Annotated in this window: 45 protein-coding genes, 1 tRNA gene and 1 pseudogene (1 of these 47 running past the window's edge); 32 read left to right on the forward strand and 15 right to left on the reverse strand. The window is 54.2% G+C overall.

What is annotated here, in order from left to right; all coding sequences use genetic code 11:
• Positions 1-25 precede the first annotated feature (25 nt).
• The 5 genes from PY311_RS07730 to PY311_RS07750 all read right to left on the reverse strand — a co-directional run bounded on the left by PY311_RS07730 (position 26) and on the right by PY311_RS07750 (position 5,429).
• Positions 26-514 (reverse strand): nucleoside recognition domain-containing protein, encoded by a 489-nt coding sequence (locus PY311_RS07730; protein ID WP_286148103.1) that lies wholly within the window; start codon positions 512-514, stop codon positions 26-28.
• 6 nt (positions 515-520) lie between these two features.
• A complete protein-coding gene (locus PY311_RS07735) occupies positions 521-1,156 on the reverse strand; it encodes a nucleoside recognition domain-containing protein (RefSeq protein WP_286148104.1) in 636 nt (211 codons plus the stop codon).
• Positions 1,157-1,286: 130 nt separating this feature from the next.
• A complete protein-coding gene (locus PY311_RS07740; RefSeq protein WP_286148105.1) occupies positions 1,287-2,162 on the reverse strand; it encodes a glycyl-radical enzyme activating protein in 876 nt (291 codons plus the stop codon).
• Between the two features lie 20 nt (positions 2,163-2,182).
• Entirely contained in the window at positions 2,183-4,555 is a 2,373-nt protein-coding gene (locus PY311_RS07745) for a glycyl radical protein (RefSeq protein WP_286148106.1), read from the reverse strand.
• Positions 4,556-4,859: 304 nt separating this feature from the next.
• On the reverse strand, positions 4,860-5,429 hold the full coding sequence (locus tag PY311_RS07750) for a helix-turn-helix domain-containing protein (protein ID WP_286148107.1): 570 nt from the start codon (positions 5,427-5,429) through the stop codon (positions 4,860-4,862).
• Between the two features lie 270 nt (positions 5,430-5,699).
• On the opposite strand from PY311_RS07750, the gene PY311_RS07755 reads away from it, so the two are divergent.
• The 3 genes from PY311_RS07755 to bilS all read left to right on the forward strand — a co-directional run bounded on the left by PY311_RS07755 (position 5,700) and on the right by bilS (position 14,393).
• A complete protein-coding gene (locus PY311_RS07755; protein ID WP_286148108.1) occupies positions 5,700-7,343 on the forward strand; it encodes a glycosyl hydrolase family 18 protein in 1,644 nt (547 codons plus the stop codon).
• A gap of 801 nt (positions 7,344-8,144) precedes the next feature.
• Complete coding sequence (locus PY311_RS07760) at positions 8,145-12,872, forward strand: S-layer homology domain-containing protein (RefSeq protein WP_286148109.1); 4,728 nt, start codon at positions 8,145-8,147, stop codon at positions 12,870-12,872.
• Between the two features lie 1,020 nt (positions 12,873-13,892).
• Complete coding sequence (gene bilS, locus PY311_RS07765) at positions 13,893-14,393, forward strand: flavodoxin family protein BilS (protein ID WP_286148110.1); 501 nt, start codon at positions 13,893-13,895, stop codon at positions 14,391-14,393.
• A 189-nt stretch (positions 14,394-14,582) separates the two neighbouring features.
• Here bilS and PY311_RS07770 read toward each other — a convergent pair.
• The 3 genes and pseudogenes from PY311_RS07770 to PY311_RS07780 form a co-directional block, all read right to left on the reverse strand.
• Positions 14,583-14,714 (reverse strand): annotated as a pseudogene (locus PY311_RS07770) (IS200/IS605 family transposase); the annotation flags it as partial.
• 300 nt (positions 14,715-15,014) lie between these two features.
• Positions 15,015-16,181 (reverse strand): sensor histidine kinase, encoded by a 1,167-nt coding sequence (locus PY311_RS07775; RefSeq protein WP_286148111.1) that lies wholly within the window; start codon positions 16,179-16,181, stop codon positions 15,015-15,017.
• A complete protein-coding gene (locus tag PY311_RS07780) occupies positions 16,178-16,855 on the reverse strand; it encodes a response regulator transcription factor (protein ID WP_286148112.1) in 678 nt (225 codons plus the stop codon). Before PY311_RS07780 ends, PY311_RS07775 begins: the two co-directional genes overlap by 4 nt.
• Positions 16,856-16,997: 142 nt before the next feature.
• On the opposite strand from PY311_RS07780, the gene PY311_RS07785 reads away from it, so the two are divergent.
• Genes PY311_RS07785 through PY311_RS07795 form a run of 3 tightly spaced genes read left to right on the forward strand, consistent with a single transcriptional unit; the run spans position 16,998 to position 18,935 of the window.
• Positions 16,998-17,144, forward strand: a complete 147-nt coding sequence (locus PY311_RS07785; protein ID WP_286148113.1) for a CD1871A family CXXC motif-containing protein — start codon at positions 16,998-17,000, stop codon at positions 17,142-17,144.
• Positions 17,137-18,048: a 4Fe-4S binding protein gene (locus PY311_RS07790; RefSeq protein ID WP_286148114.1), complete on the forward strand. Its 912-nt coding sequence runs from the start codon at positions 17,137-17,139 to the stop codon at positions 18,046-18,048. Before PY311_RS07785 ends, PY311_RS07790 begins: the two co-directional genes overlap by 8 nt.
• The gene (locus PY311_RS07795; protein WP_286148115.1) at positions 18,045-18,935 is read left to right on the forward strand and encodes a TlpA disulfide reductase family protein; all 891 of its coding nucleotides are present in this window, start codon (positions 18,045-18,047) and stop codon (positions 18,933-18,935) included. Before PY311_RS07790 ends, PY311_RS07795 begins: the two co-directional genes overlap by 4 nt.
• Here the strand turns inward: PY311_RS07795 and PY311_RS12665 are convergent.
• Complete coding sequence (locus PY311_RS12665; RefSeq protein ID WP_350309717.1) at positions 18,908-19,213, reverse strand: S-layer homology domain-containing protein; 306 nt, start codon at positions 19,211-19,213, stop codon at positions 18,908-18,910. The genes PY311_RS07795 and PY311_RS12665 overlap by 28 nt on opposite strands.
• Positions 19,214-19,779: 566 nt before the next feature.
• Between PY311_RS12665 and PY311_RS07805 the strand changes: the two genes are divergently transcribed.
• The 4 genes from PY311_RS07805 to PY311_RS07820 all read left to right on the forward strand — a co-directional run bounded on the left by PY311_RS07805 (position 19,780) and on the right by PY311_RS07820 (position 27,472).
• Positions 19,780-22,356: a cation-translocating P-type ATPase gene (locus PY311_RS07805; RefSeq protein WP_286148117.1), complete on the forward strand. Its 2,577-nt coding sequence runs from the start codon at positions 19,780-19,782 to the stop codon at positions 22,354-22,356.
• A 92-nt stretch (positions 22,357-22,448) separates the two neighbouring features.
• Positions 22,449-23,546, forward strand: coding sequence for an AI-2E family transporter (locus PY311_RS07810; protein WP_286148118.1), 1,098 nt, complete (start codon positions 22,449-22,451; stop codon positions 23,544-23,546).
• A gap of 1,077 nt (positions 23,547-24,623) precedes the next feature.
• Positions 24,624-25,550, forward strand: coding sequence for a prepilin-type N-terminal cleavage/methylation domain-containing protein (locus tag PY311_RS07815; protein ID WP_286148119.1), 927 nt, complete (start codon positions 24,624-24,626; stop codon positions 25,548-25,550).
• A 770-nt stretch (positions 25,551-26,320) separates the two neighbouring features.
• A complete protein-coding gene (locus PY311_RS07820; RefSeq protein WP_286148120.1) occupies positions 26,321-27,472 on the forward strand; it encodes a tyrosine-type recombinase/integrase in 1,152 nt (383 codons plus the stop codon).
• Between the two features lie 422 nt (positions 27,473-27,894).
• On the opposite strand, the gene PY311_RS07825 is transcribed toward PY311_RS07820, so the two are convergent.
• The 3 genes from PY311_RS07825 to PY311_RS07835 are packed head-to-tail and all read right to left on the reverse strand — an operon-like array spanning position 27,895 to position 30,021.
• A complete protein-coding gene (locus PY311_RS07825; protein ID WP_286148121.1) occupies positions 27,895-28,812 on the reverse strand; it encodes a radical SAM mobile pair protein B in 918 nt (305 codons plus the stop codon).
• Positions 28,800-29,489, reverse strand: coding sequence for a radical SAM mobile pair protein A (locus PY311_RS07830; protein WP_286148122.1), 690 nt, complete (start codon positions 29,487-29,489; stop codon positions 28,800-28,802). Before PY311_RS07830 ends, PY311_RS07825 begins: the two co-directional genes overlap by 13 nt.
• 28 nt (positions 29,490-29,517) lie before the next feature.
• Positions 29,518-30,021 carry a flavin reductase family protein gene (locus PY311_RS07835; protein ID WP_286148123.1) on the reverse strand — a complete coding sequence of 168 codons (504 nt, stop codon included), beginning with the start codon at positions 30,019-30,021 and terminating at the stop codon, positions 29,518-29,520.
• Positions 30,022-30,175: 154 nt separating this feature from the next.
• Between PY311_RS07835 and PY311_RS07840 the strand changes: the two genes are divergently transcribed.
• On the forward strand, positions 30,176-30,529 hold the full coding sequence (locus PY311_RS07840) for a winged helix-turn-helix transcriptional regulator (protein ID WP_187015899.1): 354 nt from the start codon (positions 30,176-30,178) through the stop codon (positions 30,527-30,529).
• A 1,235-nt stretch (positions 30,530-31,764) separates the two neighbouring features.
• Here the strand turns inward: PY311_RS07840 and PY311_RS07845 are convergent.
• Positions 31,765-32,958, reverse strand: coding sequence for an IS110 family RNA-guided transposase (locus tag PY311_RS07845; RefSeq protein WP_286148124.1), 1,194 nt, complete (start codon positions 32,956-32,958; stop codon positions 31,765-31,767).
• A 775-nt stretch (positions 32,959-33,733) separates the two neighbouring features.
• Between PY311_RS07845 and PY311_RS07850 the strand changes: the two genes are divergently transcribed.
• From PY311_RS07850 to PY311_RS07880, 7 genes are all read left to right on the forward strand, one after another.
• Positions 33,734-34,885 (forward strand): tyrosine-type recombinase/integrase, encoded by a 1,152-nt coding sequence (locus PY311_RS07850; protein WP_286148126.1) that lies wholly within the window; start codon positions 33,734-33,736, stop codon positions 34,883-34,885.
• 488 nt (positions 34,886-35,373) lie between these two features.
• Entirely contained in the window at positions 35,374-35,532 is a 159-nt protein-coding gene (locus PY311_RS07855; protein ID WP_118524181.1) for a binding-protein-dependent transport permease, read from the forward strand.
• 54 nt (positions 35,533-35,586) lie between these two features.
• Complete coding sequence (locus PY311_RS07860; protein WP_055060928.1) at positions 35,587-35,823, forward strand: hypothetical protein; 237 nt, start codon at positions 35,587-35,589, stop codon at positions 35,821-35,823.
• Between the two features lie 1,226 nt (positions 35,824-37,049).
• Positions 37,050-38,204, forward strand: coding sequence for a tyrosine-type recombinase/integrase (locus PY311_RS07865; RefSeq protein WP_286148128.1), 1,155 nt, complete (start codon positions 37,050-37,052; stop codon positions 38,202-38,204).
• A gap of 579 nt (positions 38,205-38,783) precedes the next feature.
• Positions 38,784-39,809 carry a VanZ family protein gene (locus PY311_RS07870; RefSeq protein WP_286148129.1) on the forward strand — a complete coding sequence of 342 codons (1,026 nt, stop codon included), beginning with the start codon at positions 38,784-38,786 and terminating at the stop codon, positions 39,807-39,809.
• A gap of 101 nt (positions 39,810-39,910) precedes the next feature.
• Positions 39,911-40,513 carry a Type 1 glutamine amidotransferase-like domain-containing protein gene (locus PY311_RS07875; protein WP_286148130.1) on the forward strand — a complete coding sequence of 201 codons (603 nt, stop codon included), beginning with the start codon at positions 39,911-39,913 and terminating at the stop codon, positions 40,511-40,513.
• 1,218 nt (positions 40,514-41,731) lie between these two features.
• On the forward strand, positions 41,732-42,883 hold the full coding sequence (locus PY311_RS07880) for a tyrosine-type recombinase/integrase (RefSeq protein WP_286148131.1): 1,152 nt from the start codon (positions 41,732-41,734) through the stop codon (positions 42,881-42,883).
• Between the two features lie 117 nt (positions 42,884-43,000).
• On the opposite strand, the gene PY311_RS07885 is transcribed toward PY311_RS07880, so the two are convergent.
• A tRNA-Arg gene (locus tag PY311_RS07885) sits at positions 43,001-43,077 on the reverse strand.
• Positions 43,078-43,241: 164 nt separating this feature from the next.
• On the opposite strand from PY311_RS07885, the gene PY311_RS07890 reads away from it, so the two are divergent.
• From PY311_RS07890 to PY311_RS07935, 10 genes are all read left to right on the forward strand, one after another.
• Positions 43,242-43,832, forward strand: coding sequence for a hypothetical protein (locus PY311_RS07890; RefSeq protein WP_286148132.1), 591 nt, complete (start codon positions 43,242-43,244; stop codon positions 43,830-43,832).
• Positions 43,833-44,257: 425 nt separating this feature from the next.
• On the forward strand, positions 44,258-44,572 hold the full coding sequence (locus tag PY311_RS07895) for a hypothetical protein (RefSeq protein WP_286148133.1): 315 nt from the start codon (positions 44,258-44,260) through the stop codon (positions 44,570-44,572).
• Position 44,573: 1 nt separating this feature from the next.
• Entirely contained in the window at positions 44,574-46,502 is a 1,929-nt protein-coding gene (locus PY311_RS07900) for a V-type ATP synthase subunit I (RefSeq protein WP_286148135.1), read from the forward strand.
• Between the two features lie 33 nt (positions 46,503-46,535).
• Positions 46,536-47,054 carry a V-type ATP synthase subunit K gene (locus tag PY311_RS07905; protein WP_434059938.1) on the forward strand — a complete coding sequence of 173 codons (519 nt, stop codon included), beginning with the start codon at positions 46,536-46,538 and terminating at the stop codon, positions 47,052-47,054.
• Between the two features lie 25 nt (positions 47,055-47,079).
• Positions 47,080-47,664 (forward strand): V-type ATP synthase subunit E, encoded by a 585-nt coding sequence (locus PY311_RS07910; protein ID WP_286148136.1) that lies wholly within the window; start codon positions 47,080-47,082, stop codon positions 47,662-47,664.
• Between the two features lie 13 nt (positions 47,665-47,677).
• Positions 47,678-48,679: a V-type ATPase subunit gene (locus PY311_RS07915; protein WP_286148137.1), complete on the forward strand. Its 1,002-nt coding sequence runs from the start codon at positions 47,678-47,680 to the stop codon at positions 48,677-48,679.
• Positions 48,680-48,691: 12 nt separating this feature from the next.
• On the forward strand, positions 48,692-49,009 hold the full coding sequence (locus PY311_RS07920) for a V-type ATP synthase subunit F (RefSeq protein ID WP_286148138.1): 318 nt from the start codon (positions 48,692-48,694) through the stop codon (positions 49,007-49,009).
• A gap of 193 nt (positions 49,010-49,202) precedes the next feature.
• Positions 49,203-50,975, forward strand: coding sequence for a V-type ATP synthase subunit A (locus tag PY311_RS07925; protein ID WP_286148139.1), 1,773 nt, complete (start codon positions 49,203-49,205; stop codon positions 50,973-50,975).
• Positions 50,972-52,360, forward strand: coding sequence for a V-type ATP synthase subunit B (locus PY311_RS07930; protein WP_286148140.1), 1,389 nt, complete (start codon positions 50,972-50,974; stop codon positions 52,358-52,360). The genes PY311_RS07925 and PY311_RS07930 overlap by 4 nt, the downstream gene beginning before the upstream one ends.
• A 13-nt stretch (positions 52,361-52,373) precedes the next feature.
• Positions 52,374-53,087, forward strand: a complete 714-nt coding sequence (locus PY311_RS07935; RefSeq protein WP_286148141.1) for a V-type ATP synthase subunit D — start codon at positions 52,374-52,376, stop codon at positions 53,085-53,087.
• A gap of 97 nt (positions 53,088-53,184) precedes the next feature.
• On the opposite strand, the gene PY311_RS07940 is transcribed toward PY311_RS07935, so the two are convergent.
• A complete protein-coding gene (locus tag PY311_RS07940) occupies positions 53,185-53,940 on the reverse strand; it encodes an acyl-[acyl-carrier-protein] thioesterase (RefSeq protein WP_286148142.1) in 756 nt (251 codons plus the stop codon).
• Positions 53,941-54,148: 208 nt separating this feature from the next.
• On the opposite strand from PY311_RS07940, the gene PY311_RS07945 reads away from it, so the two are divergent.
• The 4 genes from PY311_RS07945 to PY311_RS07960 all read left to right on the forward strand — a co-directional run.
• Positions 54,149-54,244, forward strand: coding sequence for a small, acid-soluble spore protein, alpha/beta type (locus PY311_RS07945; protein ID WP_286148143.1), 96 nt, complete (start codon positions 54,149-54,151; stop codon positions 54,242-54,244).
• Between the two features lie 117 nt (positions 54,245-54,361).
• A complete protein-coding gene (locus PY311_RS07950) occupies positions 54,362-55,318 on the forward strand; it encodes a replication initiator protein A (RefSeq protein WP_286148144.1) in 957 nt (318 codons plus the stop codon).
• 70 nt (positions 55,319-55,388) lie between these two features.
• The gene (locus PY311_RS07955; protein WP_286148145.1) at positions 55,389-57,392 is read left to right on the forward strand and encodes a ParB/RepB/Spo0J family partition protein; all 2,004 of its coding nucleotides are present in this window, start codon (positions 55,389-55,391) and stop codon (positions 57,390-57,392) included.
• A 6-nt stretch (positions 57,393-57,398) separates the two neighbouring features.
• A protein-coding gene (locus PY311_RS07960) for a DUF3846 domain-containing protein (protein WP_286148146.1) crosses the window boundary here: on the forward strand, positions 57,399-57,671 show its 5' portion. Its footprint extends 138 nt past the window's final position; the window shows 273 of its 411 coding nt (coding positions 1-273); the start codon lies at positions 57,399-57,401; its stop codon lies off the right edge, out of view.

The raw sequence follows: 57,671 nt of genomic DNA on the forward strand, positions 1-57,671 counted from the left end.
TAATACGCAGTGCAAGCAGTCATTTTTACATCAGACCCATGACAACGAGAATGAGTCTCATCACCAGCATACCGACAATGGAATCGACGATGGGAACCGCCAGCATCAGAGGCTGTCTCTTGGGCTCAACACCGCAGACCAGAACGATTCTGGAGAAGTGGCCCACCAGAGTGCCCATCAGCATGCAGGGGATGATCAAAATCGTGCACTGTGCAGCAGTCAGAACGCCCTCGCCAAACAGGGAGGCGGCAGCAGCAGCACCGGCAGCCTTAGAGAAGAACGCGGAGAACAGAACGGCCGCGGCTTCGCCGGGAAGACCAAACAGGCGCATAACAGGGGCGCAGACAATAGCCAGAACGTCCATCAATCCGGTCAGAGTCAGGAACTGCATGATGACATAACCGAGGATCATGGAGGGAAGAACGGTCTCTACACCAATATAAAATCCGCGCTTTGCGCCGCCAAGGAAAACATCAATAATGGGCTTTTTCTTAGTAGTAGTAGCTTCAGACATAATATATTAAGCCTCCTTCTTTTTCTTCTCTTCGAGAGTCAGGATCAGTCTTACGAGGTTAGCACCCAGCACCTTGCAGAAGAACAGAACAACGATCACAGGACCGGCCGCAAACAGGATAATGGGGAGCAGAGCCGCCTGCGTATTCATGGTATTCAAAACGACTGCGGAGCCGGCATACTGATAGGCAGTGAAAATAGCGCGCTCCTTTTCAGTCAGCTTTCCTTCGTTGTACAGGTCTCTGGTCATAACGGAACCGACATCGGAGCTGGTGAAGGTGGACACGAAAGCGACACCGCAATCACCGGGGAGGCCGAGCAGCGGTCTGAGCAGCGGGGTGAAGAGTTTGACGCCTGCGTCAATGGCGCCCAACTGGGTAACAACATCAATGACTGCCACGGCAAAAGAAATTGCGGGGATCAGGCTCAGTGCCTGCATCATGCCCTCTCTTGCGCCGGCACCGCCCTTACCGATGAAGTTCTGACCGGCATCGCCGATCTTGCCCCATGCGCCGACCAGATTGGAGAAGTCAAAGGCTGCCAGAGGGCCCTCAGCATTCTTCAGGACGCCGGAGAACATGACGCACAGGACGAACAGTGCGATCCAGCCTTTGATTCCAACTTTGTTTTCTTTTTGTTCCATAATTTTCTCTCTCCTTTTTTTAAGTATAATGCTTTGCATAAAGCACTGCCGCTTCGTCAACGGCTGTGCTGTGCTGATTAGATTTCCTTTTATAGAAGGATGGAGATATTCAGCTTTGGGATACCGGTCCTTACCGGAAGTCTGCTAACTCAATTCCCTCCCCTGCAACGATTTCCCGCAAATGATTCATCTCCTCCACAGAGGGTCTGTAGAATGCCTCTTTCTGGTATGGTCTGCCAATCGCTTCATACTTGATCATGCCGAAGTTATGATATGGCAAAAGCTCCATCCGCGCTTTCGGGATGTTTGCGTGGACAAATGCGGCGGAGCGGCGGATATTGTCCTCGTCATTATTAACGCCGCCGATAACCGGGATGCGGATTACAACCTCTCCGGGCAGATGCTGCAGCCTTTTCATGTTTTCCAGAATTTTTTCGTTGGGAATGCCGGTGTATTTCTGATGTGTCGCACTGTCGATATGCTTGAGGTCCATGAAAATCAGGTCCATGCGCTCCAGAGATTCTCTGACATCTTCAAACTCGAAGAAGCCGCTGGTCTCGATCGTCATGCTGTAGCCCAAGTCATAGATATGTTCTGTAAGGTAATTCAGAAATTTCGGCTGCCCGGTGGCTTCGCCGCCTGAAAACGTAATGCCGCCGCCGCTCATCGCATAGAACAGCCGGTGCTTCTGAATTGCCTCCAGAACCTCATCGGCATCGACCTCATGGACCAGAACGCTCCGGGCGTTTGTCGGGCAGACCTCCGCGCATTTTCCGCAGGCAATGCATTTGTCCCGCTCTTCATTCAGGTTGATGCCGATTCCCTGCGGACATACGGCGGCGCATTTACCGCATCCAACGCACTTGCGTTGATACCAACCGACCAGAGCCTCGCGGCTGTAGCCCTCCGGATTGGAGCACCACTTACAGCGGAGGGGGCATCCGGCCAGAAATATGGTTGTCCGGATGCCCTCACCGTCATTAACGGAAAAAGGCTGCAGTTGCATTACATAGCCTTTTACGCTCATTAGAAATCTCCGTGTGCGTTTCTGGCCATGATGGAATCCTGCATCTCCTTGGAGAGGTTCGTGAACTGTGCGGAGTAACCGGCAACACGAACCAGCAGGCTTCTGTACTTCTCGGGATTCTTCTGTGCGTCTGCCAGCACCTCATTGGAGATGCAGTTGAACTGCACGTGGAAACCGCCGATGGCAAAGTAGGACTGCAGCATAGCGCCCAGATTTGCGCGGCCTCTCTTGGTTGCCACCAGATCGTGGTTGAGACGCAGGTTCAGCAGGGTGCCGCCGCTGTGGATATCGTGCTCCATCTTTGCCGCGCTGCGGAGAGCTGCCAGGCAGGTGGAGGTATCGGAACCGGTGTAGGGAGAAACGCCCTCGTTGATGGGGTCCTTCGCGTGACGGCCATCGGGGGTTGCGCCCAGCACCTTGCCGGTAGGCAGGTAGTTGGAAATACCCATGAATGCCGTTACAAAGTGGTTGCCGTACAGATCCTTGTAGCTGGTGACTTCCGTATAGAAGAACTCCTCCAGCATTCTTGCGATGGAATCGACATAATCGTTATCATTGCCGTACTTGGGGCAGGCAAGTGCCTCCTGACGGAGCTGCTCATAGCCCTCCCAGTTGGCGTTGATCGCGTCGATGACCTCGGAAAGGGTATACTTCTTATCCTCAAAGACGAGCTTCTTGATAACTGCCAGAGAGTTGGCGGTTACAGACAGGCCGACGCCGGTGAACACAGGCCCGATGTTGTACTTCGCGCCGCCGTCCACAAGGTCCTTGCCGTTCTTCAGGCAATACTCGTTGCAGGCGGACATAAAGGGCCGGTGACCGCTCTCTCTGTGAATCTCCTGTGCGGTGACCAGAGAAATAACGCCCTGCTTGACCAGATATCTGAACTGGTTCTTCCAGGCCTCGATGATCTCATCAATAGAGGTAAAGGTCTTGGGGTCCTTCTCGGGAACAGAGACCTGCTCGCCGGAAAGGCGGCTTTTGCCCTCATTGAGTGCAAACTCAAGAGCGGCCGCAAAGCTGATGCTTGCCGCGGAGGTCCACTGGAAAGTCTTTCTGGAATGGGGCACCACGCAGCCGCAGTTGTTCCAGTCCTTTGCGTCCTTAGGCTCATAGCCCAGATTGGAAAGCATCTGGTAGCCGGTACGGTCGCCGTGAATTGCGGGGAAGCCGCAGCCGGTAGATACCAGCTCGGTAACAGCCTCCATGAATTCGGGCGGGCAGTCGGGATGAATACGGCAGCTCAGCGTGGGCTGATGGGTCATGCACTCCTTGGTGGCCTGAAGCGCCATATAGGAGATGGTGTTCGTTGCGTCCGTGCCATCGACCTTGGTTCCGCCGATGGTCAGGTTCTCGAAGTTGGTGTAACCGGCGAAGAAGCTCGCGGTATTCTTGGAAATGGTCCATGCCCACTCGGAATACTTCAGCCACAGGCACTCAACATACTCCAGTGCGGTATCATAGTCGATCTTGCCGGCCTTCAGGTCCGCCTCGTAATAGGGATACATATACTGATCGAAGCGGCCGGGGTTCCATGCCAGCGGGTTCTCGGAAAGGATGCCGCCCAACTGGACGAACCACACAAACTGAATTGCCTCGCGGAAGCTCTTGGGCGGGTTGGCGGGAACGGTCGCACAGATCTGCGCGATCTCCTCCAGCTCGGCCTTTCTCTTGGGGTCAGCTTCCACGGCGGCCATCTCAGTCGCCTTTTCGGAATAGCGGCGGCCCAGCGTCATCATGCCATCGGCAATCATGATGATGGACTTGTAGAAATCGATCTTCTTTTTCTCCTCGGGAATTGCCTCGTTGAGCTGGCTCAGGTGCTCCTCGGCCTCTTTCTTGATGCCCGCATAGCCCTTGGGCAGAAGAACGTCAATATAATCGGCAGAAATCTCGCCGACGCCGTTTCTCCACTTGGAGTCGGTGTCCAGGAACCCGGTATCAACGCCGATCTTCTTCGTTGCCTCGGAAGTACGTGCAAGGAACGCTTCCTCAATGGACTTGCCCTTCCAGTAGGGGAAAATGTTCTCCCGAATGAACTTGGCCTGCTCGGGCGTTACCTCATAGGGGTCCTGACCGCGCTCCGGGAAGGTGTCAATCTCATCGTTGATCCACAGCCAGCCGAATTCCGGCGTCAGAATTGCGCACTTGCGGTACTCACCGCTTGTACCGACAACGAGCTCGCCCTCCCAAATGTTGACGGACAGCTCACTGCAGGTATCCTTAAATGCCTGTGCGACACGGATAATGTTCGGAAGTCCTTCGGTTCTCTGGAAGGATTTTGTCCAACTCCAAGCTCTTTCGTAAGAAATATGCGGCTTTGTGTTGACATAGTTCTGGCGGATTTTTTCCACTCTTTCGGTAATAGCCATATTACTTCTTCCTTTCCTAAGATTCAATGTAATCTCATCTTCTGAGTTGTGCAAAAAATATGTTTTTTGTGCATTATATTGCACAAAAAACATACTACACACTTATATATTAGTCAAGCCTTTTTGGGCTTTCGTTGCTAATTTTGGCGAAAGCTAACATATACCACGGGAAATATTTGGCTAAATTAACATGGCGATTCAGCAAAAAGCCGGGGCCGCAGCGTTTCTTCTGCTGCGGTCCCGGTTTTCACGATGCAATCAGGGAACCTATATTGAAGCCGTATTTTTATTCAGGGCAGAACACTCAATCGTTTTTATAAACAATGACATTGATGACCGTTGTCATTTTATCCGTTGCGTTACGGTACATATGCGGCTGATCGGCCGAAAAGGAAATGGCATTCCCTGGCAATATTTCATACTTCTGAGTGCCGACGAACAATTCCAACGCACTGCCGAATACAATCAGATATTCCTGTGTGCCGGCAGCGTGAGGCTCCGAGTTGTTGGAAGCACCGGGGTCCAGTTCGATGTAAAGAATCTCAAAGCTCTGATTTCCGTTAATGGGGAAATAGGGATAGATGCGAAAAAGATCGTCTTCGCTCCGCACCATATCCACAGTCTCTTTGCTGACAAGCGTCACGCTTTCCCAATCGTGTTCGATCAGGGATGTAAATGGTATGTGCAGTCCGGATGCAATTTTCCAGAGGGTAGAGATCGAGGTATTGGTCTCAGCGCGCTCGATTTGTCCGATCATGCTCTTGCTGACGCCGGACAGGGCTGCAAGCTGGTCCATGCTGAGTTTTTGTTTTTCTCGGAAATTTTTTAGGTTGTGTGCAATAATTCCACAGACATAATCTGCATTTTCTTTCATTCCAACGGCTCCTTGTGCATTTAAAAATCGCAAGTTCCGATTATAGCATACATTGGAAAGAAATCAATAGGTCTTTTGACTTTTGCGTGTAAAAATACAACAATAGTTGGGGGAATAGGCTGCTTTACGATCAAAACGGATATTCAACTGAAGCGTGCAATGAAAATTGTCGATCACATCTGCTGTTAAAATTCATGAAAATTTCATATTTCTTTTGGGCTGCCATGATAGGATGAAGCCACCCAAAAAAGAAAGAGGTGGATTTTCAGCATGAAAAGGATCACAGCATATGTGCTGGCGCTGGTACTGACTTGTTTCTGCGTTTCTTCGGTGGCCGGAGCCTATTATGCGGATGTTCCCGGCAGCAGCGCGCTGGCAGGCGAAGTGGAAAAGGCCGTGCGCTATGGCCTGATGAATGGGTACAGCCAAGCGCAATTCGGCTATTCAGACACCATGACCCGCGCACAGTTTCTTGTTGTGCTGGCCCGCATGTTGGGATGGCAGACTCCGTCGATGGAGGAAGCTGACGCGGATATTACGCCGGCGATGGCTCTGCCGGAGGAGCTTTCTTCGCAGTACCGTTATGCGATCGCCTGTGCGGCAGCCCATGATGTGATTGAAAAAACCGAACCCTTCCGCCCGAACAGCCCTGCTACCCGCGCTGAAATGGCGGAGCTGCTGGTGCGGGCATTGGGGCTGAAAGCCTGTGCGGCGGATGCTGAAAAGGAAAACGGCCTGCCGTTTACAGATGTATCTGACAAGCGGGGATATATTGCGGTTGCTTATGAGATCGGCATGACAAAGGGCCTGACCGATACTACCTTTGGCCCTGACCGCACGGCTACCCGCGCACAGGCGGCGGCCATGCTGGTCCGCATATATGAAAAGCTTCAGCAGCAGACTGCGTTCGTCCATGGCTTTTATGCTATTTCCTCGTACAGCCAGCTATCTCTGGTCCAGCGTATGGATGACGTCAGCGCGGGGTGGAGCCGTATGACCTGGGACGGTACAGCGGCCACGCTCAATACCACGGCGGAGGGCGGCAATGAATACCATATTCCATCCGGCTATGAGGAGGTGACCGCAAGCCTTTCCCATTTGAACCTGAGCGTCTTTATGGATGGGCAGGAGCTGAAGGAGATGCTAACCTCCGAGAGCGGCCGCACGCAGGCTGTCCAGCAGATTGTCGGGGAGGTGTCCAAGACCTACAGCCAGATTGGCAGAAATCCCTATGAGGGCGTCACAATCGACTTTGAGGGCCTGCGCGCACCGCAGAAGGAAGCGTTTTTGGATTTCCTGCGGCAATTACAGCCGGCACTTCAAAAACTGGATAAAAAGCTGCTTGTATGTGTGCCGCCGGTATTAACAACATCCGCTTATTATGACGGATATGATTACCGGGCAATCGGCGAATTGGCTGACCGCGTGATTCTGATGGCCTATGGCTATGGCCCGCAGAATATGACCGGTTTCACCGGCACAGAATACTATAAAACTGCCGCCACCACACCTATTGCGTCTGTATACACTGCGTTGAAGTATGCCGTTTCAGAGATTGCGCCTTCTAAGTTGCTGCTTGGCTTCAGCGCTGCAAGCACCGCTTGGAAAATTGATGAAAACGGCAAGCTGGTTTCGGAAACACCTGTGTATCCCTCCAACGAGACGGTCATCAAACGGTTGTCTCAAAGCGATACGGAGCACGGCTGGTCACAGACGTATCAGCAGTCTTACGCAATTTATCGGACCGAGGACGGCAGCCGCTATTTCTTATGGTATCAGGATGCATCCAGTGTGCAAGCGGCGCTGAACGCTGCCCGCCTTCTGGGTGTAAACGGCGTTTCAGTCTGGAGAATCGGAAGTATTCCAGATGTAAATGCTGTCTGGAGCTGGAGCGAACTTTTAAATGCGGCATAAAGACAAAGAAAATCGCCTATAGGCGGTTTTCCTTGTCTTGCGGTCATCCATGCCGGACCACTATTTCGCAAGCTTTACGCCTGTACCCATGTCACTGCTAACGCCCAGCTCAAAGCCGCCCAGACCATGGGGAACATCCTCTCCCGTGCGGTATAGACCTTTCCGCTACCCGCTCCCGTTGGGGTCAGCGGTTGGGTCAGAAAAAGGCGGTATCCGAAAATAACAACTTATGAAAAGCAAAAGTCCTCGAAATTAGACGATTTCGAGGACTTTTGGTACGCCGTGAGGGATTCGAACCCCCGGCCTTCTGGCCCGTAGGTTGTCTCACGCACAAATCGGAGCCGTTTCGGCTCCGATTTGTGCTGTTTGCCACCGTCCGCTCGGCGGATTTTCCGTTGTTTCCGTCCAGCCCTGCCCGCTTTTTTCGCGTTCTGGGTCAAAACTGGGTCAGAGGCTGTTGAGAGGAAAGCGGCGCTGCCAAGCATGAAATAAAAAAATGCCCAAAAATGAAAAAACACTTGCATCGCACGTGAACGTACGGTGTATGATCCTGCCATACAGAAAGCGGGCGAAAACGCGGGTGGAATGTCGACCGGGGCCGTTCCGATGATATTTCATGTCAAATAAAGGACGTTTCATGCAGACGTCCCCACAAAGTGCGGAAAAGCTGTTACAATAAATCCGTGAACCTGTAAAAGTTGCCCGGGGGCGCCCCCGGGCCCGTAGGGGAGACCCCTACGGGATACCCCTCTGCCCGCGGGAGAACGATTCGGGCGGAGCATGAAATGAAGGAGGACCCCTATGAAAAAACGAATTTTGAGCTGTTTTATGGCGCTGGCCCTGTGCCTGACGCTGCTGCCCACAGCGGCGCTGGCAGAGGAGACGGAGGGGACGGAGGGGACGGCGCAGACGCCCCCGGCCGTGGAGGAATCGACAGACCCGGCAAACGGGGAAGCGAAGCAGGAGAGCCAGTCTGCGGAAGCGAAGCAGGAGAATCAGCCTGCGGCCCCGGAGCAGGAGGGCCAGTCTGCGGAAGCGAAGCAGGAGGGCCAGCCTGCGGAACAGGAAGAACAGCAGGAGGACCCGGCTGTAAAGCAGGACGAGGCCGTGGTCAACCTGCAGGCGATGATCGACGCTCTACCTGACGCGGCGGAACTGGACGGCATGGACGATGCGGAGGCCATGGCGGTCTACGAGGCGTTTCAGACCGCCTGCGAAGCGTATTATGAAACCCTGACCGAGGAACAGCGGGAACAGCTGAAAAACACGGAGAAGCTGGTGGCGCTGTCCAAGTGGTTCAATGAGCAGGTGGCCCCGCTGGCGGACATGGTGGAAGTCTTTCCGGATGATGTTGATGCGAATGGTAACATTATACCGTATACCAGTTTCAGCCGAACTGGCCCCATACTAACAGCAGAAATGGCGAAGCAACCTCTGAGCAGCCAATTCTACATAGTTCAAAGCGACATGACCATCAACGGGGATTTGACCGTAGATGGTTCGCAAATGGGCGGTCTTGTTCTCTGCGGCGGCGCAACGCTGACGGTCAACGGCGCTTTGATACACACCGGCGGAAACGCATTTTACATTTACGGGCAAACAAAAGACGGTAAGGGCACCGGAAAGCTGGTCATCAATAATTCAAATGGCAAGGACGCGGCGATCCGGTTGGAAGGTACAGGATATGTGCATCTGGGTATCAACAGCGGCGTGGTGGAGCTCCACGGGGGGAGCGCTCAGAAACTGGTCGATGGGGTTGGACTGTACAGCACAAAACCGATACACAAGGGCATCCTTAACGGCAAGGTGGTATCTCCCTCGGAGTGGGGGGCTTCCAAAATAGAGGGAACTTCGCTCGTCCTTGAATACTGCGATCATCTTAATCCTACATATACGCCCTCCGGGTCTGCAAAGCATAAAAAGATCTGTGACCAGTGCGGTTTTAATGTGACAGCGTCGTCACCAAAACTGGCGGATTGCACCTTTGATGGCACTGGCGGCTACGCCCAAGACGATGAAAACGGCCACTATGCGCTCTGCATCTGCGGCAACAGAGCCACCGCCGCGACAGAGCATGACATGAAAACTACTTGGACAGATGATGGTCAGTGGCACACTTCAAAGTGCACAGCCTGCGGCTATACCAGCGGCGAACCGGCACCGCACACCTATAAAGATGGCACATGCACAGTCTGCGGCTATGCCTGCCCCCACAAGGTGGTCAAAGACGGCAAATGCGCAGTCTGCCAGATGACCGGCATCGTGGCCACCGTTGACGGCACCGCTTATACGGAAATTGCCGCAGCCGTCACCGACTGGCTGGCAAACGGCGGCACGCTGACCCTGCACGCCGACGGCGGCGCCAATGCTTTTACAGCGTTCGGCGCGGCCAAAACTTTGACCATCGACCTGAACGGCCACCGGATTAACTGCGACACCGACAGTGGACGTACTGAGGTGAACCTGAACGGCGTTGATTTGACCATCCGGGATTCCAGGGAAAAGGTCAGCAGTCAAGGCGTGTTCGGCCCCATCAACGCCGACAGCGGCACGCTGACTATGGAAAGCGGCTATCTTACGGGCCTGACGGTGCCGGACGATTCTAAGGCAAAGCTTCACCTGCATGGCGGTATAATAGGTATTATCTGCTCAAAGCCCGTCTATACCCTGCTGGACGATGGGTATGCCCTGATGAATGGCAACATCACCGTAGATCCGACCGCGATTTTGAACGGAGGTACTGCAGTTTATACCGCTAAAGACACAAAGACGCAGCTTCTAAGCAAAGAAGAAACCGCCAGCGCCGCCATCGGCAGCAATACGATCCCCTTTACGCTTTCGCTGAAAACAGACGATGAAAACATCGGGCGGATGGGTTTTGAGTGGTACGTCGTGAAGGAAAACGGTACAACGCAGAAGATCGCACCCTCCAATAGCAATGATATTGAGAAAAGACCGGACGAGAGCGGCGCTTACCGGTTTGACAAAGAGACGGTCGATTCCATCAACTGGACTGATTTGGAAGCCAACGAGACCTACGATGTCCTCTGCGTGGTCAACGGAAAGGAACGCGGCGGCGCTTACCGCTGGCAGACGCCCCTGCGGGGCTACAAGCTGACCGTCACCCCGGCCGACCTAAACAGCGGCAATACGGAGATCGAGGTCACAAACGCGGACAGCCTCGTGTATACCGGTAAGGCTCTTACCCCGGAAGTCAAGGTGACCTACAACAGCGCAGAATTGACAAAGGACAAGGATTATACCGTTTCCTACGCAGACAACACCAACGCCGGAACGGCCACTGTGACCGTCACCGGAAAGGACAATTACGGCGGGACGGTATCCAAGGAATGGAAAATCATCCCGGCGGAACTGGACATCTCCAGAGTGACCGTGCCTGACAAGGCCTATGACGGCACCGCCGATGCGACCGGTACTGACGTGACCTTTACCGGACTGAAAAATAATGAAAATTTCACTGCGGAGGATTACGCCGTCACGGCTCAGTTTAACAATGCCAGCGTGGAGCAGAACAAGTCTGTTACTGGTACGGTGAAACTGAAGGAAAACAGCAAGACAAAAAACTATGTGCTGAAAGACGGCGGGGCCTTCACCGCCTCCGGCAACATTACCAAGGCAGACGCACCGACCAGCACAGAGCAGCAGACAGTTACCGTCACGAACAACCGCGCGCATACCTATGAATTCGATCTGTCCGCGCTGCTGCCGAAGCTGGAAAGCCCCAAGGAATACGGCGAGGTGACGTATGCGCTGGGTACGGATGCAATCAACTTTACCAACGATGGTTATTACGATGCAACGAAGGAGAGCGCGGAAGTCAAGGACGGCAAGCTGATTTTGCCCATTCAGGCCGTGGAAACGAAAGAAACAGGCAGCATTGGTTCTGTCGAGGTCAAGGTCTCTACGACCAACTACCATGACTTCACCCTGACCATCAACGTCGAGGCCACCAACAAGACCGTCCCCACCGGTACGCCGACCCTGAGCAAAACCACGCTGGCTTGGGGCGAGCAGCTTAACACCATCACCCTCTCCGGCGCGATGAAAGACGGCGATACCGAGGTCAAGGGCACGTTTGTATGGACGAGTCCTGAGACAACGCCGGACAGCATGAGCGATTTTGAGGCAGAGTGGAAGTTTACGCCGACAGAAACGGCTGTCTATGCGGAAACCTCCGGCATGGTGACGATCAAGGTCATTAAGGCCACGCCCACCGGCGCGCCCAAGTACACCGCCATCACCACTGGCGGCAAAACACTGGAAGACGCAAGCCTGACTGCCGGCACCATTCAGCCCGAGGGTACAATTCAGTGGGAACTGGACGAAACGACGGTTGTGACGGCGAACACGGCCTACAAGTGGGTCTTTACGCCGAAGGACCAAGAAAATTACGATGTGCTGACCGGTTTCATCACGCCATACAGCGTGAGCAGCAATACCGGTGGATCTTCCTCCGGCGGTTCTTCCAGCGGCGGCGGTTCGTCCTCCGACCGGGACGACTACGACAGCAACCCGGTCATCAAGACGGAGACGAAAAACAATCCTGACGGCTCCACCACCAAGACCGAGACCCGCAAAGACGGCTCCGTGACCCAGACCACCACCGCCAAGGACGGCGGCGTTTCCAAGACTGAGACCAAGAAGGACGGAAGTTCCATTACTGAAACCAAGCTCGCCGACGGCTCCACCGGCACGGTGAAAACCGACAAGAACGGCCAGACCGAGGCGAAAACTGCCCTGAGCAACAAGGCCGTGGAGGACGCCAAGAAGAACGGCGAGGCCGTCAAGGCCCCTGTGGAAGTCGAGGCTTCCCGTGATTCCAGCACCGCCCCCACCGTCAAGGTGGAGCTGCCCAAGAACGCGGGCGAGACCGAGGTGGAAATTCCCGTTTCCAACGCGAAGCCCGGCACCGTGGCGGTGCTCGTCCATCCCGACGGCACGGAGGAGATTTTGAAGGCTTCCGTTCCCACCGAGAACGGCATCCGCCTCACCGTGGACGGCAATGCCACGGTGAAGATCGTTGACAACTCCAAGGATTTCATTGACACCCGGAATCACTGGGCGAGGGAGGAGATCGACTTCGTCAGCGCCCGCGAGCTGGTGAACGGCGTGAGCGACACGATCTACGCGCCCAACGCCTCCGCCACCCGTGCCCAGCTTTGGACGATTTTGGCGCGGCAGAACGACGCGGATCTCTCCGGCGGCGCCAACTGGTACGAAAGGGCGCAGCTGTGGTCCAAGGATAAGGGTATTTCCGACGGCACGGAGCCCAACGCCGCCATCAACCGCGCCCAGATGGTCACCATGCTGTGGCGCACCATGGGTCAGCCCACGGCAACGGATAAGGTCAGCTTTGCTGATGTTCCCGCCGGCAGCTACTACGCGCAGGCCGTGGCTTGGGCCGTGGAAAGCGGCATTACCGCCGGCGTGGGCGGCGGACGCTTCGACCCCTCCGCCACCTGCACCCGCGCGCAGATCGCCGCGTTCCTGGCACGCTCCATGAAGTGACACAAAAACAGCTCCGGTCCCTTTCAAGAAAGGGGACCGGAGCTGTTTGCCGTGAACTGCCGCTGTTCCAGAAAAAACGGGACACATTTTGCACCGCTGAAAGATGTGTTGAATCTCTCAATAATTATCCGTTTTCCTTGCGCATTTACCGTATGCTATCCTCGTCCAACGGTGACGATGATATAATTCCCCCATGCAGACGGAGGATCCCTGCTTTATCCCTGCTTTCTTTTTCGCCCTCGAAAAAGTTGTGAAAAGCATAGGAAATGCAGTCATACCAACATTTCCAACACGTTGGTCACACGGCCTTCAACACCTCCGGCACAAACGTTTCATGTTTGCTTTCACGAGCGAAAGTGAGTACACACTCGGCTCTTCAAGAAAAATCGCACACATCGGCTTACATGGCGAAACAGGGGGGCTTCCCTCCCTCGGCCACAGCACAGTCTTGTGCTACCAGCGAAATTACTCTGAATGCCGTATCTGTAATCCCAGATTCCGCCACGCTTTTATAAACATACATTTCCCGGTTCTCTGTGCCCCCACTATCAGCAACAGCTCTATTCAAAAGCTGTTTCAGGTATTGTCAGAGCTGCTGAAATAAGCTATGATTGATATGGTCGGCAAGTTGAGCTGAGCGAGCATGGACAAAAATATAGGTGCAAACACGATTACGGAGGAAGACAGTACGCCCTGCTGCGTCGAAGAGTGCGGAAAAAGGGAGTGCAACCGCTATCCTGCTTGATAATCCGGATTTGCAAATAAGACCGTTAAGGGATGGGTGAATGAATGAAGATCATATATGAACTTTCCTGGCTATGGGAAACGCTGGGCATTGCGCTTATGGCGGCGGTTGCTTGTGTGACTGGTGCTATGCTGATATGCAGAGCAAAAAAAAGAAGAAACTCAGCATGAAGAGCACAGTAGTTATCGGGATTGCAGCCTTTATAATTGCCATCGTTGCAGTTATTGAGATTGCCCGGATTCCGATGCCGCTTTGACGAAACAGGAGGCTTTGATATGGGCAAAGGAAGATATTCAATTGTATTCAATAGCCTGACGGGCAATACGAAGAAACTTGCCGATACAATTTATGCAGTGCTTCCCAAAGAAAACTGTGACTATTTCGGGGCACCTAAAGAAGGAGGGCTATACTCCGAGATGCTCTATATTGGGTTTTGGACGGACAAGGGGAATGCAGATAAGTCCACCCTGACATTACTGTCAACGTTGAAGGGCAAAAAGATCTTTCTATTTGGAACAGCGGGCTTCGGCGGCAGCGATGCATATTTCCAGAAGATACTCGATCATGTCAAGCGGTCTATCGATTCAAGTAATTCCGTGGTCGGAGAATATATGTGTCAGGGCAAAATGCCGCCGTCTGTACGGGAACGCTACATGAAAATGAAAGCACAGCCGGAGCATCCGGAAAGTATCGATGCGCTGATTGAGAACTTTGACCGAGCTCTCTCCCATCCGGATGGGAATGATTTAGAGAGACTTAGAAAGGTAATTGTGTGATAAAATCTCAACATGATCTGACAAAAGGCGGGCTGTCGCTCGGAATGGGCGGTGACCCGCTCATCATTTCAGTGCATCTCCGATCCCGCTGTTTTTAGTCCAAAATAAATCAAAGCCTCCGGCTAAGCCGGAGGCTTGAGTAAGCCCTATAAGGGCTTTATACGGGCAATGCCCCTTAAGGGGTTTTGGTTATGCCTTAGTATTCTTGCTCCCCGTAAACGGGTCTATAAATTCCTTGATGCTTACTTGGTCGGCTATTTGGTCTTCTTGCAGTTGGTTCTGTATGTAAGCTTTAATCGCTTTTTTGTTTCGTCCTACTGTAAACATGGCTCTTTGCAGGAAGGTCACGGCCTGCGCTCTCATGCAGGTGGCATCGGGAGAGAACTTTCCACCGCCCGTTCCTGTGTAGGCACCGTTTTCCACAGTCCAGACCACAGCCTTGGCATATTAAGCACCTGCTGGGACATCAAAGAAGATGCCCATCTCCGATGATACTTCGCTGATTGCCGCTCCAGTCTGACCCTAATCTCTTTATGCTGAGCTTTGGCCGATGCCTTGGAGCGGCGCTCAAGTACCTCGCTTGGTTTGACCGTAATCAGATGACTTGTAAAAAATACTGTTTTACCCCCTGACGGTGTCTGTAATCGATGCGGACAACGGAAGTGTTACGGCCAGCACACTGCCGCTGTCATTGCTTTCCTCCACCCAAACGCGGCCGCCGTGGAGCCGTGCGATCTCCCACACCAGCGGAAGGCCGAGTCCCGCTCCGCCAAGCTCGCGGCTGAGGGACTTGTCCACGCGGAAAAAGGGCTGGAAGATACTCTGCCAGAACTCCTGTGGGATGCCGCGGCCAGTATCCGCTACATGGATGACCGCCTGTCCGTCCCGTTGCTGAACATCCACCTTCACCATACCACCGGGACGGTTATATTTGACGGCATTCTCCACCAGATTGAAAAACATCCGGCAAAGCAGCATATCGCTGCCGACAACGGTAACATCCTCCCCCTCACGCGAGAGGGAAATCCCGCTGCGCTCGGCCCGCAGGGCGAGGTCAGCAAAGACCTCATCGATCATGGGCGAAAGCAGAATGACATCGTCGCGTGGAACGGACTGAAGATCGCTCATGTCCAGCAGCGCATGCGTGAGCCGACTGAGCCGCTGGACTTCGTCCTGCAGGGCGTCGAGGAACGCCGCGCTTTCCGGCAGAATATCCGGATGCTCATCGGAGAAAAGCTCCAGTTGTGTTTGCAGCAGCGTCAACGGCGTGCGCAGTTCATGGGCGGCGTTGCCGACGAACTGCCGCTGGGCGTCAAAGCCGCGGCTTAGGCGCTCCAGCATTTCATTGAGAGCGTGGGTGAGGGAGCGAAGCTCCGGCAGGGTCTCTTCGTCGAGCCGGATCTCGGAAAGGTTGCTTGTCTCCACCTGTTCGGCCTGCCCGGCAAAGCGGCGCAGCGGACGCAATGCACGACCGCTGACGAAATAGGCCAACATACCGCCGAGCAGTGCGATTGCTGCTGTGATGTACCAGTTTGTTGTGCGGAAACGCGCCTGCGCCCCACTGACAACGATTGTCAAGCCCTCACCGGATGGGACGAGCTGTGGGTCAAAGCTGGCAGTCTCTCCGTCCTCGAAGACAATAGGACCATAGTCTTGAAGTGAATCCGCGATGGAGTCCATATAATATACGCCAGACGAGCAGAGCAACAGATTCATGGAGATGCAGGTGACACCTGTAAGCAGGATGGTCATCAGCGTGATGCGCCATTGGAGAGACAGCTTCTTCATTCTTCCGGTCCTCCCAACAGATACCCTTCTCCGATGCGGTTATGAATGGGATCATAGCCCATCGCAGCGCGCAGCTTTTTCCGCAGTGCGGAGATGTGGACGCGGATGGCATTGCTGAAGCCGTCCACGCTATTGTCCCAAACATGGTCGATCAGTTCCTCCTGACTGACCGGGCGGCCCCGATTGAGCAGCAAATACTCTAAAATGCCGCTCTCTTTTTTGGTGAGGGAGACGTCCTGTCCGTTCACCGCGGCGATGCGGCTTCTTGTGTCGAAGCGCAGTGTGCCGAAGGAGAGACACACATCCGGCTGAATGAACTGCCGCTGGGTCAAGCTGCGGATGCGCGCTTCCAGCTCGGCCAGCGCAAAGGGCTTGGAGAGATAGTCATTGGCACCTGCGTCAAGGCCATCCACCTTGTCGGCGGTGCCGCTGCGGGCTGAGAGAATCAGCACCCGCGTTTCGCGGTCAGTCTGCCGCAGTGTGCGCAGCACGCTCATGCCGTCCAGCTTGGGTAGGTTCAGATCCAGCAGCACCAGATCGTAGCATTCCACCTCCAAAAGCTGCAATGCCTGCTCGCCGTCGTAGGCGAGATCTACGCTGTAACCCAACCGGCGCAGTCGGCGTGCGACGGCATCGCACAGCGTGCGTTCATCTTCAATGAGCAAAAGACGCATGGTATGCCCTCCTTTTCCCGTATAATCTATCCGAAGTATAGCACATTGCGATAAAGTTTTTGTTAATTTTCCGTTCTTAACATCAGCTTTAGGGGCGAAGCGGTATGATGAGATGCAGAAAAAGCGAAAGGGTGAAGAAAATATGAGAGTTGACCGCAAGACTGCGGTGCAGATTGCGCTGTTGTTCGCCGGAGCTGCCATGCTGTGCGTCGGCGTACTGCGGGGCGAAACGGCCACGGTGCTGAGCAAGGCCATTAAAGTATGTCTGGAGTGTGTGGGGATTGGATAAAAAACATCAAACAATTTCCCATCTCCTTGCCCGCTGGCGGGGATGGATCCAGGCGGGGGCGGCGCTGCTGACCAATCTTCACCTGCCGAACTTCTTCAAGGGAAGTCTTTATCAGGGGGCGGGAAAGACCGTCTGCGTGCCGGGGCTGAACTGCTATTCCTGTCCCGCGGCGACCGGGGCCTGTCCCATCGGCTCCTTTCAGGCGGTGGTTGGCTCATCGAAGTTCCGTTTCTCCTATTATATCACAGGCTTTCTCATCCTGTTAGGGGTTTTGCTGGGACGCTTCATCTGCGGCTTTCTCTGCCCCTTTGGGTGGTTTCAGGAGCTGCTGCATAAAATTCCCACAAAAAAGCTCTCCACAAAGAAGCTGAAGCCTCTGACCTACCTCAAATACGCCGTTTTGCTGGGGATGGTCGTTTTGCTGCCGGCGTTTCTGGTGAACGACGTGGGTATGGGGGACCCCTTTTTCTGCAAGTACCTCTGTCCGCAGGGCGTGCTGGAGGGGGCGATCCCGCTGTCCCTCGCCAATTCCGGCATCCGGGCGGCGCTGGGCAAGCTGTTTACCTGGAAGTTCAGTATTCTGCTGGCGGTGGTTGCGCTGAGCGTGGTGTTCTACCGGCCGTTTTGCAAATGGCTCTGCCCGCTGGGGGCGTTCTACGCACTCTTTAACCGGGTGTCCCTCCTTCAGATGAAGGTGGACGGGCATAAATGCGTTTCCTGCGGGAAATGCGCCAGAGCCTGCAAGATGGACGTGGACGTGACGAAAACGCCCAACCATACCGAGTGTATCCGCTGCGGGATGTGCGTCAGCGCTTGTCCCACCGGGGCCGTGAGCTTCCGCTATGGCTTTGGAGACGGAAAACAAAATATCAACATTGAAGAAAACACGGAGGAAACAACATGAAGATGAAGAAATTGACCGCGCTGCTGCTGGCAACGCTGATGGTGCTCACTCTCGCCGCCTGCGGCGCGAAGGGTGACAGCAAGACCGACAACAGCAGCGACACGGCCCAGACGGAGGAGGCCGCCGCCACCCACAAGTCCCTGATGGATCGGGAGAACGAGATCCTGTCGGAGAACACGGAGCTTTGGGAAAAGGTCTTTCTGGCGGCGGACAAGGGCATGGCCATGATCGAGGACGGCAAGAATTACGGCGATTTCCTGCTGGACACCATCGAATCCGCCAAGGACCAGTTCAGCGATGAGGAATACGCGCTGCTGAAGAAGTCCGCGCAGGAGATCAGCGAGATCGAGAATAAGCTGACCGAGCTGGAAAAGCAGCATCCCGAAATTCTGAATGAGGAGACCGACGCCAACGGCGATGTGCAGAAATTCCCCTCCTTTGAGGGCAAGGATCTGGACGGCAACGAGGTCAAAAGCGACGAGTTGTTCTCCGCCAACGCCGTCACCGTGGTGAATTTCTGGTTTACCACCTGCAGCCCCTGTGTGGGTGAGCTTGGCGATCTGGACGCACTGAACAAGGAGCTGGCGGAAAAGGGCGGCGCCCTCATCGGCGTCAATACCTTCACTCTGGACGGCGATGAGGCAGCAATCTCGGAGGCGAAGGATGTGCTGGCCAAGAAGGGTGCGGCCTATCAGAATGTGTATTTTGACTCCGACGGCGAGGCAGGAAAGTTCACTGCCAATATCTTTGCCTATCCTACCACCTATGTGATAGACCGGAACGGCAACATCGTGGGCGAGCCTATTGTGGGCGCTATCACGGAACAGAAGCAGGCGGAGACGCTGCAAAAGCTCATCGATCAGGCCCTTGCCGCCGATATGGGCTGAGGATATCCTGGCTTCGCCCTTTGGAAAGAGGGACTCCATGGCACGAAAAGGCATGGCGCTTCTATTGGATACGCCGTGCGGGTCGGACATATACAAACAATAAAACGGAGAGGGCGCGTACCGATTCGGTACGCGCCCTCTCCGGGGGGGATGAGCGTCACGATCTGTGTGCAGGTGCAGTCATTGTTGGGGCCGAACAGACCACTGCCGATGCCGCCGGTGATGCCGTTCTTCTCCGCCCATTTCACGGCTTCGTAAAAGCGCAGGGCCTTATCCACAAATTCACTGCGGCTTTGACAGTTATCCGCTTACAGCCAACCGTCCATGCGGCTGATCTCGCTGGGACGCAGCCAGATCGTGGTACTTTTCTTATTATCATCCATTTTTCTTCTTTCCTTATATTATATGAAATAAATTTTACGGCTGTGCAGACATATCGCCAACACCGTGCTATACTGTACGGGAAATTGAGAGTACTATCCTTTCAAGGAGGTGTGCACGGCAAAACCGATGTAAACATCTCGCCGGAAACCATGCTGGACGGAAGTCTGACCTTGCTGATGCTGGGAGAAAATCAAAAGCTGAAAAATACTTCCACCTGTAAGAATCTGTACAGGTAAAATTCTTAACGTCCTTTAGCAGGCGTCCTTCTTGACAATGTGAAAAGAATGGTGTATCCTTCGTTTAAAAGGGAGTAGCTTGCACAGCTTTGTGTATCCGTTGGCGTCAGTACGAGCCGTTTGGCTCCGCTGCGGATTGAAATGGCGAGACTTTTGTATCAATGTGAAGGCATTGACGCAAAAGGGTTCGCCTTTTTTGCGTCCGCCGAAAGGAGACACAGTACATGAAGCAGGAAAAGAACATTTGGGAACAATCCCGCGTGGAGCTGTTCCAGAAACTGGATTGCCGGGAGACCGGCCTATCACAGGAGGATGCGGCGCTCCGTTTGTTGAAATACGGTGCCAACGAACTGCACGCCGGCAAGCAAAAGAGTGTTTGGCAGATTTTTCTGGGGCAGTTTGCGGATTTTCTGGTGTTGATCCTCATTCTGGCCGCCGTCATCTCCGCCTGTATGGGGGACGTAGAGAGTATGATCGTCATTTTGGCGGTCATCACCATGAACGCAATTCTGGGCACCGTTCAGACGGTGAAGGCCTCCGCATCGCTGGACAGCCTGAAGCAGATGTCCGCTCCCACCGCCAAGGTACTGCGGGACGGTCAGATCGTACAGATCCCCGGCCGGGAGGTGGTTCCCGGTGATGTGGTCATATTGGAGGCGGGAGATTCCGTCTGTGCCGACGGACGCCTGTTGGAATGTGCCAGTCTGAAGTGCGCGGAGAGCGCCCTTACCGGCGAGAGCCTGCCGGTGGAAAAGGATACGGAGCCGCTCAGTGGAGAGACGGCCTTGGGCGACCGGAAGAACATGGTGTTCTCCGGCAGCTTTGTCACCTATGGGCGGGGCCGCTTTCTGGTGACGGCCACCGGCATGGACACGGAGATGGGCAAGATCGCCCAGCTTCTGAAAAATACGGAGGAGCGGAAAACACCGCTGCAGGTCAGTCTGGATCAGTTCGGCAGAAAGCTGTCGATCATCATTCTGGTGATCTGCGCCGTGCTGTTTGGCGTCAGTGTGCTGTGGCGGCACGAAAACGTGATGAACGCCTTCCTCTTCGCCGTCGCTTTGGCAGTGGCGGCCATCCCCGAGGCCCTTAGTTCCATCGTGACCATCGTGCTGTCCTTCGGCACCCGGAAAATGGCCAGGGAAAACGCCATCATCCGCCATTTGCAGGCGGTGGAGGGGCTTGGCAGCGTGTCGGTCATCTGCTCGGATAAGACCGGTACGCTGACCCAGAACCGCATGACGGTGCGCAAGCTCTACACCGGCGGCGAGGTGATCGACGCCAAGGACGCGGACTTCCGGGACCCGTTACAGGAGCCGCTGCTGCGGACGGCCCTGCTGTGCAGCGACGCGGTCATCAGCGGGGATACGGAGATCGGCGACCCCACGGAAACGGCACTGGTGCGGCTGGGGGAGACCAACGGCTTTGACGAGGATCTCGTCCGGAACCGCTGGCCCCGTCTGACAGAGATCCCCTTCGATTCCGACCGGAAAATGATGTCCACGGTCCACAAGCTGGCGGGGGGCCTGATGCTGGTCACCAAGGGCGCGACGGACGTGCTGCTGGACCGCTGCGTGGTGACGCCGGAGGAACGGGCGAGGATCGAACAGGTCAACGAACAGTTTTCCAACGAGGGCCTGCGGGTGCTGGCCTTCGCCTGCCGCAGCGTGGACAGCACGGCCATCAGCCTATCGGATGAAAACGGCCTGACCTTCCTCGGCCTCATCGCCATGATGGACCCGCCCCGGGAGGAATCCAAGGCGGCGGTGGCGGAGTGCATCCGCGCCGGTATCCGTCCTATTATGATCACCGGCGACCATAAGATCACGGCGGCGGCCATCGCCCGTGAGATCGGCATTTTGCGGGACGGTACGGAGGCCGTGGAGGGCGCGGTCATCGACAGCATGAGCGACGAGGAATTGCAGGACTTTGTACCGAAGGTCAGTGTCTACGCCCGTGTGTCCCCGGAGCATAAGATCCGCATCGTCCGGGCGTGGCAGCAGCGGGGCAATCTGGTAGCCATGACCGGCGATGGTGTCAATGACGCCCCCGCTCTCAAGCAGGCGGACATCGGCGTTGCCATGGGCATCACGGGAACGGAGGTGGCCAAGGATGCCGCCGGTATGGTGCTGGCGGACGATAACTTCGCCACCATCGTGAAAGCCGTGAAGAATGGCCGGAACGTGTATGCAAACATCAAGCGGGCCATTCAGTTTCTGCTCTCCGGCAATACGGCGGGCATTTTAACGGTGCTCTACGCCTCTCTGATGGGACTGCCCGTGCCCTTCGCGGCAGTGCACCTGCTGTTCATCAACCTGCTGACGGACTCTCTACCCGCCATCGCCCTTGGCTTGGAGCCTCACACCGACGAGGTCATGTCGGAAAAGCCCCGGCCCCGGAACGAAGGCATCCTGACCAAAACCTTCCTGTTCAGCGTGGGCATCGAAGGACTGGTCATCGCCGCCGCCACCGTCACGGCCTTCTATCTGGGGCTGAACGCCGGCGGCGCCGCTGCTGGGCAGACCATGGCCTTCGCTACCCTGTGCCTGAGCCGGCTGTTCCACGGCTTTAGCTGCAAATCCCAGCATCCGGTGCTGCTGACCCGCCACTTCTGGAATAACCGTGCCCTGTTGGGTGCCTTTGCCATCGGCGCGCTGCTGTTGGGGCTGGTGCTGCTGGTTCCCGCGCTGGAACCGCTGTTCGCAATTGCGCCGCTGTCTGTTGGCATGGTCGGTGCCATTGTGGGACTGGCCTTTGGCTCTATGCTGGTGATTCAGCTTCTGAAATGGATCCGGCGGTAAACGAGCAATATTATTTATATCGTGAACGAAAAGAGACAATGGAAAGGGCGTCTCGAACCCGGTGAAAATCTTAAAGGCGGAGGGATAGATCTATGAATAAGCAGCTGAAGCAGGAGATCCTTGTAGTTGCCTTCGGTGTGACGCTTTTTGCGGCGCTGATGAATCTGAATGCTGTGGCAGGCTTTTTTCGCACCTTTACAAGCATTTTGTCACCCGTATTTTCAGGACTGCTGCTGGCATTCATACTAAGCGTCCCGATGCTTGGCATTGCACGGCGGCTCACAGGCATCTTTCCAAGGCTGAAAGAAAAGACAGTTGATGCCCTGAGTCTGGCACTGACAATGGCCTGTGTTGTGGTGTTGGTATGCTTGCTGTGCGTATTGGCAATCCCGCAGTTGACTGCGTCGGTCAAAAGCATTGCTGAACTGGCAAGGGCAAATTGGCCGAACTGGGCAGCTCTGCTGAATAGTTATGGAATCGACACCACGGAACTGACTAAGCTTGCGGCGTCATTCAATTGGAAAATGGCAGTGGAGAAGCTTTTCACCGGTGCAGGAGCTGTGATTGGCTCAGTTGTTGACCTGGCAGGCTCAACCGTCACGGTTACGGTAAACGCTGTGTTTGCAATCGTGATCATGTTCTATGTGTTGTTAGGCCGCCGTGAGCTTGGCAGACAGTGCCGCAGTTTCCTGTACGCTTATTTCAAGAAGCCAACAGCAGAGCGTATCTGCCACGTTGCAAAACTGACGCACGACACCTATACAAAGTTCTTTTCCGGCCAATGCATCGAGGTGCTGATCCTCGGCACAATGATCTTTCTCGCGTTTTCGGTCTTCCGCATTCCTTACGCGGCTCTGACCGCGGCTCTGACTGCGGCGTTTGCGTTTGTTCCATATATTGGCGCATTTGCCTCCTGCTTGATCGGTGTGCTGCTTACGCTTATGGCTGTACCGGAAAAGGCAATTTTGTGTTTCATTGTTTATCAAATGGTGCAGTTCATTGAGAATCAGTTCATCTATCCCCATGTGGTCGGCAGCAGCGTAGGTCTCTCACCATTGTGGACACTATTGGCCGCCCTGCTGGGCGGAAAGCTGTTCGGCATCATTGGCATCGTGTTTTTTATTCCACTGGCTGCGGTGATCTCACAACTCCTGCACGGTGATATCGAGCATCGGCTCGCCGTGCGCTAAACGATAAGCCATACAAATGGCAGGGCAGGCCGCTAAGCTGCCATATAGGAAAACCGACTCTTCTGAACAGCCAGATGCGGCGGATATTCAAGGGTTGCCCGGATGCTCAGCAAAAGGATATGTTGAATGAACTGCTTGTCGACCATTACAGCAATACACTGTTCCTTGTGTGGCAGCGGTCGGCTGTGAAATGCAAAATTTGTGATAAGGAGCAAGCAATCAAGTATTTGCTGAGGCTTTTGTTAATACAATAGGGTTGAGCAAAACTCCGATTTGCGCATAAGGATATACAGAAAATAGTGCTATAAGGCTCGCTCAAGCCATATATATCGTGTCTTGATTTCGCAATAATTGAGTTTTGCTCATCCCTATTACAGAATGTGTCTGACCCAGTCTTGACCCAGAATCCGAAAAAAGCGGACAGGCATGGACGGAAACAACGGAAAATCCGCCGAGCGACCGGTGGTAAAAAGCACAAATCGGAGCCGAAACGGCTCCGATTTTCTCTTGAGACTGCCTCATAACCCGGAGGTCGCAGGTTCGAGTCCTGTCTCCGCAACCAGAAAGTCCTGATTTCTTGCGAAATCAGGACTTTTTCCGCACTTTTTCATCTGATAACTTGCTTGCTGTTTTTTCTGACCCAAACGCTGACCCCAACGGGATAGCGGAAAGGATCATACCGCAGTTTTTAAGGAATAGGAGCAAATATTTATCTGATATTTTTTCACGGCGATATTTCCCTATGCATAAGGTCATGTAATCGTCGCTCTCTGCGCTGCATCTATTTTCTTACTAATATACGGATATTCCTGCCGGCAAATTCAGTTGCAAACGCTTTCGTACTATGGTACGATGGGTTTGGTCAATCGGAATTTACGGGAGATCCGCCGTTATGATCAAGGGATCAGCTGAGGCAGGTATGAATCGAACCGCAGTTTTATGATCGGCTGCAAATATAAAGGTTCATTATTTCCCCCCTGCCAACAAAGGAAAGGCAATTCTAAATCAATGCAAAACAGTTATTACAGGCAACTGTCTATGTCTATGATACTACATCAAAGATAAAGCAGAGATCATATGAAACAAAACAGCAACGGATTTACATTAATGGAAATGCTGATAGTCATTGCGATCATCGCCATATTGATTGCAATTGCGATTCCGGTATTTGCATCACAGCTCGAAAGAAGCAGGGAGGCCGCAGACCTTGCAAATGTACGATCTGCTTATGCGCAGGTATCCACCGAGGCACAACTCGGAAATCCAGCGTCCACTGTGACGGTCGATCTGCGGCAGAAACAGGAAGATTGGCAATCGATAGACCCTATAAATATCGGTGGTATCGTCCATTCCAAAAATCAAGGTAATACGGACAACTGGAAAGGCGTTGCCGCGCCAAACGGAACCTGTGTCGTGTCGTATAGCGAAGACTATGGAGTCATTCTTACTTGGAGCGGAGCAGTTGATCCGTCCACGCCGAAATACCCATTTAACACAAGTGTGGACGCAAAGGAGTACTTTCAGCTTCTATATGACACAGATTTTTGGAAGGATGGCAAGGTAAAAGACAACACAAATTTTGAGTTTGATTCCAGATGTCCAAAGTCGGACTATGTTCCGGCCATTTCCGAGTCAATCAATAAGCTGGTCAACAGCCTTCTGCAGCAGCCGGACTGCACATGGGCCTATCTCGGCAACGGAAGGGATGGTCAGCAGGCCAGCCGATACCTTTTCTGGACCTCTTTGAACACAGATAAGGTCGGCACCGGAAAGAATATTCCTGTCATTATCCAAACCGGCGACGGAAAATATTATGTTTCCGAAACCACCACCGGACAAAGAAAGGGCAAGACCTATGTCACCGTTTCGGAATCGCTCACTTCACAAAGTCAGTATCAGCAGATCCTGAAAAAGGGAGAGCAATTTTCCTCATTAGACGCGGCCTACGATGCCTACCTCAAAGCGTTGGGTGATTCCAAGTACGATTCCGTTCGTAATTCTTAGCGGCATATTTATGTCGTGCAGCACGTTTCATCCCTTTTCTCCGTCCATAATTCTCTGAAACGCTCATAAGGCGCCACAACCGACTGCGTTGAACCCTCCATCAACTTCCTTTACATCTCCGACCTAAGAGCCGCCCGCACTGCGGGCGGTTGACCTACGAAACACCTGCCTGCGGGCAGAAGTGACCCGGCAGAGCGTCGGTTCCGACGCCAGCCCTTTATCCTGTTTTCTTTTTCGTCCTCGAAAAAGCCGCGAAAAGCGCAGGAAACGCAGTCATATCAACGTTTCCAACACGTTGGTCACACGGCCTTCAACACCTCCGGCGCAAGCGGCCACGTTTGCTTTCACTCCTAAAATTGAGTACACACTCGCCAGCGTTCAAAGAATCGCACACAGCGGCTCACACGCCGAAACAGGGGCTGTTTCGGATGGGGGTGGTATCACTACCCTCGGCGTGCTCCGCGTGTTGTCGAAACGCTGGGCGGCCGCTTGTCAAAAGGGCGCATTTGCCGTTTTCTGAGGTTGGGTAGCCTTCATTGACTGCTACAAAATAAGCATAGCATCCGAGCCTTCATTTGCGCTTCGGATGCTATGCTTATTTTGTACCAACCAAAGAAGAGCATCCCCCGGCAACGCAAAAATTGCGCCGCAATAGACAAAGAAAAGAGCGATGCAAAGCAATTGATAACTTTCTGATAACAGTTCGGTTTTCCGATAGCTTTCCTCTGCTGTTTACGGTATGGTTTGCCGTTACAAAGGGGGGTGATATCATGCCGAAAAGACGAGCGAACGGGGAAGGGAACATCCGAAAACGAAAGGACGGACGCTGGGAGGGAAGATACACTGTCGGTCACGATCCCGAAACCGGCAAAGCCATCATCAAGAACGTGCTGGGTAAAACGCAGGCCGAGGTCAAGGAGAAACTGAAAAAGGCCATCGAGGAAAATGTCGGCATCGACTACGGACGGGCCAAGACCTACACTGTGGGGAGTTGGTTGGAAGTCTGGATGGAGAACTACGCAAAAATCAAGCTGCGCCCATCGACCTACAAAACCTCACAGGGCTTTCTGAAAAACCACATCAAACCGCAGATCGGCGGCGTTCCACTGGCAGAATTGACTTCTCTGGACTTGCAGCGGTTCTACAAACATCTACTGGACGGTGGCCGGGTAGACCGCATCGAAGCGAAAAAGAAGCCGAAAGGTCTGGCACCAAAAACGGTGCGGAACATCCATCAGATGATCGGCTCGGCGTACAACCTCGCCATGGAGCAGAAGTTGGTAACCCGCAATCCGACACAGGGCTGCGCCTTGCCGAAAGTCGAACACAAAGAGATGAAAACCCTGACCGCCGACCAACTCAGCGCCTTCTTCCAGGAGGCCAAGGACAGCGGCGTGTACGAGCTCTACTACCTCGACCTTGCCACGGGATTGCGCCGGGGCGAACTGCTGGGCTTGAAATGGACGGATGTGGACTTCGACCGCAGGGTGGTCAAGGTGCAGCGGGCCATTTCCCGGCAGAACGGCAAGGTGGTCGAGGCCCCGCTGAAAACGAAAAACGCCTACCGCACACTGCCACTGTCGGCAGATGCGATAGACGTTCTGGTGCAACAAAGAAGAAAAACGGGCAACAGCGAGTGGGTATTTCCGTCACCAACAGGAGGCCCCATGTCACCGGACAGTGTCCTGCATATGCTCCAACGAGTACTAAAGCGAGCAGGGCTGCCCCGCATCCGATTCCATGACCTCAGACACACCTTTGCCACCATGGCCCTCCAGAATGGCGTGGACGTAAAAACCGTCAGCAGTATGCTGGGTCACTACTCCGCAGGCTTCACGCTGGACACCTACGCTCATGTAACGACCTCAGCCAAGCGTGAAGCGGCAAAAACAATGGGCAACCTTCTCTCTGGTGCGGTATAATCCTTTCCGCTATCCGCTCCCGTTGGGGTCAGCGTTTGGGTCAGAAAAAATGGGGAGTAAGTTATTGGGCACAAAAGTGCGGAAAAAGTCCTGATTTCGCAAGAAATCAGGACTTTCTGGTTGTGGAGACAGGACTCGAACCTGCGACCTCCGGGTTATGAGGCAGTCTCAAGCGCAAATCGGAGTCGTTTCGGCTCCGATTTGTGCTTTTTATCACCGTTCGCTCGGCGGATTTTCCATTGTTTCCGTCCAGCCCTGCCCGCTTTTTTCGTGTTCTGGGTCAAAAGTGGGTCAGAGAAAATTTTGAAATTACAAAACAAAAGTTGTCAAGCGTTTGTCCAATATAATTTTTATCACGTTGACACACGTAACTTAGAGTGTGGGTGTCGATTGTCCATACTACGTTTCAGAGCACCCTAAGATCATACTTTTTGAGTTCGCTTCCCGGTGTTCTCAGAGCCGCGTACTTCCTCGTGGTAAAAATAATCCACAATGACCGGATGTCCCGGCTCTGCCCGGCCATAGGGGAGTTCGTTGTCCACAAAGGGACAACCACATTCTCTTGCAAGGTGCTCCGCCTGTTCTTCCAGACCACGGAAGTAGCTTCTGTCCCTCTTGTTGTAGATAGCGTCGTACAGCGGAACCAAGTCAGGATGTTTTTTACGTATATAGTCAAGGATGTCTTTTTTGAAGCCGCCTCGCAGGTTTAGATTTTCTAACCATATCAGGTCGCATTGATTTCTGACCTGATGGAAGATAGCCTCAAAATCCGTGATACCGGGAAAAACCGGAGCGATAAAGCACACGGTGCGGATACCTGCGTCATAAACCTGCTTCATGGCATCCAACCGCCGCTTGATGCTGACGGCATTGTCCATATCGTTTTTGAAATCCTCGTCCAGCGTATTGATCGACCATGAAACCGTGACCTTTCCCAGTTCTTTCAGAAGGTCGATATCACGGATTACCAAGTCTGACTTGGTACAGATGAGAATTTCCGCCTCGCTGCCCCGAAGCTGCTCAAGAAGCTTTCGGGTGTTCTGAAACTGAGCCTCCTGGGGCAGATAGCCATCGGTCACAGAACCGATGACTACGCGCTGCCCTTTGTACTTTTGCGGGTTTTTGATTGCCGGCCAATATTTCACATCCAGAAAAGTACCCCAAGGCTCAGTATGGCCGGTGAACCGCTTCATGAACGAAGCGTAGCAATACTTGCAGCCATGGGTACAGCCCACATAAGGATTGACGGAATAGCCGCCCACCGGCAGGGTGGATTTTGTCATAATATTTTTGGTTTCTACATCCTGAATCAGAATGCTACTATCTTTCACTTCCGCCATGTCTTCTGTTCCTCCAATACCCGGTAAAAAGCCGGGGGAAATTCTTGTACCATATGTGTTTCTCCCATGATAGGAAGTAGATCTTCCTTCATGAATACAGGGATGCCAAGCGCATGGGCCTGATGTGTCAGGTTCCATATCCATTCCGGTTTCGATACGGATTTGCCCTTCCTATGTCCGGTCTCAGTCCCAATGACGATCCACTCAATTCCAGTAAGGTCCACCATGCCAACATCATCAAACATAGGTTCAAAGGTCACATGATAGTGTCCGCCATGGATATGCTCCCGCAAAGTCCGGATACGGTTTTTCTCTTTACTGGAGGTAACAGTTACACCAAACCAAGCGTTGTCTAATGAGGTGGAAAAGACGATGCCCTCCGGTCTCTTAGTCAAGAACAGATACTGATGCTGTGGGTTTTCAGTCATCTTGTCAAATATCTGTTCCCGCCACTCTGACTTCCAGTGGGAAAAATCGCTCATGCCGGTGAGTAGAAAATTCTGTGGGCGCTTTTTCTCCATCAGCCGCAGCTTATTGGGAAAAAACTCCGGCTTTTCAAAGTCGTCGATCATGTGAAACCGACGAACATTGTTTCTGGCGTAGCAGTAGCTACAGCCGATCGTACAGCCAATCACCAGATTCATGTTCTGAATACAGTCTTTGATACAAACAGCCACCGCTGACACCTCCTTACCGTTTTAAGATTTAGCCTTCTGCCGCAGGTGCAACTTTCCCGAAGCCGTTCCAGGCATACAGGCCCTTCTTGTCCTCATTGCCCAGGAACTTGTCCACCTGACAGATGTGCAGGATATGGTCACCAACTTCCACTGACTGCTGCAGGGTGGCCACCATTGCCAGACGAGTATCCACCGGAATCTGGATGTCACTGCCCTCCACAGCCATCATCTCGATGTTGTTGGTGGCCACCTTGTCGGTTTTGGCACCGGTAGACGCTCCGCAGGTCATCACCACCTGAGCAAGACTCTCGCCAGGAACGGTGACAATCACCTTGCCGGTCTCCCGTACCCGCTCACCGGTGTGGGACTGTTTTCCTGTGGCGAAGCCCACCATAGGCGGATTGAAGGAGAGGTAAGATACAAAGCAAATGGGAGCCAGGTTTGTAGAACCGTCCTCCTTTTTAGAACAGATCAGTGTCAGCGGATTGGGGGAGGTCAGAACAGTAGCCTCCATAATGTTCAGTTCTTTCATGTCATTCAGACCTTTCTAAGAAATCTCAGTCGTTGACTGCATGGCCAACCAGTGATATATTTATTATATCTGATAGCAATTTTCGTTCAAGTACGCAAATTATTTGTATCTGGTATCAAAAAATATACTGCAAAAGACGAGGAAAGATCCAATTATGACTTATGAAGAATTCAAAGAAAAGGTTGGCAGTGTCATTCTAACCGATGATGGAAACTGCCCGGTCACGCCGGTGGTTCAAATGCTGCAGGGCAAATGGAAACTCCAAATTCTCTATGAACTGTGCATCAAGTGTCCCATGCGGTTTGGGGAACTGAAAAAGATGCTAAAGCCAATTACAAATACAGCGCTGACAAATGCCCTCAAAGAGTTGGAAGCCGATGATTTGATACAACGAATCCAGTACAATGAGATGCCGTTGCGAGTAGAATACTCCCTAACACTGAAAGGGCAAGATTTGTTGCCGGTATTTTATGCCATTATGCAGTGGGGAATAAAATATATCCCTTGAATTTCTAAAACAAATGATTTCAAAAAATTACTGGTGTAATTTACCCTTGACAGATCTCATCACAATGCAAAAAGCTCTTTAGATGGGCGAAGCTGGCTGTAGTCATAACAAAGATCCTTTGTCCGAGCCAGATCATCTGATAGCTCTTTAGATCATTCGCGTCATGAAGCATTTGCTTCAGCATTTTTTCCTTTTCTGTCATTCTGGCTCACCCTCATTTCCGAAAGATTCGGATTTGGGACTTATCGTACCATAACGCAAAAGTGTTTGCTACTGAAATTGCCGACAGGGATATCTGCATATTAGCAGAAAAAGTGACCGCGCAGGGAGTGCTGCTCGGCAACCTCAGAAAGCGGCAAATGAGCCCTTTTGACAAGCGGCCGTCCAGCGTTTCAGCAGCACGCAAAGCGCGCCGAGGGTAGTGATAGCGCTCCCCACCTTGCACACGCGGAAAGCTCTGAGCACAGGGCGTACAAGCCGCAATTTCGACAGAAACGAAAAAGATCACGCAGCCCAGCGGGGCCGCGACGCCTCGGAACAGCGACACGCATGAGCGCATCGCTGTTCCGAGGTTCTCTGCGTTCTTCGGGAGCACCTCCCGGCCAAGATCCCAAAGCGGCAAAGTACGCCGTTCTGCCCCCTGGCCACGCAGAGTTTCCGAAACGTGTGAAACAGTCCGAGGGTAGTGATACCACCCCCACCTCGCACGTTCAGAAAGTACTGCGCACAGAGTGAAAAAACAGCAATATCACCAAGTTGCAAACAGAGCAGCGCAGCCCAGCGGGGCCGCGATGCCTTCGGAACAGCGACGCGCATAAGCGCATCGCTGTCCCGAAGGCTCTCTGCGTTCTTCGGGAGCACCCACGACCAAGCCCCAAAAGCGGCAAAGTTTGCCGTTCTGATACCCGGCCCGGGGATGTTTGTGAACGTGCGGAACGGTCCGAGGGTAGTGATACCACCCCATCTGAAACACCCCCTGTTTCGGCGTGTAAGCGCTTGTGTGCGATCTTTCTCCGAAAGCCGAGTGTGTACCCGCTTTCGGGAGTGAAGGCAAACGTGGGCCATTTGTGCGAGAAGTTGAAAAACGGGATGAGAAGCGGTTTGGAACAGCATTGTGGCGGTAACTTTTTGGCGATATTTGCGGGCACGCTTTTGGACGAAAAGCCGAACTTTACAGGAAGGTTTTCTGAGTGGTGAAGGCCGTTCGATTTTAGCACAGACCGGCTATGTATTTGTCAAGCAGAAATCTCATTTGGGATGCAGGGCGTATAGGCCTTGTTGTCTCTCATAACGGCGTAAATGATGGAGACCATCTTCCTGCAGGCGTGGCCCACGGACGCCATGTAGGGCTTCCCTTCATCCCGTTTTTTCTGAAAATAAAGCTTCAGCGCCGGATCGTGAAGCACCGCCGATGAAGCCGCCAGCCAAATGGCGTGCCGCAAATAAGGCGAGCCTCGTTTGGACATGCGGTTTCTGACACCGTTGTATTCGCCAGACTGCCGCATGGTTGGATCGATCCCCGCGTAGGCGGCAAGCTTTGCCGCGGAGGGAAATCGGCTGATGTCTCCGATCTCGCTGAGGATGTACGCGCCAAGGGTCGGGCCGATGCCGGTGATGGTGGTGATCGGTGTGTCCAGGGTATCCATGATCTCCGCGATCTTGCGGTCCATTTCTCGAACCTGCTGTTTCAAGAAAACGAGGTGCTTTGCGTAGAGCCGGATCATCGTGCTGAAAACATCGCCGGCCATGGCGAAGCCAAAGGAGTTGCGCGCGAGCGCCTGAAGTTCTTGGGCTTTCGCCATGCGGAAGCGCTTGTGGCTGGAGACTTCGATGAGATGACAAAGCTCCTCAAAAGGCATCTCGGATAATTCCTTTGGCGTAGGACAGGTTTGCAAAATCGCCATGGAGGTGTCGCTAAACAGATTGGTAAAAGCAGTTTCATATTCAGGAAAGACCTGATCCAGCAGGGCAACGACCTTTCGCTTAACATCTGCCTGCATGGAAACGATGGCGTGCCGTCCACGGCACAGCTCTCTCAGTTCATAAATGTTTTCCGGGTGCAGGGTAGACTCGGAGAAGTGTCCAAAACGAATCACCTCCGCGATGAGCAGGGCGTCCCTCGGATCTGTTTTGGCCTGACGGATATAGAAACTGCGGATGGAGTTGGTCTGCACCGGGTTGATGACCTGAACACGGAAGCCCTCCTTCTGAAGTCTGGTAAAAAGAGCGAGCCAGTAGTGTCCGGTGGCCTCCATTGCAAAGGAAACCTCGTCAAGCGGCAGTTTGGCCTTGGTGAGCATGGCCAGCAGCCGATTGTACCCGGAGCAGTTGTTGGTGAAGGAAAACGGCTTGATGATGACGGCACCCTCGCCGTCGATCACGGCTGCTTCATGCTTTCTCTTGGCAATGTCGATGCCAACGATGTACATAGTGCAGGCTCCTCTCGTGTTCAAATTACGGACATTCCTCGTGCTGCTGAAGGTCACAACCTGTTGCGAGATCAGAAGAAAGCGATTCATCGCTTCGACATCCGGCTCATAAGTGACATCCCACAGGGCAGAGGTTCCAGTCTGTGCGCAGTAGACTTGGCTACAAAGATAGAAGCAGGAAATTCTCTGTCCGCATGAGGATATTATATCATCGCTCCCTCAAGGGGCGTTGATACCGGTTTTGAAGGCGTTTTGTGGGGAGATATCCCCGTTCGAAAATATAACAAGATAAAGAGAGGTGCCCCTAATCGGGCACCTCTCAGCCACAAAGCCCCGCAGTGCGGGGCTTTCCGGGGTTTTGAAACCGCAGTCTAAGGTGTACCTTGGCGGGCGTTTTCGCAGTCGTTGGTGAACATGAGGGGTGAAAAAGGCCCGTAACAGCGGACTTTTCAAGGTGACCGTTCCGCAGGCGTTTGAGAAATTTCCCGTTTTCAACCACCAGAAAAAGTGATTTTATGCAGCGGCGATTTTCAGCGCAGATCGTACATATTTTGCGCCGCTGTAGTCAATGAAAAGAGACTTTCAACCGTCCAAAAATCGCACCGCTGTAACTAAAGAGAACGCCTCCGGCAGCGCAAAAATTGCGCCGCAATAGTCAAAGATAAGGCGGCGCGGCTCCGATGGGGCAAATGATAACTTTCTGATAACAGTTCGGCTTTTCGGTAGCTTTGTTCCCTTGGTTACGGTATTGTTCGTTGCGAAAGGGGCTGATACCATGCCGAAAAGACGAGCGAACGGGGAAGGGAACATCCGCAAACGAAAGGACGGTCGATGGGAGGGCCGGTACACAGTCGGACACGATCCCGAAACAGGGAAGTCCATCATCAAGAATGTTCTCGGCAAGACGCAAGCGGAAGTAAAAGAAAAACTGAAAAAAGCCATCGAGGAAAACGTCGGTATCGACTACGGACGGGCCAAGGCCTACACCGTGGGAACATGGCTGGAAGTTTGGATGGAAAACTACGCAAAAATCAAGCTGCGCCCGTCCACGTTCAAGACCAGCCAAGGCTTCCTCAAGAACCACATCAAGCCGCAGATCGGCGGCATCCCGCTGGCAGACCTGACTTCTCTGGACTTGCAGCGATTCTACAAGCACCTGCTGGACGGTGGCCGAGTAGACCGCATCGAAGCGAAAAAGAAACCGAAAGGTCTGGCACCCAAGACGGTGCGGAATATCCACCAGATGATCGGCTCGGCGTACAATCTCGCCATCGAGCAGAAGTTGGTAACCCGCAATCCAACGCAAGGCTGCGCCTTGCCGAAAGTCGAACACAAGGAGATGCGGACGCTGACCGCCGACCAACTCAGCACCTTCTTCCAAGAAGCCAGGGACAGCGGCGTGTATGAACTCTACTACCTCGACCTCGTAACGGGATTGCGCCGGGGCGAACTGCTGGGTCTAAAGTGGACGGACATAGACCTCGAACATAACGCAGTCAAGGTGCAGCGGGCCATTTCCCGGCAGAATGGCAAAGTAGTCGAAGCCCCGCTGAAAACAAAAAACGCCTACCGCACCCTGCCGTTGTCGGCAGACGCAATAGACGTACTAAAAATGCAAAAGTGCAAGATCGGAAATAGCGAATGGGTGTTCCCGTCACCCACCGGAGGCCCCATGTCACCAGACAGCGTCCTGCACATGCTCCAGCGGGTGCTGAAACGGGCAGGGCTGCCCCGCATCCGATTCCACGATCTCCGCCATACCTTCGCGACGATGGCCCTGCAAAACGGCGTGGACGTGAAAACGGTGTCCTCGATGCTGGGCCACTACTCGGCGGGTTTTACGCTGGACACCTACGCCCATGTGACCACCGACGCACAGCTCAAGGCGGCGCAAACGATGGGGAACATCCTCTCCCGTGCGGTATAGACCTTTCCGCTACCCGCTCCCGTTGGGGTCAGCGTTTGGGTCAGAAAAAAGCGGCGTCCGAAAATGGCAACTTATAAAAAGCAAAAGTCCTCGAAATCAGACGATTTCGAGGACTTTTGGTACGCCGTGAGGGATTCGAACCCCCGGCCTTCTGGTCCGTAGGTTGTCTCAAGCACAAATCGGAGTCGTTTCGGCTCCGATTTGTGCTTTTTGCCATCATTCGTTCGGCGGATTTTCCATTGTTTCCGTCCAGCCCTGCCCGTTCCAATTCCATTCTGGGTCAAAACTGGGTCAAGCGCAGTCCAGCCGAATACCGTTGACCTCCAGAGTGGAATTGATTTATATTGAGCGAGGAAGTCCGGGCAGAAAACTGTTCGGATTTTTCTCATATATTCCAAAGTTGCGGTAGAATTGGTCACAATGTAGTGGTATAATTTGAATACGAAAAGTGAGCAACAAATCGGAATTTGACAAAGGAGTGTGATTATATGGGTAAAGCGATTTTGGCAGCAATTGTTACATTGATTGTTGGTTATTTAGGTACGGTCGTAGGACTTGAACTTTTAGGTAATTGGTATGAGTTTGGATTGCTCATTGCTATTGCAGTAATGGGTGCTTTTATCATCTACTTCAATGACAAGAAGTAAGACAACTTCCAGTTTTTGAAACTGAGAAATCGCAATTTAAGGAGGCAAAGTACAATGAAAAAAGCTATTATTATGATGATTGTGGTATTTGCTTTAGTTGTTTGGCCGTTCAGCGGTGTGTGGCAGCTCTTGTCTGGCATCATTGGCGGTGGAGTCCGAGAATCCTTTATTTATCCGATTTATGGTGGAATTATTCTTCTTTCAGGTATTATAGTCGTTTGTACTGAACTCATTCTGGAAGAAATCAAATCGTTAAAAGACGATATAAAAGATAAAAAAGAAGGATGCTGACAACTTCCAGTTTGCTGAACTTATCGTACCATAACGCAAAAGCGTTTGCAACTGGAACTGCCAACAGAAAATTCTGTGTATTCGCAAGAAAATAAGAATCGTGCGGGGAACTACGCCCACCTGACCTCAGAAAACGGCAGAGTTTGCTATTTTAAGCCACGGCCACGCAGGGTTTCCGAAACGTGTGGAACGCTCCGAGGGTAGTGATACCACCCCCACCTCGCACGTTCAGAAAGCACTGCGCACAGAGTGAAAAAACAGCAACATCACCAAGTTGCAAACAGATCATGCAGCCCAGCGGGGCCGCGACGCCTCGGAACAGCGACACGCATAAGCGCATCGCTGTTCCGAAGGCTTTCTGCGTTCTTTGGGAGCACCCCCGACCAAGCCCCAAAAGCGGCAAAACTTGCCGTTCTGATACCCGGTCCGGGGATGTTGGTGAACGTGCGGAACGCTCCGAGAGTAGTGATACCACCCCCATCCGAAACGCCCCCTGTTTCGGCGTGTAAGCCGCTGTGTGCGATCCTTCTCCGAAAGCCGAGTGTGTACCCGCTTTCACCCGTGAAAGCGAACGTGGGCTGTTTGTGCGAGAGGCTGAAAAATGCGATGAAAAGCGGTTTGGGACGGAGTTGTAGCGGTAACTTTTTGGCGATAGTTGCGGGAACGGTTTTGGACGAAAAACCGAACTTTACAGGAAGGTTTTTCAAGTGGCGAAGGCCGTTCGATTTTAGCACAAGATAAAGAGAGGTGCCCGTAATTGGGCACCTCTCGGCCTCAAAGCCCCGCAGTGCGGGGCTTTCCGGGGTTTTGAAACCGCAGTCTAAGGTGCACCTTGAAAGGTGTTTTCGCAGTCTTGGGTGAACGTCAGGCACGGAAAAGGCCCGTGACAGCGGACTTTTCAAGGTGACTGTTCCGCAGGCGGTTGAGAAATTTGCCGTTTTCAACCACTCAAAAAAGTGCTTTTTGTGCAGCGGCGATTTTCAGCGCAGATCGTACATATTTTGCGCCGCTGTAGACAATGAAAAGAGACTTTCAAGCGTTCAAAAATCGCACCGCTGTAACAAAAGAAGAACGCCTCCGGCAGCGCAAAAATTGCGCCGCAATAGACAAAGATAAGGCGGCGCGGCTCCGAGGGGCAAATGATAACTTTCTGATAACAGTTCCGCTTTTCGGTAGCTTTGTCCCCTTGCTTACGGTATTGTTCGTTGTCGAAAGGGGCTGATACCATGCCAAAGCGACGAGCAAACGGCGAGGGCAACATCCGCAAACGAAAGGATGGTCGCTGGGAAGGACGCTACACCGTCGGTCACGATCCGGAAACTGGCAAGGCCATCATCAAAAACGTCCTCGGCAAGACGCAAGCGGAAGTAAAAGAAAAACTGAAAAAAGCCATCGAGGAAAACGTGGGCATCGACTATGGACGGGCCAAGACCTACACGGTGGGAACATGGCTGGAGGTCTGGATGGAAAACTACGCAAAAATCAAGCTGCGCCCATCGACCTTCAAAACCTCGCAAGGCTTTCTGAAAAACCACATCAAGCCACAGATCGGCGGCATCCCGCTGGCAGACCTGACCTCTCTGGACTTGCAGCGGTTTTACAAGCACCTGCTGGACGGTGGCCGGGTAGACCGCGTCGAAGCGAAAAAGAAGCCAAAAGGACTGGCACCGAAAACCGTCCGCAACATCCACCAGATGATCGGCTCAGCGTACAACCTCGCCATGGAGCAGAAGTTGGTAACCCGCAATCCGACACAGGGCTGCGCCCTGCCGAAAGTCGAACACAAAGAGATGAAAACGCTGCCCTCGGATCAACTCAGCACCTTTTTCCAAGAGGCCAGGGACAGCGGCGTGTACGAGCTCTACTACCTCGACCTTGCCACCGGACTTCGGCGCGGCGAACTGCTGGGACTGAAGTGGACGGATGTGGACTTCCAGCACGGAGCACTGAAAATTCAGAGAGCCATCTCTCGGCAGAATGGCAAAGTAGTCGAAGCACCGTTGAAAACGAAAAACGCCTACCGCACACTGCCATTGTCGGCAGACGCGATAAGCGTTCTGAAAATGCAAAAGTGCAAGGTGGGTAGTAACAGCGAATGGGTGTTCCCGTCACCAACAGGAGGCCCCATGTCGCCGGACAGCGTCCTGCACATGCTGCAAAGAGTGCTGAAACGGGCGAGTCTACCGAGAATACGCTTTCATGACCTGCGCCACACCTTCGCAACCATGGCACTCCAGAATGGCGTGGACGTGAAAACGGTGTCATCAATGCTCGGCCACTACTCGGCGGGCTTCACGCTGGACACCTACGCCCACGTCACTACCGACGCGCAGCTCAAAGCGGCGCAAACGATGGGGAACATCCTCTCCCGTGCTGTCTGACGGTTTCCGCTACCCGCTCCCGTTGGGGTCAGCGTTTGGGTCAGAAAAAAGCAACACCCTAAAAACGGAACTTATGAAAAGCAAAAATCCTCGAAATCAGACGATTTCGAGGATTTTTGGTACGCCGTGAGGGATTCGAACCCCCGGCCTTCTGGTCCGTAGGTTGTCTCACGCGCAAATCGGAGCCATTTCGGCTCCGATTTGTGCTTTTTACCACCGTTCGCTCGGCGGATCTTCCATTGTTTCCGTCCAGCCCTGCCCGTTCCAATTCCATTCTGGGTCAAAAGTGGGTCAGACACGGTGCACCCGCACCCACGCCAACAGCGTCTCGTCGTCCATCGCGCCGGAGGCGACAGCCAGACCGACCTCGACGACCTCGTCGTTAGCGCAGTCCAGCCGAATACCGTTGACCTCCAGAGCAGAATTGATTTACGATTGAGCGAGGAAGGTCGGGCAGAAAACTGTTCGGACTTTTCTCATATAGTCCAAAGTTGCGGTAGAATTGTTCACAAGTTTTATGGTATAATTTGAATGCAAAATTGAGAAACAAATCCCGATTTCTTGAGGGAAGGTGATAGTATGAATTATATGATAAAAGGTATACAAGCACTTAAAGAATCGTTTTTCTTAGGTATCATAATTTATATTGTTATTTTTGTGTTGCTGTATCTTTTCAAAAAACGCAGAACTATCTCATGGAATTATATGTTTGAGGGAATATTCTGCATTTACTGCGTTACGCTTCTCAACCTAACGGGGATTTTCACACTAAGTTATAGTCTGAATGGTCCTTTCAATTATAATTTGCTTCCGTTTATTGGGAGTTCTATTGTCCCTATATTGCTTAACTTCGCTTTGTTTTTTCCTCTTGGCTTTTTGTTGCCGCTTATTTTTCGTTCCTGTAGAGGGAATTGGAAAAAGGTGGCGATTATTAGCGGTTTAATCTCATTCTTGATTGAACTATTACAGTTGTTTGGCGGCAGATATGCGGAAATGGAAGATTTTCTAATCAATACCTTGGGCGGATTTTCAGGCTATATTGTCTGTACCGCCATATGCGAAAGAAAGACAAATCGCCGAAAAGCAGTTGTTTCCATTGTTACACTATGTTTGACCCTTGCACTTTGTTTGATTGGAATTTATGCAGTGGGGGACAATGAAAAGCAGCTACCGGATGGACTGTCTGCTGTCGAAAATAGCATTGCTGAAATCAATGTTTATTCTGAGGGAGAAGAACGGAGCATTAGCATTGATTCCTATCAATACCGCTCTTTTGCAAGTCAGATTTCCAATTGCGGCGGTCATTTGCTGGAAATCCAAAAAACTTCTGAAGGTGAAATTTGGAATGATACAGACTGCTTTATCGAAATAATATATACTGCTGACCAGACGATAAAGTTTGAAAATGCTGAGAATTTCTCCATTGAACGTGCTGACAGACTTTTATATAATGCCGACAAAAATGTTCTATATTGGGGTGAGGCAGGTTATCAGAACTGTTTGGACTATACAAAAATGAATGAAGAAATGCAGGCACATAAAGAAGAAATATTGAAAGGATATGAAGAGTTGTCTACTTCAATTCGTGATTGCTTTAACCAGTAACAATTTCAGCTTTCTGTGCGGCCTTTATGAAGGCGGCCTGATGGAGCAGGCAATAAGGAAGTAAAGATGCGACAAATTTCAATTTATTAAGGAGGATATGGATGAAACTGTTTTTATGTTCGCACTTTTCAAGTGTAGGAAGTTTGATAAAAGAAGAAATTGATAACAAGAAAGTCGCATTTATTCCCACAGCTTCGCTGCGTGAAGGCTATACCGGTTATGTCGGCTCGGCTCGAAAGCTATTCAATAAACTGGGAGCAGCCGTAACTGAAATTGATATTTCAACGGAGGCTTATTTAACGATACAGTCTGTTTTTGAAGATGTGGATGTGATATATTTTACTGGTGGAAATTCTTTCTTCCTTATGGACCAGCTCCGTAAAACGGGAACGGATGAGCTATTGAAGAAGGAATTGGAAAAGGGAAAACTGATGATCGGTGAATCGGCAGGTGCGATTATATGCGCTCCAACTATCCAATATATTGAACAAATGGATGAAAAGCCGGAGGACTACTCACAAGAAGATGATGCAGGGCTTGATTTGATTGATTTCTATGTTCTTCCGCATTATCTTACAGCACCATTTAAGAAAGTTACCGAGAAAATAATGACTGAATTTTCGGATTTGAATCTATCCCCAATTAACAACCGTCAGGGAATTGTAATTGATGGTGAAGGTTCAAAGGTTGTTTGCAAAGACTAATTTGAAAGTTCCGGTTTGTCGAACTTATCGTACCATAACGCAAAAGTGTTTGCAACTGGAACTGCCAACAGAAAATTCTGTGTATTCGCAAGAAAATAGGAATCGTGCGGGGAACTACGCCCACCTGACCTCAGAAAACGGCAAATGAGCCGTTTTGACAAGCGGCCGTCCGGCGTTTCGAGAACACGCAAAGCACGCCGAGGGTAGTGATACCACCCCCACCTCGCACGTTCAGAAAGTACTGCGCACAGAGTGAAAAAACAGCAACATCACCAAGTTGCAAACAGATCACGCAGCCCAGCGGGGCCGCGACGCCTCGGGACAGCGACGCGCATAAGCGCATCGCTGTCCCGAAGGCTCTCTGTGTTCTTTGTGAGCACACCCGGTCAAGGCCCAAAAGCGGCAAAACTTGCCGTTCTGATACCCGGCCCGGGGATGTTGGTGAACGTGCGGAACGCTCCGAGAGTAGTGATACCACCCCCCATCCGAAACGCCCGTGTTTCGGCGTGTGAGCCGCTGTGTGCGATCCTTCTCCGAAAGCCGAGTGTGTACCCGCTTTCACCCGTGAAAGCGAACGTGGGCCGTTTGTGCGAGAAGTTGAAAAGTGCGATGAGAAGTGGTTTGAAACAGCGTTGTAACGGTAACTTTTTGGCGATATTCGTGGAAGTGGATTTGGGCGAAAAGCCGAACTTTACAGGAGGGTTTATCGAGCAGTGAAGGCCGTTCGATAAAAGCACAAGATAAAGAGAGGTGCCCGTAATTGGGCCCCTCTCAGCCTCAAAGCCCCGCAGTGCGGGGCTTTCCGAGGTTTTGAAACCGCAGTCTAAGGTGCACCTTGAGAGGCGTTTTCGCAGTCGTAGGTGAACGTGAGGGGCATCAGGCCCCCGTGACAGCGGACTTTTCAAGGTGGCCGTTTCGCAGTCAATCAGCAAAACCGCCGTTTTCAACTGCTCAAAAAAGTGATTCCAAGCAAGATCAATTTTCGGTACAGATCGTGCATATTTTGCGCCGCTGTAGACAATGGAAAGGGCTTCTTGACCGTTCAAAAATCGCACCGCTGTAACTAAAGAGAACATCCCCAGCAACGCAAAAATTGCGCCGCAATAGTCAAAGATAAGGCATCCAGCGAAAATGATAACTTTCTGATAACAGTTCGACTTTCGGGTAGCTTTGTTCCCTTGGTTACGGTATTGTTCGTTGGCAAAGGAGGCTGATACCATGCCGAAAAGACGAGCGAACGGGGAAGGGAACATCCGAAAACGAAAGGACGGACGTTGGGAGGGGCGGTACACAGTCGGTCACGATCCGGAGACAGGCAAGGCCATCATCAAAAATGTCCTCGGCAAGACGCAAACGGAAGTAAAAGAAAAGCTGAAGAAAGCCATCGAGGAAAACGTCGGCATCGACTACGGACGGGCCAAGACCTACACGGTGGGGAGTTGGCTGGAGGTCTGGATGGAAAACTACGCAAAAATCAAGCTGCGCCCATCGACCTTCAAAACCTCACAAGGCTTTCTGAAAAACCACATCAAGCCGCAGATCGGCGGCATTCCGCTGGCAGACCTGACTTCTCTGGACTTGCAGCGGTTCTACAAGCACCTGCTGGACGGCGGGCGGGTTGACCGCATTGAAGCGAAAAAGAAACCGAAAGGTCTGGCTCCCAAAACGGTGCGGAACATCCATCAGATGATCGGCTCGGCGTACAACCTCGCCATGGAGCAGAAGTTGGTAACCCGCAACCCGACACAGGGCTGCGCCTTGCCGAAAGTCGAACACAAGGAGATGAAAACGCTGACCGCCGACCAACTCAGCGCCTTCTTCCAAGAAGCCAGGGACAGCGGCGTGTACGAGCTCTACTACCTCGACCTCGCCACGGGATTGCGTCGGGGCGAACTGCTGGGGCTGAAATGGACGGACATCGACTTTGAACGCAAAATGGTTAAGGTGCAGCGGGCCATTTCCCGACAAAACGGCAAGGTGGTCGAGGCACCGCTGAAAACGAAAAACGCCTACCGCACACTGCCCCTGTCGGCAGACGCGATAAGCGTTCTGAAAATGCAAAAGTGCAAGGTGAACAACAGCGAATGGGTGTTTCCCTCGCCAAGCGGAGGCCCCATGTCGCCGGATAGCGTGTTGCATATGCTCCAGCGGGTGCTGAACCGGGCGGGGCTGCCCCGCATTCGATTCCACGATCTCCGTCATACCTTCGCAACGATGGCCCTGCAAAACGGCGTGGACGTAAAAACGGTGTCCTCGATGCTCGGTCACTACTCGGCGGGGTTCACACTGGACACCTACGCCCACGTTACCACCGACGCGCAGCTGAAAGCGGCGCAGACGATGGGGAACATCCTATCTCGTGCTGTCTGATGCTTTCCGCTACCCGCTCCCGTTGGGGTCAGCGTTTGGGTCAGAAAAAAGCGGCACCCTAAAAACAGAACTTATGAAAAGCAAAAGCCCTCGAAATCAGACGATTTCGAGGACTTTTGGTACGCCGTGAGGGATTCGAACCCCCGGCCTTCTGGTCCGTAGCCAGACGCTCTATCCAGCTGAGCTAACGGCGCATACTGCTTTGCTCAAACAGCTTATTAAGAATAGCACATCCTTTTTGAAAATGCAAGCCTTTTTTTGAAATTTTATCACTTTTTTTGAGGGCCTTGTAATGCGGCGGCGATTTTGCTATAATCATTTCATAAAACAGCGGAAAAACGCGGAAAGCGGTGCGGATATGGAACAAAACGCGATCAAGACAGTTGCCTTCGGCGGCTTTGACAAAGAAGATGTGGCCCGGTGTATTGAGAAGCTCTCGCAGGAGACCGAAGCGGTTCGGAGCGAGCGGGATGCCCTGCAGGAGCAGGCGGACCGGCTGACGCAGGAGGCGGAGACGCTGCGGGAGCAGGTACAGGCCTTAACGGCGGAGCGGGACCGGCTGGCGGAGGAGGCGGAGCGCCTGCGGCCGCTGGAGGCGGAGACCGCTCAATTAAAAAAAGAGCTGGAGACCCTGCGGCCGGACGCTGAGGCCCACGCCATGCTGCGGGGACAGGTAGGGGCCATTGAGTGCGAGGCCCGGCAGCGGGCAGCGGAGCTGGAGGAGCGCAGCGCAGAGAAAATGCGGAAGGCTACTGACCTGTTCCACCAGCAGTACCAGACACTGATGAGCACCTTTGAGACTGCCTCTGTTCACATGACGGCGGAGCTGCGGAAAATGGAGGTATCTCTGGCGCAGCTTCCCCGGACCATGGACCAGACCGGCGCGGAGCTGAACCAGTTGGCGGCGGTGCTGGATAAGGCTGCCCGTCAGGAAAGTGCGGAAAAGTAAAGGAAATGAAAGAGCACAAAGAGGGAAACCTCTCTGTGCTCTTTTTATTTCAATCATGTGTTTTTATGGAAAAAACAGGCGAAAAACGCATAAAACCACAGTGCGGCAGCGGGGAGAAAAAGTGTTTTAAGAGAAGTCAACTCAAACAGTATCATACTACGGAAAAATGGAAAAAGTAAGATGAATCTGTTTGGGATTTTAGATGAAGGAAGGGGGGACTTCTTGTACAAAAGAGCGAAAGTGCCAAAATTCGGGAGGGACCCGCTTGTTTTCACCGCGTTAAAATTTTATACTGTGAGTAACCGGCAAAGAACGGCTCTCAATAAGCAAAAACACCGGGAACGCTTGCTGAAGGTGCCGGGAGGGAAGGAAAACAGAGGCCGGTTTACGGTCATATACAGATGAAGGCGAAAGAAGGTGAGACAATGTCCTTGGAAGCGATGAAACAGATCACAGCGGCGGAGCAGGCGGCGAAGGAGCGCCGCGCCGCGGCCGAAGCGGAGGCTCGCCGGCTGACCGCCGAGGCGGAAAAAGCCGGTCAGGCTTTGCTGCAAAAGACCCGCGCCGATGCGGAGGCACAGGGCAAGGCGGGACTTGCGGCGGCAGAGGAACGGGCGGCAGCCCGGGCCGCAGAGATCGCGCAGGCGGCGGAGCAGGAGAGCGCACGGCAGCGCAAACAGGCGGAGGCGCGTATGGACGCTGCCGCCGAGTTGATCGTAGAAAGGGTAGTGAAACGCTGAGATGGCCATTGTTAAAATGAAAAAGCTCCATGTGATTGCAATGGCGGATCGCAGGGAGGCACTGCTGAAGGGCTTGCTGCATTTGGGCTGCGTGGAGATCAGTCAGCCGGAGGAAGTCTTGTCCGACCCGGAATGGGCAGCGCTGTTCCGGCGGAGCGAGACACTGCTGACCCAGCGGAAGGCGGAGCTGACGGATGTGGACACGGCGCTGGCGGCCATCGGACAGTACGCGAAGCTGAAGAATGGCCTGTTCATCAAGCGGCACCCCATTACGGAGGCGGAATTTTTGGACGCCGGGGCGGCGGAGCGGGCCAAGGCGGCCTGCGAGGCTGTCCGGGAGCAACTGGGCATCTTGATGCGGGCCAAGACCGAGGAGGGACACATCACGTCCCAAATCGCGGCGCTGACGCCGTGGCGGGAGCTGGACCTGCCCTTAGAGCAGACCGGCACCGCCCATACGATTTTCCGCATGGGCGTCTGCCCCGGGCAGACGGCCACCGGCGCCCTCCGCACACAGATGGAGGCAGAGGGACTTGCAGCGGAGCTATATGAGATCGGCGCGGATAAGCTGCAAAAATATCTGCTGCTCATCGTCCACCGGGCGGATGAGGAGCGGACGCAGGAGCTGCTGCGGCCCTTCGGCTTCAGCGCGGTGCGCTTTTCGGGGCTGACCGGTACGGCGGCGGAGAATCTCCGCAGCTTGGAAGCGGAATTGGCGGCGTCCCGCAAGACGCAGAGCGACGCCGAGGCGGCCATTGCCGCCGGTGCGGAGAACCGGGACGCCCTGCGGGCCTATGCCGACCGGCTCCGGGCCGAGGCGGCCAAGGAGCGGTGCGCCGGGGATATCCTGACGGATGAAACGGTGCTGTTTTTCCAAGGCTGGGTCCCGGCGGAAAGGGAGAGCGCAGTGGGCGCGTTCCTGACGGAAAACGGCTGCGCGTGGGAGACACGGGACCCCACGGAGGAGGAAATTCCCGATGTGCCGGTACAACTGAAAAATAACTGGTTCACAAAGCCGCTGAACATGGTCACGGAGATGTACTCCCTGCCCCGGTATGACAATGTGGACCCCAACCCACTGATGGCGCCGTTCTTCATTTTCTTTTACGGTGTTATGATGGCGGATATGGGCTACGGCCTTATCATGTTCCTTGCGGGGTTCCTTATTACAAAGAAGTATCACCCCAAGGGGACGATGGGGAACCTGTTCGGACTGATGACGCTCTGCGGCGTCAGCACTTTTATCATGGGCGCCCTCACCGGCGGCTTCTTCGGAGATTTTCTGACGCAGGCGGTAAAGCTCACCACCGGGCGGGACTTTACACTCCCCTCGGTCTTTACCCCACTGAATGACACGCTGATGATTTTGGTGGCGTCCATGGGCGTGGGCCTTATTCAGATCATCACCGGCATGGCCATCAGCTTTATCCGCAAACTCCGGCGCGGACAGCTCATGGACGCCGTGTGGGAGGAGCTGACATGGTGGATCGTGTTTGCCGGAATCGGCCTTATGGCTGCGGGCGTTACAAACCTTGTGCTGTATCTTGGCATTGCGATGGTAATTTTGGGGCCGGTGCTGACCAACAAGGGCTTTGGAAAAATCACCGGCATTTTCGGCTCCCTTTATAATCATGTGACCGGGTATTTCGGAGACATCCTCTCCTATTCCCGTCTGATGGCCCTGATGCTGGCGGGCAGCGTCATCGCGCAGGTGTTCAACACGCTGGGCGCCATTCCCGGCAACCTTATCGTGTTTGTACTCATTTCGCTGGCGGGCAACGCGCTGAACTTCGCGCTGAACCTGCTGGGGTGCTATGTGCATGATCTGCGGCTTCAGTGCCTGGAGTATTTCGGAAAATTCTACGAGGACGGCGGAAAGCCGTTCCGGCCCCTTGCGGCGGATACCAAATACGTTGACATTCAAAAGTAAAGAAATATCGAGGAGGAAATTACAATGACTGACATGACACAATATGTGGAAGCAATGCAGAATGTGGGCTGGCTGGGTACCATCGGCGGTCTGGCGCTGGCGCTGCTGGGCGCGGGCCTTGCGGCCGTGCTCTCCGGTATCGGCTCCGCCAAGGGCACCGGTATGGCCGGTGAGGCGGGCACGGGCCTTTTGTGCCAGGACCCCAGCAAGTTCGGCAAGGTCATGATTCTGCAGGTCATCCCCGGCACGCAGGGCCTGTACGGCCTTGTGGTGTGGTTCTTCGCCATCTTCCGCATGGGTCTGCTATCCGGCACGCTGCCCCAGCTCACCGTGGCGCAGGGAATGCAGTATTTTGTGGCGTGCCTCCCCATGGCGCTGGGCGGCCTGTTCTCCGCTATCGCGCAGGGCCGCGTGGCTGCCGGCTCCATCAACATTCTGGCCAAGAAGCCTGACGACTGGTCCAAGGGCATGGTGCTGTGCATCACCGTGGAGTTCTACGCCATTTTGTCCCTGCTGGCCTCCATGCTGATGATCATCAATATCAGCAAGTAAGCCCCAATAGAAAGGGGATTCTGACATGAACGGAATTGATACCATTCTCCGGCGGCTGGACACCGACGCCAAGGCGGAGGCGGACGCCGTTTTGAAAAAGGCCCGGCAGGAGGCGGCAGACATCACCGCCCGCTATCAGGCGCAGGCGGCGCAGGAGGCTGCCCGGCTGGCCGCCCGGAACGAAAAGGCGGCGGAGGAGCGGGAGGAGCGCCTTGTCAGCGCCGCACAGATGGAAGGGCGCAAGACAATCCTTGCCGCAAAGCAGACGGTGATGGAGCAGGTTTATGACAAAGCGCTGGAAAAGCTGCTGAGCCTGCCCCGGACGCAGTATATCGAGGTGCTGGCGGCACTGCTGGCACAGGCGTCCCCCGAGGGCCGGGGCGAGGCCATCTTCTCCGCAGCCGACCGGGAAACGGCAGGACAGGCGGCGGTGGATGCCGCCAACGCCAAGACCGGCGGTCATCTGATGATCTCCGCCGAAACGGCGCCGATTCGGGGCGGCTTCCTTCTGCGCCAGGGCAGTGTGGAGGTCAACTGCGCCTTTGAAACGCTGGTGCGGCTCCAGAAAACGGAAACGGCAGGGCTGGTAGCCCGGAAGCTGTTTGACTGAGGAGGGGGGAGCTTTGGCAAGAATCAAGGACACGGATTATCTGGCCATTTCCGCCCGCGTCCGGGCCATGGAGACAACGCTGATGACGCCGGAGCGCATGGAGCGGCTTTTGGAGGCCCGCAGCGAGGATGAGGTCACGCGGCTTTTGCAGGACTGCGGCTATCCGGCGCTGGACGCCGCCCGGCCGGAGCGCATGGACGCGGCGCTGTCCGAGGCCCGGGAGGCATTGCTGGCCGATTTGGGCGGCAGCGCGCCGGACGCCGGATTTATCGATATTTTCAAGCTGAAATATGATTACCATAACGCCAAGGCCGTTTTGAAGGCCGCTGCCGTGGGAACGGACCCGGCGCGGATGTTTATGGACATGGGCCGCATTCCGGCATCGGAGCTGAAGAGCGCCATGGAGAGCAGCGAACTGGATACGCTGCCCGGTCTGCTGCCGGAGGCTGTGGCCGAGGCGAAGAACGTGCTGGACACCACCCGCGACCCGCAGTTAAGCGACATCACGCTGGACGGTTGGATGTACCGGGATATGGCCCGGACAGCGGAGCGCACCGGCAGCGCGTTCCTCCGGGGCTACGTGGCGGCACAGATAGACGCCGCAAATTTACGCAGCCTGATTCGCACCCTGCGGATGGGGAAAAACGCAGGCTTCCTTGCGGGCGCGCTCCTTGAGGGCGGCGAAACGGAGCCGGCGGCGCTGCTGGCCGTGGCGGAAAACGGCGGCAGCGGCCTTGCGGAGCTGTACGCCCCCACACGGTTCGCCGCTGCGGCGGAGGCGGGCGCGGCGGCGCTGAAGGGCGGTACGCTGACGGAGTTTGAAAAGCAGTGCGATGACGCCGTGACGGAGTACCTCTCCGGCGCGCAGATGGTTCCCTTCGGGGAGGCGCCGCTGCTGGCCTATCTTGCGGCGCGGGAAACGGAGTACACCAATCTCCGCATTGTACTCATGGGCCGCGCCGCCGGACTGGACGCGGACACCATCCGCTCCCGGCTGCGCCGCGGAATCGGTTAAGGAGGGAGACACATGGCAGCAGTATATTCCATCGCCGTGGTAGGCGATTGGGAGTCCGTGATGGGCTTTCGGGCACTGGGACTGGACACCTATCCCGTCACCTCCGTGGAGGAGGCGCGGAAAACCGTCCACGAGCTTGCCAAAACGGACTGTGCGGTGATCTACCTCACCGAGACGCTGGCAAAGGATATGGCCGATGTGCTGGAGCGCTACAAGGATCAGCTTCGGCCTGCCATCATCCTCATTCCCGGACGGGAGGGCTCCTTTGGAATCGGCATGGCCAACATCCAGAGCGCCATTGAGCGCGCTGTGGGCGCGGACATTCTGTAAGAAATGAAAGAGGGGATTGCCCCCCACTTTAAATTTTCCCACTGGTGAGCTCCGTTCACTGGTGTGTGCGTCATGGGGCGCACGGGCCGTGGTGCTTTTACCGCGCACAGATTGCGGCAAAAAGATTTCAACGGCGGGGGAAAGCAACCCTATTTATCCCTTCTGTAAATTTGAAGAAAGAAGGTTATCGAATTTGAGCGGCAGAGTTGTAAAGGTATCCGGGCCGCTGGTGGTGGCTACCGGACTGGCGGACGCCAATATGTCCGATGTGGTCCGTGTCGGCCCCCAGCGCCTGATCGGCGAAATTTTGACCATGAAGGGCGACACCGCCAATATTCAGGTCTATGAGGAGACCTCCGGCCTTGGCCCCGGCGCCGTGGTGGAGACCACCGGCGCACCTATGAGCGTGGAGCTTGGCCCCGGCATGATCGAGGGCATTTATGACGGTATCCAGCGCCCGCTGGAAAAGATCGTGGAAAAGGTGGGCGCGTGTATCACCCGCGGCGTGGAAGTCCCCGCCGTGGACCACGAGAAGAAGTGGGAGTTCAACGCGGTGGCCAAGGTGGGCGATCAGGTCATCGGCGGTGACATCCTGGGCACGGTCCAGGAGACGGCCGTTGTGCTCCATAAGATCATGGTGCCGCCCACCATGCGCGGCACCATCACCTCCATCCAGAGCGGCTCGTTCAACGTGACGGAGACCATCGCCACGCTGAAAACGGAGGACGGAAAGGAAGTCCCCCTGACCATGCTCCAGAAGTGGCCCGTCCGTGTGGGGCGGCCCTATATGAAGAAATATCCCCCCAAGCGGCCGCTGTGCTCCGGCCAGCGAATCATCGACACCATGTTCCCCATTGCCAAGGGCGGCACGGCGGCAGTCCCCGGCCCCTTCGGCTCCGGCAAGACCGTGGTGCAGCACCAATTGGCCAAGTGGGCGGATGTGGATATCGTGGTCTACATCGGCTGCGGCGAGCGCGGCAACGAGATGACGGACGTTCTGCGGGAGTTCCCGGAGCTGAAGGACCCCCGCACTGGCGAAAGCCTGATGAAGCGGACAGTGCTCATTGCCAACACCTCCGATATGCCCGTGGCCGCCCGGGAGGCCTCTGTGTACACCGGCATCACCATCGCGGAGTATTTCCGGGACATGGGCTATGATGTGGCGGTCATTGCCGACTCCACCTCCCGCTGGGCTGAGGCTCTGCGTGAGATGTCCGGCCGGCTGGAGGAGATGCCCGGCGAGGAGGGCTATCCCGCGTATCTGGCCTCCCGTCTGGCTCAGTTCTACGAGCGGGCCGGCAGCGTGGAGTGCATCGGCTCCGACGAGCGCCGGGGCAGCCTGACGGCGGTGGGCGCCGTGTCCCCTCCCGGCGGCGACCTGTCTGAGCCGGTTTCTCAGGCCACCATGCGAATCGTCAAGGTGTTCTGGGCGCTGGATTCCTCCCTTGCCTATAAGCGGCATTTCCCGGCCATCAACTGGCTGAATTCCTATTCTCTGTATCTTGACTCCCTGAAGCCGTGGTTCGATGAAAACCTCGGTCCCGACTTCATGCAGGACCGCACAAAGGCCATGGGTATTTTGCAGAGCGAGGCCAGCCTGAACGAGATCGTGCAGCTGGTAGGTAAGGACGCGCTGGGCGCCGCCGATCAGTTGACGCTGGAGGTGGCCCGGATGGTTCGGGAGGACTTCCTGCAGCAAAACGCCTTTATGGACGTGGACAGCTTTTCCGATTATAAGCGGCAGAAAGAGCTGCTGGCTATGATTTTAAGCTATGATTCCCTGTGCCGGGACGCTATCGCCAAGGGCGCGAATGTAACGGAGCTGTTCCAGATTCCTGCCCGTGAGCAGATCGGCCGGGCCAAGAGCGTGCCTGCCGACCAGTATGAGACGGTCTACGCGCAGCTTCGCGCCGACATGGAGCGGCAGATCGCCGACATCGCGGCCAAAGGAGGGGACGAGGAATGATTCGGGAATATAAAACAGTCGAGGAGATCAGCGGCCCCTTGATGATGGTCCGCATGGTGGAAAATGTCACCTATGACGAGTTGGTGGAGATCGAACTGCATGACGGCTCCGTCCGCCGGGGCAAGGTGCTGGAGGTCAACGGCGACGCGGCGGTGGTACAGCTTTTCGAGTCCGCTGCCGGCATCAACCTTGCGGACGCCAAGGTGCGCTTTCTGGGCCATCCCTTGCAGTTAGGCGTGTCCGCCGATATGCTGGGCCGCGTGTTCAACGGCATGGGCCAGCCCATTGACGGGGGCCCGGACATTCTCCCGGAGGAATACCGGGATATCAACGGCCTTCCCATGAACCCCGCCGCCCGGGATTATCCCAACGAGTTTATCCAGACCGGCGTTTCCACCATTGACGGTCTGAACACGCTGGTGCGGGGCCAGAAGCTCCCCATTTTCTCAGGCTCTGGCCTGCCCCATGCCAATCTGGCGGCGCAGATCGCCCGTCAGGCCAAGGTGCTGGGGGACGAGGATTCCAACTTCGCCGTGGTGTTCGCCGCCATCGGCATCACGTTTGAGGAATCTGAGTTCTTTGTCAGCGAGTTCAAGCGCACCGGCGCTATTGACCGTACCGTGCTATTCAGCAACCTTGCCAATGACCCCGCCGTGGAGCGTATCTCCACCCCCCGTATGGCCCTGACCGCCGCGGAGTATCTGGCCTTTGAAAAGGGAATGCAGGTGCTGGTCATCATGACGGATATTACCAACTACGCCGAGGCGCTCCGTGAGGTCTCCGCCGCCAAGAAGGAGGTCCCCGGTCGCCGCGGCTTCCCCGGCTACCTGTATACCGACCTGGCTACGCTCTACGAGCGGGCGGGCCGCCGGCTGGGAAATCCCGGCTCTATCACTCTCATCCCCATTTTGACCATGCCGGAGGACGATAAGACCCACCCCATCCCTGACCTGACGGGCTATATCACCGAGGGGCAGATCATTTTAAGCCGCGCTCTGTACCGGCAGGGCATTCACCCGCCGGTGGACGTGCTGCCCTCGCTGTCCCGTCTGAAGGATAAGGGCATCGGCGAGGGCAAGACCCGGGAGGACCACGCGGGCACCATGAACCAGCTCTTTGCGGCTTACGCCACCGGCAAGGACAATAAGGAGCTCATGAGCATTCTGGGCGAGGCGGCCCTGACGCCTACGGACCTGCTGTACGCCAAGTTTGCCGATGAATTTGAAAAGCGCTATGTCAATCAGGGCTATGAGGAGAACCGCTCCATTGAGGAAACGCTGAATCTGGGCTGGGAGCTTTTGAGCATCCTGCCGAAAAGCGAGCTCAAGCGCATCAAGCCGGAGCTGATCGAAAAATACTGGCCGAAAAAGGACGAGCAGAAATAAGGAGGGGTGAGCCATGGCAAATATCACGGTCAGCCCCACCCGTATGGAGCTCACCCGGCTCAAGGGCAAGCTGCGGACCGCACAGCGGGGTCACAAGCTGCTCAAGGACAAGCGGGACGAGCTGATGAAGCAATTTCTGGATACCGTCCGGGAGGTCCGTGCCCTCCGTACAGAGGTGGAGCGGGAGCTGATGACGGTGCACAGCGCCTTTACCGTGGCCTCGGCGCTGATGAGCTCCGAAGCGCTGGAGCAGGCGCTCCTCTATCCCAAGCAGAGCGTGGAGCTGACCTGCACCACCCGGAACATCATGTCCGTCAACGTGCCGGTGTATGATTTTCAGACGAAAACAAAGTCGGACGCCGACATCTATCCCTACGGCTTTGCCGCCACCTCCGGTGAGCTGGACGATGCCGTGGAGGCGCTGGGACGTGTGTTCCAGAAGCTATTGAAGCTGGCGCAGATCGAAAAATCCGCGCAGCTCATGGCGGAGGAGATCGAAAAGACCCGCCGCCGGGTGAACGCGCTGGAATACGTGATGATTCCCAACACGCAGGAGGCCATCCGTTATATCACCATGAAGCTGGATGAAAACGATCGCGCCACCACCACCCGGCTCATGAAGGTGAAGGATATGCTGCTGAAGGAGGCCATCGAGGAAAAGCGGGCCGAGAATGAGCGGGCCATCAAGGCATTCGGGGACTCCGGCGAAGCGCCGGCCAAGGCATAGGCAGCATCGGTAAAATTGCAATAGGTATCATAAAAGCAGACAGCCTTCCGCAAAACGGAAAGCTGTCTGCTTGATTTTTGATGTTTTGAGCGGTATGTCAAAAGACGCATTGGGCCGTAAAGCAGGTGCCCCGGGGTGTCAGCGCCTCTACAAGATAGCTGCTATCGGGATTTTGATAGCCCATGAGCCGCAGTTCCTCGCCCAAAAGGGCCTCATGGCTGTAATTGATATAAAACTCACGGGGAACCCGCTCCTGAAGGGCCGGGGGCAGATAGTCCCAGATAATGTCGCCGTAGTTGGCGCTGTAAAGATGGCCGTTGCCATCCAGATCGGACCAGCGGACAGTGCGCTGTCCCAGTTCTGTCAGTCCCTCGTGGGGGAGGACGATTTTTTTGGTGTCGGGGCAGTCGATGACGCGGTCACAGGTCATCAGGGGCTTTGCGGTAAAGGCGGAGGGGCGCATGATTTTGCGGGTGGCGGGGTTTACCAAAATCCAGTCGCTCTTGATGGATACGCACACCGCGCCGCTGCGGTCCGCCATTTCATAGACCCGCTGCATATGTGCGCCCTTGGCACCGTTTTCCATCGTGGTGATGTCCAGCACCTCTCCGGCCATGGGGATGCGGTGGATTCGCAGCGCCAGCCGGGAGAGCAGAAAGACCTCGCCCATTTCAAAGAGCACCTCGTGAGTCAGCCCCCGGGCGTCATAATCATAGCCGGCGTAGGCGGCAGCCTTGTTCAAAAGGCCGGAGATACGTGCCCGCTGATAGCGGTCGCAGTCGGCAAATATCAGCTCCTCCTGACGGAAATAGCCGTTTTCCAGCAGATCCTGCTTGAAATTCTCCAAAATCATTCCTCTTTTCATCCTGTCTGCATTTGAAATTAAGTATAGCAGAGAGCTGTAAAAAATACAATTGATTTTGTAACTTGCCGCTTTGGCGAATTTTGAAAAATACGCAGATTTTACCGATGTTGCCCGCGCATAGCGGCGCGTATCCGGGTCAAACTATGCTTGCGATACCCAAAAACAACACTGTAAGATTTGAAAAGGAGAAACTGTTATGTCTGCAAAGAACAACAATAAGATCAACGTTCCCGAGGCCCGCGCCGCTATGGATAAGTTCAAGATGGAAGCCGCCGCCGAGGTTGATGTGTAAAGGCCACAAAAGAAAATAACAACATACACAGCTGGAAACACTCATTTACATAAGAGCCTGCCATGAAAGCAGGCTCTTTTTTCATGCCTTTTTCCAGCGTTAAGGAGGAAAATCGACATGGCGGAGAGTATGATATATGATTATTACTACGGAGACGAAAGCAGTCAATTTTCTTTTTACCGCATCCCCCGCCAGCTTGTCACCGGGCAGCAGTTCAAAAAAATCTCCACAGACGCGAAACTGCTGTATGGCCTCCTGCTTGACCGAATGGGCCTGTCAGCGCGGAACGGTTGGTACGATGACGCTGGGCGGGTCTATATTTTTTACACGCTGGATGAGATACAAGAGGACTTAAATTGTGGTCACGAAAAGGCTGTCAAATTATTGTCCGAACTGGATACAGATAAAGGCTGCGGTCTGATCGAGCGAGTAAAGCAAGGGCAAGGCAGACCAACAAAAATCTATGTCAAACGCTTCACTACCCGCCGAGTACCTGCTGAAACCCCTGCGCCGCAGGAGACTCCCAGACTTCCGAAAATCGGAAGTCAAGAAGTCGGAAAATCAGAAGTCAAGAGTTCCGATAATCCGAAGTCAAGACTTCCGTTTTTCCGAAGTGCAGACTTCGGAAAATCAGACGGTAATTATATTGAATCTAATCAAACTGATTTTAGCTATAAAAATCAATCTATCCATCCATCGCCTTTCTCCGAGCAGCCGGGATGGATGGATAGAAGCGAGTATCTGAGAGAGATCAAAGAGAATATCGAGTACCCGTTTCTTTGTCAACAGTTCAATGCCGATGATGTAGATGAGGTCGTGGGGCTGATGGCGGATGTGATGTGTTCCACACAGTCAACGGTACGGATCGGCGGTGAGAATATCCCGCTGCCACAGGTGCAAGCCCGCTTCTACCGACTGGACTACTCGCTGATGGTCTATGTGTTTGAGTGTCTGCGCCGCAATACCACACAAGTCCGTAATATCCGCGCATACCTGCTCACCACGCTGTTCAACGCCCCGCTGACCATGAATAACTACTATCAGGCCGAAGTCCAACACGACTTCGGCCTTTGATTTTGGTTGAAAATGTGGCTCAAATTGAGACACATTTTTCGACATAAAACTTGAATATGGAGGTAAATCAATGTCCAACGAAAAGAAAAACCCGCTGATTGGTGCGTTTCGGACACCTGTTGCCGGAGCACCGCCCACTCCCGCACCGGCTGAACCGTCTAAAGGGGCCAAGGCGCCGGTCATTCCGACCCAGCCTGCCAAAGCTGCTGTTTCGCCCACCAAGCCGGACGAGGTAAAAAAGCCCGCTGTGCCTGCCAAGGATGACAAAGCGGCCAAGGATGGCAAGCCTGCCGCTGCACCGTCTGCTCCCGTTAATCCTGACGAGAGCAAGAAGCCCGCCGAGCCTGTCAAAGACGATAAAGCAGCCAAGGATGGCAAGCCCGCTGTGCCGCCGGTCACACCCAACAAATCTGACGAGGTGAAGAAGTCTGCCGAACCCGCTAAAGACGATAAGGCGGCCAAGGATGGCAAGCCCGCTGCGGCCCCGGTCACTCCCACCAAACCTGACGAAGTGAAAAAGCCCGCCGAGCCTGTCAAGAATGATAAGGCAATCAAGGACGGCAAGCCCGCCGCTGCACCGTCTGCTCCCGTTAAGCCTGACGAGAGCAAGAAGTCCGCCGAGCCTGCCAAGGATGATAAGGCGGTCAAGGACAGTAAGCCTGCTGATGCTCCCGCCGCTCCCACCAAGCCTGGCGAGGTGAAGAAGTCCGCCGAACCCGCCAAGGACGATAAGGCGGTCAAGGATGGCAAGCCCGCTGCGGCTCCGGTCGCTCCCGCCAAAGTTGACGAGGTGAAGAAACCCGCCGAACCTGCCAAGGACGATAAGGCAGCCAAGGATGGCAAGCCCGCTGCGGCTCCGCTTACTCCCGCTAAACCCGACGAGGTGAAGAAGTCCGCCGAACCCGCCAAGGACGATAAGGCGGTCAAGGCTGATAAGCCCGCTGATGTTCCCGTCGCTTCCACCAAGCCTGACGAGGTTAAAAAGCCCGATGAACCGGCCAAGGCGGCGGTGACGCAGAAATCGCCGGAACAGCCGAAGGATGCTACTACGGCTACCCGTACCGCAGATGGGCCGAAAGGCTCTGCCGTAACCAAGGTGTTTGAGGACCGGCTGGATGCCCCTGCCGAAGCTGATTTTTTCAAGCTGCCCATCCCCAATGAGGGAGAAATTTACAGTATGGCCGTTCATCCGGCATATCTGAAGGACTTTCTGGATCATCCCTTTACGGTGAACCGTGAGACGCAGGACTATAAAGACCTGTTTGAGTCCATCAAGACCTATGGTATTCGTGAACCTGTCCTCTGTCGGCCCGGTCGCAACGGTGGCCTTGAGATCATTTCCGGTCATCGCCGCCATGACATCGGCGCACAGCTGAATTACCCTATTCCTGTTCTGATCGAGCGTGTGGACGAGGATGACGCACAGATCCAATGCGTAGACGGAAACCTCCACCGTAAGGATATTCCTATCTCCGAACTGGCCCGTGCCGCACAGATGAAAATGGACGCACTGAAACGCAAGGCCGGACGCCGCTCCAAGGCGGATATTCTGGCGGGTAAGGAGCCGATGAAGCGCAGCGATGAGCAGGTGGGAGAAGATTTAGGCATGAGCCGTGCCAGCGTGCAGCGCTTAATGCGTGTCAATCAGTTGGAGGAGCCGCTGAAGAAGATGGTGGATAAAAAGGAACTGCCGCTGGATACCGCCGAGCAGATTTCCCACATGAAGCCCACCGAGCAGAAAACGCTTGCAGACGCCATCGAAAAAGAGGGCGGGAAAGTCCCCTCCAAGACGGAGGCGGTCAAGCTCAAAGAGGAAAGTCGAGCCGGTACGCTGACCACGCAGAAGATCGAAAAGTCCGTCGCGCCCACCAAGCGGGAGATCGATCCGCCGCTAAAGGTCACTTTTCAGGACGATGAACTGCGCCCCTACTTCCCAGAGAAGGGAACGACAGTTGCTACCGTCAAACGCACGATGTTTGAGGCGATGGATCTCCGCAAAAAGGCGCTGGAACGCCAGAAAATGAAGATGCAGACCGAGAAGGAACCTAAGAAGAAATCTGAGCCGGAGAGGTGACGGAGCATGACGGTTGTAATTGTTAAACCGGGGTATGCTCCGTATGAGGCGGAGATCAACGGCTTAGATGAAATGCAGGAGGTCGTAGGCGGAATGATTCAGGCCATCTACCCCTTTGAGGATAGGGCCGCAGTTGTCTGCAATGATGAGGGTATTCTTTTGGGGATGCCGTACAACCGAAGCGTTCCCGGCGGATATGGCGGTGTATTTGGCCCGTTCTTTGTGTGCGGCTTAGGTGAGGAAGATTTTTGCTCTTTGACCGCAGCGCAGATCAAAGCC

Source organism: Neopoerus faecalis, from assembly GCF_029218125.1.
GTDB lineage: Bacteria > Bacillota > Clostridia > Oscillospirales > Oscillospiraceae > Oscillibacter > Oscillibacter faecalis_A.

What these genes read in the sequence shown, in the direction of transcription:
- PY311_RS07730 (WP_286148103.1), bottom strand. Translation starts at nt 514, where the DNA reads ATGTCTGAAGCTACTACTACTAAGAAAAAGCCCATTATTGATGTTTTC.
- PY311_RS07735 (WP_286148104.1), bottom strand. Translation starts at nt 1,156, where the DNA reads ATGGAACAAAAAGAAAACAAAGTTGGAATCAAAGGCTGGATCGCACTG.
- PY311_RS07740 (WP_286148105.1), bottom strand. Translation starts at nt 2,162, where the DNA reads ATGCAACTGCAGCCTTTTTCCGTTAATGACGGTGAGGGCATCCGGACA.
- PY311_RS07745 (WP_286148106.1), bottom strand. Translation starts at nt 4,555, where the DNA reads ATGGCTATTACCGAAAGAGTGGAAAAAATCCGCCAGAACTATGTCAAC.
- PY311_RS07750 (WP_286148107.1), bottom strand. Translation starts at nt 5,429, where the DNA reads ATGAAAGAAAATGCAGATTATGTCTGTGGAATTATTGCACACAACCTA.
- PY311_RS07755 (WP_286148108.1), top strand. Translation starts at nt 5,700, where the DNA reads ATGAAAAGGATCACAGCATATGTGCTGGCGCTGGTACTGACTTGTTTC.
- PY311_RS07760 (WP_286148109.1), top strand. Translation starts at nt 8,145, where the DNA reads ATGAAAAAACGAATTTTGAGCTGTTTTATGGCGCTGGCCCTGTGCCTG.
- bilS (WP_286148110.1), top strand. Translation starts at nt 13,893, where the DNA reads ATGGGCAAAGGAAGATATTCAATTGTATTCAATAGCCTGACGGGCAAT.
- PY311_RS07775 (WP_286148111.1), bottom strand. Translation starts at nt 16,181, where the DNA reads ATGAAGAAGCTGTCTCTCCAATGGCGCATCACGCTGATGACCATCCTG.
- PY311_RS07780 (WP_286148112.1), bottom strand. Translation starts at nt 16,855, where the DNA reads ATGCGTCTTTTGCTCATTGAAGATGAACGCACGCTGTGCGATGCCGTC.
- PY311_RS07785 (WP_286148113.1), top strand. Translation starts at nt 16,998, where the DNA reads ATGAGAGTTGACCGCAAGACTGCGGTGCAGATTGCGCTGTTGTTCGCC.
- PY311_RS07795 (WP_286148115.1), top strand. Translation starts at nt 18,045, where the DNA reads ATGAAGATGAAGAAATTGACCGCGCTGCTGCTGGCAACGCTGATGGTG.
- PY311_RS07805 (WP_286148117.1), top strand. Translation starts at nt 19,780, where the DNA reads ATGAAGCAGGAAAAGAACATTTGGGAACAATCCCGCGTGGAGCTGTTC.
- PY311_RS07810 (WP_286148118.1), top strand. Translation starts at nt 22,449, where the DNA reads ATGAATAAGCAGCTGAAGCAGGAGATCCTTGTAGTTGCCTTCGGTGTG.
- PY311_RS07815 (WP_286148119.1), top strand. Translation starts at nt 24,624, where the DNA reads ATGAAACAAAACAGCAACGGATTTACATTAATGGAAATGCTGATAGTC.
- PY311_RS07820 (WP_286148120.1), top strand. Translation starts at nt 26,321, where the DNA reads ATGCCGAAAAGACGAGCGAACGGGGAAGGGAACATCCGAAAACGAAAG.
- PY311_RS07825 (WP_286148121.1), bottom strand. Translation starts at nt 28,812, where the DNA reads ATGGCGGAAGTGAAAGATAGTAGCATTCTGATTCAGGATGTAGAAACC.
- PY311_RS07835 (WP_286148123.1), bottom strand. Translation starts at nt 30,021, where the DNA reads ATGAAAGAACTGAACATTATGGAGGCTACTGTTCTGACCTCCCCCAAT.
- PY311_RS07840 (WP_187015899.1), top strand. Translation starts at nt 30,176, where the DNA reads ATGACTTATGAAGAATTCAAAGAAAAGGTTGGCAGTGTCATTCTAACC.
- PY311_RS07845 (WP_286148124.1), bottom strand. Translation starts at nt 32,958, where the DNA reads ATGTACATCGTTGGCATCGACATTGCCAAGAGAAAGCATGAAGCAGCC.
- PY311_RS07850 (WP_286148126.1), top strand. Translation starts at nt 33,734, where the DNA reads ATGCCGAAAAGACGAGCGAACGGGGAAGGGAACATCCGCAAACGAAAG.
- PY311_RS07855 (WP_118524181.1), top strand. Translation starts at nt 35,374, where the DNA reads ATGGGTAAAGCGATTTTGGCAGCAATTGTTACATTGATTGTTGGTTAT.
- PY311_RS07860 (WP_055060928.1), top strand. Translation starts at nt 35,587, where the DNA reads ATGAAAAAAGCTATTATTATGATGATTGTGGTATTTGCTTTAGTTGTT.
- PY311_RS07865 (WP_286148128.1), top strand. Translation starts at nt 37,050, where the DNA reads ATGCCAAAGCGACGAGCAAACGGCGAGGGCAACATCCGCAAACGAAAG.
- PY311_RS07870 (WP_286148129.1), top strand. Translation starts at nt 38,784, where the DNA reads ATGAATTATATGATAAAAGGTATACAAGCACTTAAAGAATCGTTTTTC.
- PY311_RS07875 (WP_286148130.1), top strand. Translation starts at nt 39,911, where the DNA reads ATGAAACTGTTTTTATGTTCGCACTTTTCAAGTGTAGGAAGTTTGATA.
- PY311_RS07880 (WP_286148131.1), top strand. Translation starts at nt 41,732, where the DNA reads ATGCCGAAAAGACGAGCGAACGGGGAAGGGAACATCCGAAAACGAAAG.
- PY311_RS07890 (WP_286148132.1), top strand. Translation starts at nt 43,242, where the DNA reads ATGGAACAAAACGCGATCAAGACAGTTGCCTTCGGCGGCTTTGACAAA.
- PY311_RS07895 (WP_286148133.1), top strand. Translation starts at nt 44,258, where the DNA reads ATGTCCTTGGAAGCGATGAAACAGATCACAGCGGCGGAGCAGGCGGCG.
- PY311_RS07900 (WP_286148135.1), top strand. Translation starts at nt 44,574, where the DNA reads ATGGCCATTGTTAAAATGAAAAAGCTCCATGTGATTGCAATGGCGGAT.
- PY311_RS07905 (WP_434059938.1), top strand. Translation starts at nt 46,536, where the DNA reads ATGACACAATATGTGGAAGCAATGCAGAATGTGGGCTGGCTGGGTACC.
- PY311_RS07910 (WP_286148136.1), top strand. Translation starts at nt 47,080, where the DNA reads ATGAACGGAATTGATACCATTCTCCGGCGGCTGGACACCGACGCCAAG.
- PY311_RS07920 (WP_286148138.1), top strand. Translation starts at nt 48,692, where the DNA reads ATGGCAGCAGTATATTCCATCGCCGTGGTAGGCGATTGGGAGTCCGTG.
- PY311_RS07930 (WP_286148140.1), top strand. Translation starts at nt 50,972, where the DNA reads ATGATTCGGGAATATAAAACAGTCGAGGAGATCAGCGGCCCCTTGATG.
- PY311_RS07935 (WP_286148141.1), top strand. Translation starts at nt 52,374, where the DNA reads ATGGCAAATATCACGGTCAGCCCCACCCGTATGGAGCTCACCCGGCTC.
- PY311_RS07940 (WP_286148142.1), bottom strand. Translation starts at nt 53,940, where the DNA reads ATGATTTTGGAGAATTTCAAGCAGGATCTGCTGGAAAACGGCTATTTC.
- PY311_RS07945 (WP_286148143.1), top strand. Translation starts at nt 54,149, where the DNA reads ATGTCTGCAAAGAACAACAATAAGATCAACGTTCCCGAGGCCCGCGCC.
- PY311_RS07950 (WP_286148144.1), top strand. Translation starts at nt 54,362, where the DNA reads ATGGCGGAGAGTATGATATATGATTATTACTACGGAGACGAAAGCAGT.
- PY311_RS07955 (WP_286148145.1), top strand. Translation starts at nt 55,389, where the DNA reads ATGTCCAACGAAAAGAAAAACCCGCTGATTGGTGCGTTTCGGACACCT.